This window comes from Bradyrhizobium sp. JYMT SZCCT0428 (assembly GCF_018131075.1).
Lineage (GTDB): Bacteria > Pseudomonadota > Alphaproteobacteria > Rhizobiales > Xanthobacteraceae > Bradyrhizobium.
The window spans coordinates 1-53,521 of sequence record NZ_JAFCLS010000019.1; the positions used below are offsets into that span (position 1 = coordinate 1).

Below are 53,521 nucleotides of genomic sequence, written 5' to 3' on the forward strand. Positions count from 1 at the left end.
TCCCTGCGCAATGGCTTTACGGCTTATGCCGTGATCTCCCCGGAGACGAGTTCTTGGTTGACTCCGTCGCTGCCGTTCCCGCTTGCGCTTCTCCGACAGCTTGACGCCTGCAACGGGCGCCAGGACCACACGGTTTTGCCGTACGCTTATCCACGCCATCGTCGAGGCGTAGACCAGCGTCCACCGCAACCCGTCCAACGTCCGTGACGACGGCCGCCGCCCTCTGAGTGGGACGGGATGGCCAAACAAATATCCCCGATTTAACTTCCGATAAACAGAAATATTTTTTACTTCGGGGCTTGACATGATTTCCGTAAATCGGAAGTGATTTGCCCGTCGGGCCAATAAGCCGCATGTTCTTGACTTGAGAGGGCGCAACTCGGCTCTTTCACGCCGCAGGACGACGCACTACGCTGTCGCCGGCGCAGCAAGCCTTGCCCGACCAATCAAGCAGGCACCTGCGCAACGGAGGGAAAATGATGCCGCAGCTCACGTCCGTCAACCGCCGCAAATTGCTGGCCATGCTCGGCGGCTCGCTCGTCGCGCCGTATCTCGTAAGGCGCGAGGCGTTCGCGCAAGAGACCTGGCCGGCGCGGCAGGTGAAATACGTCAATGGTTTCCCGGCCGGCGGCGCCACCGATACGCTGTCGCGGATCATCTGCCAGAAGATGAGCGACCTGTCCGGACAGACCTTCGTCGTCGAGAACAAGGCCGGCGCGGGCGGCGTGCTGGGGGCCGATGCGGTGGCGAAATCGCCGCCGGACGGATACACGCTCGGCCTTGGCGGCATCGCCAGCAACGTGCTGGCGATCGGCAGCTACGCAAAACTTCCCTACGATCCGCGCGGCGATTTCACTTTCATCGGCGGCATGTGGCAATTGCCCAATATCCTGGTGGCGAGGAAGGATCTGTTCTCCTCGGATATCAGGGAATTGCTGGCCGCGTTCAGGAAGGAGCCGAAGAAATACACCTATGCCTCGGCGGGCTTCGGCACCACGCTGCATCTGTCGGGCGAGATGATGAACAGCATGGGCGGTGTGGAGGTCAGCCACATTCCCTATCGTGGCGCCGGGCCGGCGTTGACCGACCTGCTCGGTGGCCGCGTCGACCTGCTGTTCGACAATCTGCCCGGCTCGTTGCCGAGCGTGCGCGCGGGCCAGGTCAGGCCGGTTGCCGTCACCTCGCTGAAACGCATTCCCGAACTTCCTGATGTGCCCACGATGGCCGAGGTGCTGCCGGGATATGCGATGACGTCGTGGACCGCGCTGATCGGGCCAGCGAACATGAAGACCGATCTTGTCGCGCAGGTAAGTACGCTCACCGTCAAGGCGCTCGCCGATCGCGCCTTGCAGGAGCGCTACGCCGAGCTTGGCGCCACGCCTTGGCCGGCCTCATCAGCCGAGATCAGCAAATTCCGCGACGACGAGGAAAAGCGGCTGCTGCCGATCATGCAGGCGGCGGGGATCAAGCCGGGGTGAGAGGGGCTGGTCGTCGGGGCGGCCACGTTGCCGCGCGGCTTGTCCGCGACCGGCACGCCGCGAAGACTTAGGCGGTTGTTGCCGGCAGCATCCTATGACACCATCCAGGTACTGCGTTTTCATGATTTCTGGATGCCTATGCCGTCTCGGAAGTATACTTGGGAGAATCTGTCGGACGAGCAGTTGCTCAAGCAGCGTCTCAGCAGCCTGAGGGTCAAGGTCAAGGGCACCTGGCTCGAGGATTGCGTCAGCGTTCTGAACGAAGAACTCCAGGCGCGGGGCATCCGGCTGCGGCCGCACACATGGATATCGAGCGAATGGTTCAGTCCGGCAGATGTACCCGGCATTGCCATCCCCTTCTATCTCGCCCATCCCCGCCTGATGAAACTCGAGAAAAAAATGATGCTCGAGGTAGAGGGAAGTACCTGGTCGGAGTGCATGGCCATCCTCCGTCACGAGGCAGGCCATGCCATGCAGCACGCTTACCAGTTGCAACGCCGCCGACGCTGGCAACAGCTGTTCGGCCCGTCCTCGAAACACTATCCGCTCTACTACCGGCCCAATCCCGCCAGCCGGCGGTACGTCCAGCATCTTCGGCGCTGGTACGCGCAGAGCCATCCTGACGAGGATTTCGCCGAAACCTTTGCGGTGTGGCTGCGACCGCGGTCGAAATGGCGGGCGCGCTATGCCGGTTGGCCGGCGCTGAAGAAGCTCGAATATGTCGACGAGCTGATGGGCGAGATTGCAGGCGAGCGGCCGCCGATTACATCACGGGAGCGTGTCGATCCGCTGTCCGGGCTCAGCCAAACGCTTGGCGAGCATTACCAGAAGAAGCAGGCGTTCTACGCTTTCGATCCGCCGAAGACGTATGACCGCGACCTGTCCCGTCTGTTCTCCACCGAACAACGACATCGACGGGCGCAGCCGGCGGCGTCCTTCATCAGACGGCACCGCGCGCAAGTCAGGCAGCTGGTCGCGCGATGGACGGGCGAGAACCAGCTTACGCTCGATGCCGTTCTCGATGACATGATCTCCCGCTGCCGCGAACTCGATCTCCGGGCGCCGGGCTCGGAGCGGAAGCTTGTGATCAACTTCACCATTCTGTTGACCGCCAAGACCATGCACGCGCTGTTCGGCCCGTCACGCCGCAAATGGATCGCGCTATGAGACGCCTGCGCGTTCTAGTCCTGATGCATCCGGACTTCTTGCCGCCGGACTCGACCGACGGATACTCCGCGCAGGAAATCAACCGATGGAAAACCGAGTTCGACGTCGTGAGCACCTTGCGCGCGGCAGGCCACGATGTGCGCCCGCTCGGCGTGCAGGAGGAAATCAAGCCGGTCCGGGACGCGATCGAAAGCTTCAAGCCGCATGTGGTGTACACATTGCTGGAGGAGTTCCACTATACGTCAGGGTATGACCAGCACATCGCGAGCTTTCTCGAACTGATGAAAGTCCCGTATACCGGCTGTAACCCGCGCGGCCTGGTCCTGGCGCGCGGCAAGGACCTGTCCAAAACACTGGTGCACCATCGCCGGATCGCGGTGCCGGCCTTCGCCGTGTTTCCGATGCGCCGCAAAGTCAAACGGCCAACGCGTCTTGCGCTGCCGCTGATCGTGAAGAGCCTGAACGAGGATGGTTCGTTCGGCATCTCGCAAGCATCCATCGTCGAAACGGACGAGAAACTCGCAGAGAGAGTAGCTTTCGTCCACGAACGGATGGGAACTGCCGCCATCGCCGAGCAGTACATCGAGGGACGTGAACTCTATGTCGCCGTGCTCGGCAACAATCGGCTGCGAGTTCTGCCGGTTTGGGAATTGAAATTCGGCAGCATGGGTGGCCAGGGGGCACGGCAAATTGCCACCGAAAAGGTTAAACACGATCCCAGTTACCAGGAACGCGTCGGAATTGTAGACGGGCCGGCCAAGAACCTTGCGCCGGAAGTATCCGCCCGCATTCAGCGAACAGCGAAACGCGTCTACCGTACACTGAAGCTCGATGGATACGCGCGTATCGACTTTCGGCTCGCTGCCGACGGCACTCCGTATTTCATCGAAGCGAATCCCAATCCCGAAATAGCGAAGAGTCAGGAGTTCGCTACAGCCGCCCGGCATGACGGGCTAGAATACCCCGACCTGCTAAATCGCATTCTGGCCCTCGGAATCAGCCGGGCAAAGGCAGGCGCATCCGTAGGCTGAAAGGCAACGCAAAGCGGTAGTGCACTGCGGTGGTACGCGCTCGAAAGTTGAAGTTTCTACGCTCTTCAACCAAAGACGGGAGATATAAAGTCCCTGTGCAGGCAAGTTGGTCTTTGGGCGCCATCGAACAGCACGGTGATGCCAGTGGTACGAGGGCTCACCTCAATGACAATGCCAGCCCGGTCAGCCAGCTCTGGGCACCGAGCGACTCCAAGTTTACTCATCTTGAAACGGGTGCCGACAAAAAATCCGTCGGCTTTCTGGTCAATCATTATGCCTATTCGATAAGTCGAAAAAAATCGTCTTCAATAAAGCAAAACGTCAAAGCGCAGGGATCAGACTAGATCGGATCAATCTTGTGAACAATCTCCGGAGTAATACCGACTCCGCAAACGCAAGTAAGCTGCGTATCGCAGCGCAGCATTGATCGTTACTCGTGAGCACGCGGCCAGCCGCGGGAAGGCTAGTAAAGCCGGCCACCGACGACGCTACTTTCGTCTACCAAGGACACGCGATGCAGAAAGGCAACGCCCCGGCGGAATGTCATTTGACCAAGAAAATCTCCTTAGTATTTCCCGGACCAAGCGTGTATCTCCGAGACCCAGCGGGGACGGAGCGGGCCATGGAATTATTTCGGGCTGAGATGGTGGCCGTTGTGGAGAGTGAGACGGACAAGGATTGCAAGTCTTGTGGTGAGAGGTTGAAGCTGGTTCGAACAATGGTGAGCCCGAGCACCGGCTGCATCGTCCACATGTTCGAATGCAAGTGCGGACAGCGCACTTGGGCCGATTAGACGACTAAGAGCACGGCCTGTATCGATTGGACTACAATGTTGTCGTGCGGCAGGCCTGAAGACGACGATGGTGTGTTGCGCTTTCGCCTTCCACCTTCGCTCTGAGCTACGGCGGACAGGTTGCTAACCCGCCCTGTGAAGCTGCATCATCTGTTGGCCCTGACATTCAGCCGACCAATTCGACCTTGCCGCTGTCCAGCCGATAAACACCACCGACAACCCTGATCTTGCCCTCGGCTGCGGCGGCGCTGAGGATTGGCGTCGCCGATTTGAGCCGGGCGACAACGTCGATGACATTCTGGCGGATGGCGTTCGCGAGCTTGTCGCCGGGTTTGTCCGCGCTGGCCTTGATGGCAGGCGCAAGCGCGTTGACCAGCGACGGCAGGTGGCCGGGCAAAGTGGTGTTGTCCTTGAGCGACTTGATCGTGGCATCGACGGCGCCGCAGCTGTCGTGGCCGAGTACCAGGATCAGCGGCGAGTTGAGCACGGCTACGCCATATTCCAGGCTCGCGACGGTATCGTCATTGGCGAAATTGCCGGCAACGCGGCAGACAAACAGATCGCCCCGGCTGCTGTCGAAGGCATATTCCGGCGCGATGCGGGAATCCGCGCAGCTCAAAATGCTGGCGAAGGGATTTTGGCCGCCGACAAGAGCTTCCCGCTCGCTCTTGAAGTCATGCCGGCGCGAGACGCCTTCGACATAACGCGTATTGCCTTTCATCAACCGATCGAGGGCCGCGGCCGGCGACATCTGGTTCTGCGGCTTCGGCGGCGCTTTTGCATCCTTGGCTTTTGCATCCTTGGCAAAGGCCGCCGGCGCAAAGGTCAGAGTTGCGGCGATCCCGCCTGTGAATTGAAGAAAGCGGCGACGTGACGTTTCACGAACTTCAATGGCGCGGCTGGCATCGCAGATACGGCACATGGCGGTTCTCCTTGGGGAGACGATAGCGATGCCGACGTTTATGTCACTGCGAGTGACGCGATGCAATCGGGCTCGCCGATTGCAACCCCAGCGGGTTCGCGCAAAGTGCGCTCAAATGGCAGTTCGCAAGATACGTTCCTACGCCCGCGACGATGCCTGCCGCGATACGCTGTAGGCGTCCCAGCTGCCCCAGCTCACCTGCGCGAGGCTGCGCAGATCAGTCGCCAGCGGCCGCTTGGTTTGCCTTTCGTGCGCGGCGATGCATCGCTGGGATTCAGCGATCTTGCGCTTGAGCTGGGCCAGGGCTTTTTGTTGCGCATGGCCGGCCGCGCCGGTCATCTCGCCAACACGGAAGCGGGCGATTTCCAGTTCCTTGACGGCCTCGCGGTTCTTCTTGAGCTGAACCCGGTGCCAGGCGATGTTGCTATTGCTTTCAGCGATCATGTTTGCAGCCGTGATCAATACGAGTGGGCAGGAGAGAGAGCGCCTGCGCGCGCCGGCCAGGTGACCCGACCTGGTCAATCCCTTGGATCCTCTCCTGGACTTTCGAGGATGAGACGGCTTGGTTAACGAAGGGTTAACGAGATGGTAACGATCCGCCGGATCAACGCCACCGCAAGCCTTACCGCTGCTCCGCCGTCGCGGGCTGATCGTCATCCGCCAGGCACCGGATCACGAAAGCGGTCCAGTCGCGCGGCAACACCTTGGCGAGATGCGCCTTGCGCCGGCATTCGAGTTGCTCGGCTTTCTTGGCATTCGCCTTCTCCTCGGTGAGGGAGGATTGCCTGATCCGGCGCAGCGTCACCGGCTCGCCGTCGGACTCGAATTGCAGTTCGTATTTCCTGCCATCCCGGGCGGTCGCCGCACAGGAGATGCTGGAGACCTGCCTCGTCGCGATGATCCCCACCTGACGGCAGGTGCCGGTCGATGATTCAACCAATGGCACCGGCAGGCCGTCGACCTTTGGCCGCTCTTTGGAGTTCAGCAGCATCCGGTCGACCTGCAGTTCGTAGATGTTGTCCTGCTCGCGGCGGCTGGTTTCACCTGAAAATGAAACGATGTGGCTGTCATCCCTGGGATCGTCGAGCACGATCGTGAAATGCGCGCGGCCCTGCTGGCCGTGGAAATAGGCGACCGCCTTGCAGCCGAAATCGCGGCCGGCGATTTTCAGCTTCGTGCACTTGCCCGAGATGTGCGCGTACATGTCGATGTCGGGCTCTTCACGTTCCACCGTGCCCGCGGTCAACGATGCCGTTGCCGCACAGAGAACGCCAACAAGGAACAGCCAGCACAAGCGCATCGTCATGTCCGGTTCAGGAGAGTTGGCCGGTCAGGCACAGAGGGAATATCAGTTCGAATCGCATTCTGGTGGAACTCTTTGTCGTTTCGATGGAACTTTTTGCCGCAAAAACACGGCAATCTGCCGCACTGCACCGGGAAATCATGGCCCTTTTAACCCGGCACTAACTGGGATTCCTAACCGGGCTTCCATTCATCGCTGGCCTAATACCCATAGCCTCCAGCGTTGTCGATCCGAGGGTAGAGGACTTGAAGACCGGAGCCAAAACAAGTGCTGACGTCGCACAGGGCTATGCCGTGCGGCTGATGCAGCATTTGGTGGTGCCGACCTTCGTGCTCAATCCAAGACGGCGCGTCGTGATCTGGAACCGGGCCTGTGAGCGCCTGACCGGCGTCGTCGCGGCTGATGTCATCGGCACATCAGACCATTGGCGCGCGTTCTATCAGCAGCAGCGTTATTGCCTGGCCGATCTGGTCGCGCTCGGACGGCCCGACAAATTGAGCCAGCTCTATCCCGAGCACACCATTCCCGACGACGGCGTCGGCTTCTCCGCCGAAAACTGGTGCGTGATGCCGAAGCTCGGCAATCAATTGTATCTCGCCATCGACGCCGGCCCGATCCACGACGAGGACGGCAAGTTGATCGCTGTGGTCGAGACGCTGCGCGACATGACCGATCAGAAGCGCGCGGAGCTGGCGTTGCAGACGCTGGCGGCGAGCGACGGCCTGACCGGCCTTGCCAACCGCCGCTCGTTCGACCAGACGCTGGCAATGGAATGGGCGCGCGCGCAGCGAACCAAAAAACCGCTGTCGCTGCTGTTGTGCGACGTCGACCATTTCAAGCTCTACAATGATCTGCACGGCCATCAGAAAGGCGACGAGTGTCTGCGCGCGGTGGCGGGCGCGATCGGCAAGAACGCGTTTCGCCCGGCCGATCTGTCGGCGCGCTATGGCGGCGAAGAGTTCGCCATCATCATGCCCGAAACCGATTCCGCCGGTGCACGAAAACTCGCCGAGCGGCTGCGCGACGCGCTGGCGCGGGTTCGGCTGCCGCACGGCGCGCCGGGCGTGCCGCCGTTCGTGACGCTGAGCATCGGCATCGCCACGCTGGTGCCGAGCGAGGATACGCGCGCGGATTGGCTGCTGGGCCAGGCCGATCAGGCGCTCTACGCCGCAAAATATTCCGGCCGCAACCGCGTTGTGTCCGCCGATAGAGTGCTCGCCGCATTCGCCGGCGCGCAGGACCTGCGCGAGATCGAGACGCCGCAGCCGGTCCGCAAGCGCAGTGTGCGCAAGTCGGCCTGACGTTCGGGCTTCCCGTCATTTCCTCAAAACGACCGCGGCCCTCGTCAGGGGAGCTGACAAGGGCCGCGTTAGAACACATCGTCGCGCCTAGGTTCGCAACGAGGTGTGGGAGCTCGGGATTACAAATTAGAACGGCAGCAGCACGTCCATTACCTGCTGGCCATAGCGGGGTTGCTGCACGTCGGTGATCTGGCCGCGGCCGCCATAGGCGATGCGGGCCTGCGCGATCTTCGAGGAATCGATGGTGTTGTCGCTCTGGATGTCTTCCGGGCGCACGATGCCGGCGACGATCAGTTCGCGGATTTCGAAGTTGACGCGGATCTCCTGCTTGCCTTCGACCACGAGATTGCCGTTCGGCAGCACCTGCGTCACCACGGCGGCGACGTTGGTCTGCAACGCTTCCTGGCGGTTGACCGAACCCTTGCCGTCGGTCGAGGCGGTCGAGTCCGCGGTCAGGATCTTGCCCGGCAGGATCTTGTTGGCCTGCGTGATCGTCTGCGATCCGAGGAAGTCGGTAACGCCGGAGTCTTCCTTGCTGGAGCGGCTGCGCTGGGTCTGGTTGGCGATGTTGGCCTTGTCGGTGATGTTGACGGTCACCGTCATGATGTCGCCGACGCGCGCGGCGCGCTGGTCGCGGAAGAAGGCGCGTGAGCCGTTCCGCCACAGCGAGTTGGCGTTGTAGGAGGCCTGCTCGGGTTTCGGCATCGGCATCTGCACCGGCTTGTAGCCGGGCTGCGTCGTCGGATTCTCGATCTCGGTCAGCTTCGGCTTTTCGCCGATCTGGGAGAGACGGTCGATCGAGGAACAACCGCTTGCGAACGCTGCCACGGCCAGCACGGCGCCGGTGAGAATGAAGCGGTTGATACGGGAGACTGACATTTACATTACTCGGCTTTTGGAGCGACTGATGAACTGAGTTTGGCGACGGCGACGGGGGCGGCTGGTCCGGTGCTGCCGAGCGAGGAGGTGGTATCGGCGGCGGCAGGCGCAGGGCGGGAAGCGGCGACCGTGATCGAGACCTGGCCGCGGCCGGTCACGGTGCCGGACACCGTGCGCTTGGATTGCAAATTCATGACGTTGACGACGTCGCCTTCGGTGCCGTTCTCGAGCGCCTTGCCGCGCACGGTCAGATAAAGCCCCGGGGTCTCGTAGATCAGCGTGACGTTCTGGTCGCGCTGCACGAGGTCCGGCTTGGCGAGATCGGCAACCCGGACGGCCTGGCCGGCGCGCAGCTGGCGGCGCGCCTGCATGCCGACCGCGCGGTCGCGCGTGGCGGCGTCGCTGCCGACTTCGGCCTTGGGGCGGCGCTCGACCACGACGTCGGAGGATTTCAGCACTTCGTTGCGCTCGATTGCGCGCGCCAGCACCGCGGCCTCGACGGTCTCGATCGCGGTGCCGGTGAAGCGCAGTTTTGTCGGCGCCGTTCCGCTGTCGTTGGATATTTCGAAGGTGATGTCGAAGCGGCCGTTGCGCGGATCGAAGCGCACGATGGCGGCCTGCATGCCGCCGGTATTGGAAGCATCCAGCCTGACATCGCCGGGATCGCGGTCGAAGGTCAGATTGAGATTGGCGGCCTCGCCGAGGCCGTTCTTGCGCTCCAGCGCGCGCGCGATCTGCTGCTCGATGTCCTTGCCCTCGAGCGTGCGGGCCAGCCGCGTCACCGAAATTTCCTTCAGGTCCCGTGTGTCGACGCCGATCACGTGATGCGACCGCAGCGCATTGAGCACCTGCGCAACGGGGAGCGAACCGGTGGTGCCTAAATCCGGCGCGCGGTAGATCGCGATCTGCGCAGCACTGCCGGCGTTGTCGATGACGTCGCCGATCCGCACCAAATCGCCCGTGACAACAACGCTGGCGCGCAGCGCGGGGGCCGCGATGATGTCGCCACGGGTTTGCGCGACCGTGGTCGCCGCGGAGGCGGCGAGCAGTGCGGTGGCAAGGAGGAGCGCGCGGGCGATCATGACAATTCCTCAGCGGAACATGTTGGAGGTGGACTGCAGCATCTGGTCGGCGGCGCTGATCACCTTGGCGTTCATTTCGTAGGCGCGCTGCGCCGCAATCAGGTCGGAGATTTCGGTGACGACCTCGACATTGGCCTGTTCGAGGTTGGACTGCTGCATGTCGCCGAAACCGTCGGTGTTGGCGATGCCGTCCTGCGGCGGCCCCGAGGCCGGCGTGTCCGTGAACAGATTGTCGCCGATCGGGTTGAGGCCGGCCTTGTTGATGAAGCGGGTCAGGCCGATCTGGCCGACGGTCGACGGCGTGGTCGATCCCGGCAGCAAGACCGACACCTGGCCCTGGGCGTTGATGGTGAGGCCGGAAGCGCTCTGCGGGATCGTGATGGTCGGCTGCACCGGGTTGCCCTGCGAGGTCACGACGCGGCCCTGCGCGTCCATCTGGAACGAGCCGTCGCGGGTATAGGTGTAGGTGCCGTCAGGCATCTGGATCTTGAAGAAGCCTTCGCCGCGGACCGCGATGTCGAGCTCGTTGCCGGTCGGCAGCAGCGTGCCCTGGCTCATCAGGCGCGGCGTGCCGACGGTCTTGACGCCACCGCCGATGTCGACGCCGACCGGCAGGATGGTGCCCTGATCGGAGGCCTGCGCGCCGACCCGGCGCACGTGATCGTAGATCAGGTCCTGGAACGCGGCGCGCTGCTTCTTGTAGCCGGTGGTGCGCATGTTCGCGATGTTGTTGGAGATCACCTGAACGTTGAGTTCCTGTGCCGCCATGCCGGTCGAGGCTGTGTAGAGTGCGCGCATCGATCAAAACTTTCAGGTTATGCCGGAACTTCGGCGAGTTTCTCGATTGCGGATTTGTGCAGATCGCTCTGCTGCTGCAGCAGGGCCGAAATCTGCGTGTAGGCGCGCGTGATCTCGATCATGCGGCTCATCTCGGTCACCGAATTGACGTTCGATTTCTCGACGTAACCCTGGTTGACCCGCGAGGTGGTGTCTGGCTGGGGAGCGACGCCCTGGCCGGCGGAGTACAAATTGCCGCCCTCCTTGACGAGCTTCTGCGCGTCCGCGAATGAAACGATGCGCAGCTTGCCGCGAACGGAATCGATGCGGTTGGAGCCTTCGAGGACGGTAACATTGCCGTCGGGGGCGATAGTGATCTGCTTGTCGGTCTGCTGGAACACGATCGGGCCGGAGCCTCCCATCACGGGAAAGCCGCTCTGGGTGACGAGTTGGCCCTGAGTATTGATCTGCAGATTGCCGTCGCGGGTGTAGCGCTCGCCGGCAGGGGTCTGCACGACCAGGAAACCCTTGCCGTCGATCGCGACGTCGAGCGGGTTCTTGGTCATCTCGCTGGCACCGGCCGCGAAATCCTTGAAGGTGCCGCGGTCCTGCACGAACGCGACCTGGCGGTCGGGGCGCTGGAAATTGTCTTCATGCGCCGGCGAGCGCAGAAATTGCTCGAACAACGACCGGTCGGCCTTGAAGCCGTTGGTGTTGACGTTGGCGACGTTGTTGGCGACGACATCCATCTGCCGTTCCAGCACCATCTGCCGCGATAGTCCGACGAGAAGCGTATTCTCCATCGGTGGTTCTCCCCTTCATCGACCCGCGTGCTGCTCTCCCAAGCTGCCCGCCGATCTCTCGAACCGCCCAGGCTCTCCCAAGCCCGTGATCCGCCGACTACTCAGCGAAAGCCGTGCCAGTTTGGAAAGTGACGGTTTTTAAAGGGGTTAGGTGTTTTGCCGGGGCGATTACGGACGGCAGAAAGGTCTTGTTGACCATGTTTGCCCGGCAACTTTTTCCTAGTTGAGGGCCAGTGGAAAGGTTCCGTTAACCATTATTACCCTACCGTTGCATTCAAGAGAGCGCGTGTGCGCTGGCGGCTTTTGTATCGCGTCTGGGGGCCTCGTTGCGGCCCGGCTGGTGGCAACCGTGTTCGTTCCCAATTGGATCGGGCGGGGCAATGGCGGACAACGAGGCAGAGAGCGGCGGCGCAGCCGAAGGCGCGGAAGCCGTCCCGGCAAAAAAGGGCAAGCTCAAGCTGATCATTGCCGCTGTCGGGTTCGTCGCCATCCTTGGCGCCGGCGCGGGCTGGTTCTTCCTGATGCGTGGCCACGGCGAGGAGAAGCACGCCGAGGCGCCGCCGCCGAAGCCGCCGTCCTTTGTCGAAGTGCCGGACATGATGGTCAATCTGGTCGGCGCCCCCGGCGAGCGCGTGCAATATCTCAAGGTCAAGGTCGTGCTCGAGGTCAAGGAAGAGAAGCAGCTCGAGGCGATCAAGCCGACGCTGCCGCGCGTCACCGATCTGTTCCAGACCTATCTGCGCGAACTGCGCCCCAGCGACATCAACGGCTCGGCCGGATTGTTTCGACTCAAGGAGGAGCTGACCAAGCGCGTCAATATCGCGCTGGCGCCGCAACAGGTGAGCGCGGTGCTGTTCAAGGAAATCCTGGTCCAGTGACTCAGCAGGTCTCATAATCATGGCCAACGGTAAAGACCTCGACCAGGACGCAATTGCCGCCCAATGGGAGGCCTCGCTCGATTCCGAGGATCCGGCGGCGGCGGCGCAAGAAGCTGCGGCCAATGAACTCTCGGAGAGTATGGCCCTGCAATGGGCCGCGATGGTCGAGGACGGCAGCCGCGATTTCGGCAACAAGGCCGGCGGCGAGCGGGTCCTGTCGCAGGAAGAGATCGACAATCTGCTCGGCTTCACCGTCGGCGACGTCAATCTCGACGACAATTCCGGCATCCGCGCCATCATCGATTCCGCGATGGTGTCCTACGAGCGTCTGCCGATGCTCGAAATCGTGTTCGACCGCCTGGTGCGGCTGATGACCACGAGCCTGCGCAACTTCACCTCCGACAACGTCGAAGTCTCGCTCGACCGCATCACCTCGGTGCGGTTCGGCGATTACATGAATTCGATTCCGCTCCCCGCAGTGCTCAGCGTGTTCAAGGCCGAGGAGTGGGAAAATTTCGGCCTCGCGACCGTCGATTCAAGCCTGATCTATTCGATCATCGACGTGCTGCTCGGCGGCCGCCGCGGCCAGACTTCATTGCGCATCGAAGGCCGCCCCTACACCACGATCGAAACCAATCTGGTCAAGCGGCTGGTCGAGGTCGTGCTGGCCGACGCCGAGCAGGCGTTCCGGCCGCTGTCGCCGGTGACCTTCTCGATCGACCGGCTGGAAACCAATCCGCGCTTCGCCGCGATCTCGCGGCCTGCCAACGCCGCGATCCTGGTGCGGCTGCGCATCGACATGGAAGACCGCGGCGGCAATATCGAACTGCTGCTGCCCTATGCGACCATCGAGCCGATCCGGCCGGTGCTGTTGCAGATGTTCATGGGCGAAAAGTTCGGCCGCGACCCGATCTGGGAAGGCCATTTCGCAACGGAAGTGGCGCAAGCCGAGATCTCCGTCGACGCCGTGCTGTATGAAGCCAACGTGCCGCTCAAGCAGCTGATGAAGCTGAAGGTCGGCGACACGCTACCGCTGGAAATGAAAAAGGACGCGCTGGTGTCGGTCCGCTGCGGCAACGTCGTGCTGACCGAAGGCCGCATGGGCCGGGTCGGCGACCGCGTCGCCATCCGCGTCACCAAGCAGCTGCGCAAACCGAATACCACCTTCGCGATGTTCGAGAAGGCCGACGAGCAAACCAAGTTGATGGAGGCACAATGAGTCATTCCCTCGGAATTATCATCGAGAGTCTGGTGGCGGTGCTGCTGCTGGTGACGATCGGCTACTGCGTCCTGCTCAACGCGCGCCTGAAGCGGCTGAAGGCGGACGAGCATTCGCTCAAGGCCACGATCGGCGAACTGATCACCGCCACTGAAATCGCCGAGCGCGCGATCGGCGGCCTCAAGCATACCGTTCGCGACGTCAACGAGCACCTCGGCAGCCAGCTGAACGCGGCCTCCCAGATGTCGACGCAGCTGAAGGGTATGCTGGCCGAGGGCGACGGCATCATCCGCCGCCTCTCGAAGATCGCCATTGCAGCGCGGCCGCTGACGTCGGAGCCGGAACAAGCCGCCGCTCCCAAGGTATCGAGCGCAAGAGCAGTCGCTGCTGCCGCGGAAGCATTCTCGGAACGCCGAAGGGCTAGTGGCCTCGCTGCATGAAATCGTTTCGCGACATACGTGTCATTCCGGTGGTGCTGGTCGCCGTCTTCGGCCTTGCGGTGCTGAAGGTGGCCGGGCTCGTCATCGACGGAGGTTACGTATTCGAGTATCAGCCGGAGCCGGCCAAGAAGTCGTGGGCGCAGGATACTTTCAATTTCCCGGGCGGCGGCTCCAAGGTCACCTCCAAAATTGCCTCCAAGCCTGAACCCGACGACATCACGGGCTCGGTGCCCAAGCCCAAGGAGGAGGCGCCGAAGCCGGCGGCCCCCGCCGCCGCCGACCCGCCGCCGCAGCAAAGTGGCACGGTGATCTTTCCTGAACCCAACCAGCAGTCGGTATCGCCATCGGAGCGCGCCATTCTCGAGCGGCTGCAGGCGCGGCGGCAGGAACTGGAGCAGCGCGCGCGAGAAATCGAGATCCGCGAGAGTCTGCTCAAATCGGCCGAGAAGCGCATCGAGGGGCGCGTCGAGGAGGCGAAGGCCACCGAGGCCCGGATCACGACCGCGACCGGGCAAAAGGCCGAGGATGACGCCGCGCGCTTCAAGGGCATCATCACGATGTACGAGGGCATGAAGCCAAAGGACGCCGCCAAGGTATTCGACCGGCTCGAGATGTCCGTGCTGTACGAAATCGCCTCCAAGATCGCGCCGCGCAAGATGTCCGACATTCTCGGCCTGATGCAGCCGGAGGCGGCCGAGCGGCTGACCGTGGAACTGGCGCGTCGCGCCGGACCCGACAAATCCGCGTCGACGGCCGAATTGCCGAAAATTGAAGGCAAGATGCTGTCGCAAAAGCCCAATTGACGGGGATATTTAACAATACCTTAAGCCGGCCAATTCAAGATTCAGCCGCGAAGGCGAGGGCGCCTCGTTGCTGCAATCGTTGAGGCCAAGAGACATCCTGGATGGGGCAAAGGGCTGCCGCTGGAATTGGGTCGCAAGGCCGCGCATTGGCGCGGATGGCCCGGCGCTGCCTTGATGTAACCCTTAACCGATCTCTTGATCTCCGCTCGCCACTTGCCATCCTGCTGTTGCTGGCCGGCCTGACGGTGGCCCCGCCCTGCCGGGCGCAGGACCTCGTCAAGGGCGAAGCGACGTTCACCGCGTCCGGCGGCTACGCGCGGCTGGTGCTGAAGCTTGCCGAGGACGTCGAGTCCGACGTCATCACCGCCGGCTCGATCATCGTGATCCGCTTCAAGCGTCCGGTGGACATTCCCGTCGACAAGCTGAGCGACGCCGTGCCCGACTATGTCGGCTCGGCGCGGCGCGATCCTGATGGCTCGGCGATCCGGCTGTCGCTGGCGCGGCGGGCAACGATCAACACCATGACGGCCGGCGAGCGCATCTTCGTCGACTTCCTGCCCGACAGCTGGACCGGGCCGCCGCCCACGCTGCCGGCCGACGTCATTCGCGAACTGGCCGCGCGGGCCCGCGCCGCCGAACGCGCGCTGCGCGCCCAACTGGCGGTTGCCGCGGCCAAGAAGAAGCCGCCGGTGCGCGTCCGCGCCTCGGTGCAGCCGACCTTTGTCCGCTTCGTCTTTGAAATGCCCAACGGGGTCAACGTTTCTTCGGTGCTGAACGAGCAGAAGCTGACGCTGCAGTTCAACGGCGTGCTGGCGTTCGATCTGGCCGACGCCAAGGTGGCGGCGCCGCCGAATATCGCCTCGATCACGCAGCGGACAGATGGCGATTCTTCCGCGGTCGATATCGTGTTGATCGGCGAAGTCGACGTGCATTCCTTCCGCGAAGAGAAGAACTACGTCATCGACGTTGCCTTCCAGCAGGTCGACAAGCCGGCGGCGGAACAGGCGCAAGCCCCGGCGGCCGCGCAAGCCCCTGCTGTCGCGCATGCGCCGACGGCTAGGTCGGGAGTCGCAGCGCAGATCGCCGCTGCGCAGGCGATCGCCCACAGCAAGCCGCTTAGCGACGCGATCCCGCCGCAGCATCCTCCGCAGCTTCCGCCGGTGACATCGGAGGCCATCGCCGAGCAGGCGAAAATCGAGATCAAGCCCGGCGAGCCGCGACAGGTGCCGCCGGCAATTGAAAATGCGCCGCCAGCCCCCGAGACAGCGCCGCGCGCTTCCGAGAAGATGGTTACGGTCATCGAGCAGCCCGCGCCTGTCGCGGAGAAACCGGCGCCGCAGGCTGCCGTGCCCGCACCGCCGGTGGAAAAGTTGCCTTCCGTGACTCAGAAGCCGGAGCTTGCGGCTGAGAAGATGACGCCGGTGGAGACGCCGAAAGCAGTAGCGCCTTCGGAAGCAAAGCCGGCCGCCGCGATCGAGACGCCAAAACCCGCGGCGCCGAAGAAGGCTGCTGCTGCCGTCGAGGCTCCGAAGAAGGTCGAACCAGCGGCGGCTTCCGTCGAGGCGAGGCGCGACAGCGACGGCCTGCGCGTGATGTTTTCCTTTGCCGCGCCGACGCCGGCGGCCATGTTCCGCCGCGCCGACACGGTGTGGCTGGTGTTCGACCAGACCGGGCCGATCGATGTCGAGCAGATCCGCACCAAGGGCGGCGCGATCATCGGCGATGTCAGCCGGCTGCTGCTGGAAAAAGGCCAGGCCATCCGCATTCGTCTCAACCGGCCGCAGATGCCGTCGCTTGAAAGCGATGGCCGCGCCAATGGCATGGTCTGGACACTGACATTTGCCGATCGTGTGCAGGCGCCACCATTGCCGCTGCAGGTGTTGCGCAACATCACCGATCCGGCGCTGGCCAACGTCACCGTGCCGCTGGCGAATCCGGGCCTCATGCATCGGCTGGTCGATCCCGACGCCGGCGACACGCTGCTGGTGGTCACCGCGCCGCCGCCGACCCGCGGCTTCATCAAGCGGCAGGACTTCGTCGAGCTGTCGCTGCTGGAATCCGTCCAGGGCGTCGTCGTTCATCCCAATTCAGACGACATCACCGCCGAGGTCGGATCCGACAAGGTGATGCTCGGCCGGCCGGGCGGGCTGACGCTGTCGTCGGCCGACGTCTCTGCCGAACGCGCCACCGCGGCGGTGCGCTCGTTGTTTGACGCCAAGGAATGGCGCAAGAACCGCGAAGAGAATTTTCTGGGCCGGCTGGATGCGCTGATCAAGGCGGCGGCTGCAGCCGGCGATGACGGGCTGGCGCAAGCCCGGCTCGACCTTGCCAATTTCTACATGGCGCGGGGGATGTTTCAGGAGGCGAGGGGAGTGACCAATCTCATCCTCTCCGAATCCAAGGCTGGAAGCGAGGACGCTGCCGTCGTCATGGTCAATGCGGTCGCCAGCATCCTGATCGGCCATCCCGAGCGGGGGCTGAAGGGCCTGGCCAGTCCGGTGATCGGCAATGGCTATGATTCCCAATTGTGGAAGGCGCTCGCCTTTGCACGCCAGGGCAAGTGGGCTGACGCCCGCGAGAAGTTCAAGAACGCCGAATTCTCGATCGCGGCCTTGCCGCTGGAAATGCAGCGCATCGTGACCGCGGATGCGATGCGGGCGTCGCTCGAAGTGAAGGACTATGCCGGAGCCTCGCGCCGCCGCAGCGAACTCGAGGTGGTCGGCGTGCCGAAGGAAATGAAGCCGGAGATCGCGGTGTTGCGCGGACGGCTGGCCGAGGCGCTCGGCCACGACAAGGACGCGCTCGATGCCTACCGGTTCGCCGCCAATTCGTCCGATCGGCCTGCTGCTGCCGAAGCCAAGCTGCTGGAGGTCTTGCTCCGCCAGCGGCGCGGCCAAATCGGGCAAGCCGAGGTGCTGCGCGAACTGGAAACGCTGTCGGCGATCTGGCGTGGCGACGCGATCGAGTTGAAGACCCTTGCGGTATTGTCGCAGCTATATGCCGATGCGGGCCGCTACGAGGAATCGCTCGCGGCGGCCAAGACCGCGACCCGGCTGCAGCCGAATTCCGAACTGGCGCGGCAAGGCCAGGACGCAGCGTCCGCGCTGTTTGCGCAGCTCTTTCTCAGCCCCAAGGGCGAGGACATGAAGCCGATCGATGCGCTCGGCATGTTCTACGAATATCGCGAGCTGACGCCGATCGGCCGCCGCGGCGACGAGATGATCCGCCGTCTGGCGGACCGCCTGGTGGCGGTCGACCTGCTCGATCAGGCCGCCGAGCTGCTGCAGTATCAGATCGATAAACGGCTTGAGGGTGCCGCGCGCGCGCAGGTGGCGGCGCGCCTTGCCATGGTCTATCTGACCAACCGCAAGCCGGATCGCGCGGTCGCTGCGCTGCGCACCACGCGCATCGCCGATCTCTCGGGTGAGTTGCGCCAGCAGCGGCTGTTGCTGGAGGCACGCGCGCAAAGCGACGTCGGACGCCATGATCTCGCGCTCGACATCATCTCCAATATCACCGGACGTGAGGCGATCCGCCTGCGTTCCGATATCTACTGGGCGTCACGGCAGTGGCGCGAGGCCTCCGAGCAGATCGAACTGTACTATGCCGATCGCTGGCGCGACTTCAAACCGCTGAACGCGGTGGAGAAGGGCGACGTGATCCGCGCCGTCGTCGGGTATGCACTCGCCGAGGACGCCATCGGACTGTCGCGCTTCCGCGAGAAATATGCGCCGCTGATGTCTGATAATACCGACCGGATGGCGTTTGATCTCGCCAGCAAGCCCGCCGCTGCCTCAAGCACCGAATTTGCCGCGATCGCCAAGATGGCGGCAGGCGTCGACACGCTCGATGGCTTTATCCGGGAAATGAAGGTCCGCTTCCCCGACGCCACCGCGCGCGCGCCGATTTCGCCCGAAATGGCCAGGGGCGAGCCGGTCCATACTGGGTCCTTGCCCGCGATATCAGGACACAAAACCGCCGGAGCGGCAAAATAGTAGTTCCGGCAACCCCGGCGGGTTTGCGCGCCAGCGTTTCGTCGGTTAAGCGAAATCCACACATCAAGCCGTATGGGAAGTTTGTCGTTCGATGCCGCTGACCCGGGGCCGAATTGTAGGACACGACAACGAACGATTGGCGTTCAAGTTCACCATGCAGAATGGGGACGAGCCGATCGAATGCCAGATCAGTGACGCCGCCATGGACGAGCTTGCGGGCGTCAAGGGAACCGAGAGCCTGGCAAGACAGGCGCAGTTTTTGGCGTTGCGAGATGCCGTCGAGCGCATCGCCTCCGACATGTTCGACGCGGCGCCGGCCGTGAAGGGCTATGTCGTCAGAATTTTCACCAAGCACATCCCGAAATAGCGCCCCGGCGCGGCAAGGTATCGCGCCTCGCGCTCGTCCCCTCGACAGAGCGCTTCCGAACCGGCAACCTGCGCGCACAAAATCAAAGACGCCACCGGGGGGAACTATCGCCATGAGCAAGCCAGCCAAGACCGAAGCCGAACTCATTGCGATGGCAGTAGCCGAGTTGAAGGTCCATGCCGATTGCCCCGATGGAATGGTGATCTCGGTGCTTCGCGACGGCGACTCCTGGGAGTTTCGCGTCAGTGCCGAACAGGCGACGATCGACAGGCCGGGCTATCCCGAATGCGTCGCGATGGTGGTGCAGATCGGCGACCATCTCTGCAAGCAGTATGATTTCAAGGAGTGAGTAGGCCGCGAGGCGTTGCGCGCCTTTCCTATTTCGCAGGATTGCGCACAGCGTAGGCGGTACGAAGTCCCGGCACGAAGCCGCAAGCCTCGTAGAACCGGTGCACGCGCGGATCGGCCCGGCCGCTTTGCATCAAGACCTGATAGCAATCCTGCTTCCACGCCTCGGCCAGCGCTGCCGCGATCACCGCGCGGCCGTGGCCGCGTCCCTGGAAGTCGGGATGGGTGGCGACGTTCTCGAGAACGCCGAACTGACGACCGCCCCGCAGCAGGTTGGGCGTGGTGATGAGCGTGCAGGTTGAAACGATTCTACTGCTGTCGTCCGATACAAAGATCATTACTCCTTCGCGAGCGAGGATCTGCGCCCAAATTATTCTAGCTCGTTCTGGTTCCGCACTCCGGCTGACGTCGGACTCGGCAAACAGCGCCAGCAAGGCGCCGAGATCGCCGGCATTTACCAGTCGCGCACTTGTCATCCGTGAGCTCCTTGATTGAAACCGTTTCCATCCCAAATCGTAGCTTCCCAAGAAGCCAAATAGCGCGAGAGACGGACTAATTTTTATGCATCCCAGGAATACACACCGAGCGCTGGTTCCGGTCGCGATCGCTGTCGTGGTCGCGGTCATCGGCACCGCGCTTTTCGCGGTGGAATTGCGGACCAAAGACGTGGTCGCGGACAACGGCATCAGCATGATCACGACGGCTGTCGTCGAGAAGGCCGGCGCGACCGCTTATCCGACCGCCCGTAACAGCGGCGCGGATCAGATCAGCTACGTCCCGTAACTCTGCACCAGGCTTCCCGCCACCAGCGACCAGCCGTCGACCAGCACGAAGAAGATCAGCTTGAACGGAAGTGACACCACGACCGGCGGCAGCATCATCATGCCCATCGACATCAGAACCGACGCCACCACGAGGTCGATGATCAGGAAGGGCAGGAACAACAGGAAGCCGATCTCGAAGGCGCGCTTCAGCTCGGAGATCATGAAGGCCGGCACCAGAATCCGCAGCGACATCTCTTCCGGCGTCGCCGGCGGCGGCTCGCGCGACATATCCAGGAACAGCTTGAGGTCCTTCTCGCGGACGTTCTTCAGCATGAAGCCGCGCAGCGGCACGGACGCCCTTTGCAGCGCGTCCTCGACGCCGATCTGGTTGGCGACCAAAGGCTTGATGCCGTCGTCGTAGGATTTCTGCAGCACCGGCCCCATCACGAACGCGGTCAGGAACATTGCGAGCGCAATGATCACGGAGTTCGGCGGCGCGGTCGCGGTGCCGAGTGCGGTGCGCAGCAACGACAGCACCACCACGATCCGGGTGAACGACGTCATCATGATCAGGATCGACGGCGCGATCGAGAGGATCGTCAGCAGCGCAATCAGCTGGATCGCGCGTTCGGTGACGCCGCCACCGCCCTGGCCGAGATTGATGCTGATGTCCTGCGCCAGCACCGGATCGGCGAGCGATCCGGCGGCTATCAGTGTGACAAAAAATAAAACTCTACGCGGGGCTTTCGCCGATCTCACGAAGGAGACTTCGGGCGGCCCAGCAATGAGGCCATCTCGTCTTCGAGATTCTCAAACCCGCTCTTCTGTGGCGCGGGCGCGGGGGGCGGGGCTGGTGTCTCGCTGCGCGAGGGGCGGGCAGGCGGCGGCTCCGGCGCGACCGGCGGGGAAATCGGGGCATCGGCGGGCCGGCGCAAGGCAGCTTCGAGCCGCTGCGCCATCTCGGCGAGATTCTGGTCGGCGGACTGCGGCGGAGGCGCAGGCGGCGGAGGTGGCGGCGGCGGTGCTGCGGCACGCTCGGGCGCACGGACCGGCGGCGGTGGCTTCGGCAGCTCGCTCTGGCGCTGCGGCCGCGGCATCATGGGTTCGGTGCGGGCCGGGCGCTGCGGGACCGGATCGGGACGCGGTTCCGGCCGGCCGCCCATCGGCTCCGGCGAAAAGCCTGCCAGCGGATCGGTGCGGCGCTCGGCCATCGGCGGCGGCGCCGGGCGGCGGAGTTCGTCGGCGAAAGCGGGACGCGCCGGGCGCGGCGGCGGCTCGGGCATCTGCGGTTCGGCGTGATCGAACGAGTCGCGCGCGCTCTCGTCGTTCCAGCCGGCATCCGGCAGCGGGGCGATACGCGGCGGCTGCTCGCCGGTGACCGCAGGCCGCGGCGCCATCTGGTCACGGCCCGGCATGGCACGGACGATATTGGGTTCCACCACGATGTCGCTGGGGCCGCCGATCATCAGGAGATGTTCGACATTGTCGCGCCGGACCAGCACCAGGCGGCGGCGGCCGTCCACGGCGGCGGCGTCGATCACGGCCAGCCGCGGCATCCGCCCGCGATTGGTGTTGGTACCGAGGCGGTTGGTGGCGAAGCGGCGCACCAGCCATGCGGCGACGCCGATCAGCGCCAGCACGGCGATGAATGCGAAGATGAAATATGCTGTCTGCATTCTCTAGTCCCCGGCCTCAGGCCGTTCTCACATGCTTGCTTCGAGGTGCGCGGATCTGATCTTCCAACTTGAACATGATTCTTCCGGATTCATGTTCCGAAACGATATTCATGTTCCGAAGCGATCCGTCGACCGGCGAATCACGCCCGAGATCAGCCCTAATTCCTTAATTCCCCACGGCAAACGCTGCCGCCCATTAATTAATAGACCAAGAATCGCTTGATCCAAAACGACTTCTGAGCGCTCCCGGCCGCGTCGGCCGTTGCTGGTTAACGCAGGTTTCGTGGCGAAAATGCGCTCTTTTGGGCGCCGGCCCCGTGCAACCGCGTTGTCCACGGCCTGATTCTGCGGATTTTAACCAGCCGTTAACCATACACCGGGCAAATTCTGCCTACCTCGCGGCGTCTGCCAGAGGTTAACGAGGACCCGCTCGCGATGGCCATCAACGATCTTCCGATCCTGTCGGCGCTGCGCACTAAGATGCAGTGGCATCAGGAGCGCCAGCGGGTGCTCGCCGAAAACATTTCCAACGCCAACACTCCGAACTTCAAGCCGCGCGATCTGGTGGAACCGAAATTCGACAAAAAAGGTTCCACCGTCGGCGGAGGGTTCGGTTCGATGGCGATGATGCGCACCAGCGCGAGCCATATCGGCGTTTCCGGTAGCGGGCAGACCTTCGACGGCGATGGCGGCAAGAGCGGTTTCCTGACCCGGCCCGCCGGCAACGCCGTCAATCTGGAAGACCAGATGATGCGGGTCTCCGCCAACCAGATGGACTACGCGGCGGCCACCTCGCTCTACACCCGCAGCCTCGGACTTCTCAAAACCGCGATTGGAAAGCGCTGACGCGCCGCATTTAGGGGAACCGGATCATGGCAGATGATGGTGGAAGCGACTTCGCCCGCTCGATGAGCATCGCGACCTCGGGCCTGCGCGCGCAGGCCGGGCGGATGCGGGTGATCTCGGAAAACATCGCGAACGTGGATTCCACCGCACCGAATTCCGCCGGCGATCCCTACCGCCGCAAGGTGCCGACCTTCTCCTCGGCGCTGGACCGCACGATCGATGCGAAAGTGGTGACGCTCGGCAAGGTGCGCACCGACCAGTCGGCGTTCCGCATCAAGCACGAGCCGAGCAACCCGGCGGCGGACGCCGCCGGCAACGTCAAATACCCCAACGTCAACCCGCTGGTCGAAATGACCGACATGCGCGAAGCCCAGCGGTCCTATGAGGCCAACCTCAACATCATCAGCGCTACGCGCCGGATGATTCAACGCACGCTCGACATTCTCAAGGCCTGAACAGGAATCATAGACCATGGCTTCACCGACAGTTGCAGCAAACGCCTACGCCGCGCTCTCGCGCATAATGGAGACCGGCGGCGCCGAGAAGGGCGGCCAGAAATCGGACGGCGGCCCGTCCTTCGGCGCGCTGCTCAAGGATGCCGTCGGCAGCGTGATGGAGGCCGGCAAGAAGTCCGACGCCCAGACCATCGCGATGACCTCGGGCAAGGCCAACGTCATGGACGTGGTGACGGCGGTGGCCGAGACCGACGTCGCGGTCTCGACGCTGGTGTCGGTGCGCGACCGGGTGATCCAGTCCTACGAAGACATCATGAAGATGCCGATTTGAGCTGTCCTCATCCTGAGGAGCCGGCGCAGCCGGCGTCTCGAAGGATGGCCGCACAACGGCCTCATGGTTCGAGACGCGCTGCGCGCTCCTCACCATGAGGAACAAAGGGAATCCAAAATGACCGGTGCTGAAACCCTCGACGTGGCGCGCGATGCGATCTGGACCATCGTGGTGGTGTCGTCGCCCCTGATGGTAGTCGGCCTCGTGGTCGGCGTCGTGGTGTCGCTGTTCCAGGCGCTGACGCAGATCCAGGAGCAGACGCTGATCTTCGTGCCGAAGATCCTGGCGATCTTCGTGACATTATTGCTGGCGTTGCCGTTCATGGCGGATTCGCTGCAAGGCTACATGATGCGGATATCGTCGCGAATCATAGGCGGATGATGCACTGTGCGTAGACCATGCGCATCGATGTCTCCATGCTGCCGGCCCTTGCCGCCACCTTCATGCTGGTGTTTGCCCGCGTGGGGGCGATGGTGATGCTTTTGCCGGGATTTGGCGAGAGCAACATCCCGGTCCGGATCAAGCTTGCGATCGCGCTGTTGTTGACGCTGATCATCCTGCCGCTGCACCGCGCCGCCTATCAGGTCGATCTGACCTCGATGAGCGCGATGGGCGTTCTGATGGTGCACGAGATCGTCATCGGCGTGGTGCTCGGCGCCACCGCGCGGGTGACGCTGTCGGCGCTGGCGGTCGCAGGATCGGTGATCGCCCAGCAGCTCGGCCTCGGCTTCGTCACCGCGGTCGATCCGACCCAGGGCCAGCAGGGCCTTCTGATCGGCAACTTCCTCTCCATCCTCGGCATCACGCTGTTGTTCGCCACCGACACCCATCACCTGGTCATTGCGGCCCTCAACGAGAGCTACCGGATCTTCTCGCCGGGCGAGACGATGCCGACCGGCGATGTCGCGGCGCTTGCGACCCGGGCTTTCGCCGCCGCCTTCAAGATCGGCCTGCAATTGTCGGCGCCGTTTTTGGTGTTCGGCATCGTCTTCAACATGGGGCTCGGCATTCTGGCGCGGCTGATGCCGGCGATGCAGGTCTATTTCGTCGGTGTGCCGCTCTCGATCCTGATCGGCTTCTTGATCTTCGCCGGCGTCCTCACGGCGATGATGGGCACCTATCTGAACTACTTCACCGGCGTCATGCACGAGCTCACACCGCTTAGATAAAGATAAAAAGCTAAGGCGCCGCGATGGCCGACGATAGCGACGATAAAACAGAAGACCCTACGCAAAAGCGTCTCGACGACGCGCATGCCAAGGGAGACGTTGCCAAGAGCCAGGAGGTCAACACCTGGTTCGTGATCGCGGGCGCGACGCTTGTGTTGTCGACCTTCTCGGGCTCGATCGGCGGCGGCATCCTGATGCCGATGCGCAATTTGATCGCCAATGCCGGCACGCTGCGCGCCGACGGCTCGGCGCTGCTGCAACTCGGCAATACGCTCGGCATTGCCGTGCTGGCGGCGATCGGCGTGCCGCTGCTGATGCTGATGATATCGGCCATCGCCGGCAACATGATCCAGCACCGGCTGGTGTGGTCGTCGGAATCGCTGACGCCCAAATTCAGCAAGGTGTCGCCCGGCGCCGGCTTCAAGCGCATCTTCGGCAAGCAGGCGCTGGCGAACTTCCTCAAGGGCGTGTTCAAGCTGGTCGCGCTCGGCGCCGTCATGATGGCGGTGCTGTGGCCGGAGCGCCACCGGCTGGAGTCGTTCCTGGCCTTCGATCCGACGGCGATCATGGGCGTCACCACCAGTCTGACGCTGCATCTGATGGGCGCGGTGGTGGCGATGCTGGCTGCCGTGGCGATCGCGGATTACTTCTTCCAGTACCGGCAGTGGTTCGAGCGGCAGAAGATGTCGCTGCAGGAGATCAAGGACGAGTTCAAGCAGTCCGAAGGCGACCCCCACATCAAGGCCAAGATCCGGCAGTTGCGCCAGGCCAACATGAAGAAGCGCATGATGACCGATGTGCCCAAGGCCAGCGTCATCATCACCAACCCGACCCACTATTCGGTGGCGCTGTCCTACGACCGCGGCATGTCGGCGCCGGTCTGCGTCGCCAAGGGCGTCGACAATATCGCGTTCAAGATCAGGGAGATCGCCAAGAAACACGACATTCCGATCGTCGAGAACGTGCCGCTGGCGCGGGCGCTCTATGCCACCGTCGATGTCGACGAGGAAATCCCGGTCGAGCACTATCATGCGGTTGCCGAAATCATCGGCTTCGTCATGGGGTTGAAGCGCGACGCCGCCGGCCGGCGCAACTGACGGATGGGGCGGAAATTGCCCTGAAATGCGTGGGATAAGGCCCTGGGCGATAATTTTTTGCGTGTTTTCTTCACTCGAACCGGTGCTCATTTCCCTTGAAACCGCTATTGATGCCAATTAGCCGCCTGATGGACTTGCGCTTGCCGGTCCGATTCAGGCACTCAAGGAAGGCGCGCAGATCAGCGCGCCATCCCATGCCGACGGGCTTGCGTCCCCTGATATGACCGCCGAAACCGACAGCCATCCGTCCCCCGAGCCCTTCGCGGCCCAAGAGCCGGCGCGGCGCAGCGGCAGCATCGTGCTGGTGCTGCTGGTGGCCGCCGGCATCGTCGCGATCGCGGTCGTGCTGATGACCATCGGTCGCGCCCAGGCCCAGCCCTATATCCTCGGCGTGCTGGCGCTGCTGGCCATGGTCGGCCTGTTCAATCTGTTCGCCTTTGCCGCCGGGATCATCCGCTTCACCGACCGCTCTACCGATGATCCGGTGATGGGGCGGATCGCCGACCACGCCCATGACGGGCTCGCGGTCACCGATTCGCGCGGCCATGTCGTCTATTCCAACGCCGCCTATCTGGCGCTGACGGGGGCCGCGACCGCCCAGGAGGTGCGCCCGATCGAGCGCGTCTTCATCGGCAATCCCGACGTGTCGGAGGCGGTGTTCCGCCTGCTCAAGGCGGCGCGCGAGGGCAAGCGGAAGCAGGAAGAAGTCCGGATCGCAGGAACCGACGGCGCCCATGGCCGCTGGCTGCGGATGCGGGTGCGTCCGCTCGGCGCCAGCAAGCGCGAGGCGAAATATTCGGTGTGGTCGATCGCCGACATCACGCGGGATCGCGAACGCCAGGAGGACGTCTTCAAGGAATTGCAGCACGCGATCGAATATCTCGATCACGCGCCTTGCGGCTTCTTCTCGGTCAGTCCTTCAGGCGAGGTCGTCTATGTCAACGCGACGCTGGCGGGCTGGCTCGATCACGACCTTGCCGAGATCGGATCGGGCGGCTTGAAGCTGACCGATATCGTATCGGGCGACGGTGCGTCGCTGCTGACCTCGATCGTGGCGGTGCCGGGCGAAGTCAAAACCGAAGTGCTCGACATCGATCTGCGCATGCGCAGCGGCAAGACCATGCCGGTGCGGCTCTATCACAAGCTGGCGTTCGGCGCCGACGGCGTGCCCGGCGCGTCGCGGACGCTGGTGATCAGCCGCGCGCGCGACGAGCATTCCGACCCGGAGCGCGCCGCCGAAGTGCGCTTCATGCGGTTCTTCGACCATACCCCGATGGCGATCGCGACCGTGGACCGCGCCGGCGCGGTGGTGCGCGCCAATGCCCGCTTCGCCAAGCTGGCGCAAAGCCTGAGTGCGGATGGGGCTGCCAACAAGTCGATCTTCCGCAGCGTGAACGCCCGCGACCGCAGCCTGCTGATCGCGGCGATCAACCAGGCGGCTGAAGGGCAGGGCGACATCGCGCCGGTCGAAGCCATGCTCGACGGTGCCAAGGAGCGCTGGGCGCAGTATTTCGTCACCGCGGTCGAGGAGGACGAGCGCGAAACCGAAGCCGCCATCGTCTACATGCTGGAAACCACCGAGCGGCGCACGCTCGAGAACCAGATCAACCAGTCCCAGAAGATGGACATGGTCGGCCAGCTCGCCGGCGGCATCGCGCACGATTTCAACAACGTGCTCTCGGCCATCATGATGGCCAACGACTTCCTGCTGAACGCGCACAAGCCGACCGACCCGTCGTTCCAGGACATCATGCAGATCAAGCAGAACGCCACCCGCGCCGCGACGCTGGTGCGGCAGCTGCTCGCGTTCTCGCGCCGCCAGACCCTGCGGCCGCAGGTGCTCGACCTCGGCGACGCGCTATCCGATCTCACCATGCTGCTGCGCCGCCTGATCGGCGAGAAGGTCAAGCTCGACCTGGTGCACGGCCGCGATCTCTGGCCGGTGAAGGTCGACGTCTCGCAGTTCGAACAGGTGATCGTCAACCTCGCCGTCAACGCCCGCGACGCGATGGCCGATGGCGGCAAGCTGACGGTCAAGACCAGCAACGTCACAATGGATGAAGCCGCGCTGTTGTCCTACAAGGGCATGCCGGCGGCGGATTACGTCCGCATCGACGTCGCCGATACCGGCACCGGCATCCCCGCCGAGATCGTCGACAAGATTTTCGAGCCGTTCTTCTCCACCAAAGAGGTCGGCAAGGGCACCGGCCTCGGGCTGTCGACCGTCTACGGCATCGTCAAGCAGACCGGCGGCTTCGTTTACGTGGATTCGAAAGCGGGGGAGGGCACCACGTTCCGCATCTTCCTGCCGCGGCACCGTCCCGAACTGGAAGCCGCGCCCGAACCGCAGGTTACCAATGGCGCCGCCAAGGAAGTGGCCGAGCCGCCGAAGCCGCAGGCCGACCTGACCGGGCAGGGCACCATCCTGCTGGTCGAAGACGAGGACGGCCTGCGCTCGCTCAACGCGCGCGGTCTTCGTTCGCGCGGCTACAGCGTGATCGAGGCCGCCAACGGCATCGAGGCGATGGAAGCGCTGGAGGAGAAGAACGGCGCCGTCGATCTCGTCGTCTCCGACGTGGTGATGCCGGAAATGGACGGCCCGACGCTGCTCAAGGAAATGCGGCTGCGCAACCCCAACCTCAAGATCATCTTCGTCTCCGGCTACGCCGAAGAGGCGTTCGACAAGAGCCTGCCGGAGAACGAGCAGTTCGCCTTCCTCGCCAAACCGTTTGCGCTCAGCGCGCTGGTCGCGAAGGTGAAGGAGACGATGACGGCATCGTAAGGCCGCTTTCGGTGTTCGGTCCGGATTTCAGGATTTGCTGCGAGGCAGGAACGGCGCTTGTTCCCGCCGATTGGGCCGGAAAACCCACGCCACCATACATTTGCCGTTCTGAACGGGGTTAAGGTGTCCGCTTACGGCACCGACGCTGCTCACGAAGGCAAGTTGCATGACCGATCCTGCCACGGTTCCTGAGGCGGCTGACGCCGCGGAAACAGCGCATTTTCTGCGCCGTTTCGCCGACATGATGTCCAACGGGCAAAACGCCGAAAATCTGCTGCGCGCGGCCGACCTGATCGACGGCCTGATGGCGCGCGTTTCCGGCGCCTTCGATGAGGAACAGCTGTGGCGCTACAAGTACGAAACCGTGTCCCACCAGAATGACGAACTGGAAACCGAATGCGAAAGCCTGCGGCATGACATCGAGCGCCATGTAAAGCTTTCCAGTTTCATCATCACCGAGCGCGATACGCTCAAGACGACGCTGCAGGGGCGGGAGGCGGAGCTGCTCGAACTCGGCGACACGCTGAAGCTAGCGCAGGAAACCTTGAAGGGTGCACAGGAGGAGGCCGCGACGAAATAGCAGGCGCATGAATCCGCCCTGGCCGAGCTTGGTACAGGCTTCGATCAGGAGCGTGTCGCGCTGAAGGCAAGCCTGCAAGCGAGCATCAAGCAAATCGAGCAGCAGCGCAGCGAGTTTCTGCGCGAGCGCGACGAGCTCTCGGCAAAGCTGTCGCAGAGCGAGGCCGTCATGGCCGAGTTCAGGCTTGCCTTTGATCGTGAGCGTGACGATTGGCAATCCAGACTGCGATCGCGCGAGGACGAACTTGCGACGATCCGCGTCGCGACCGCGAACGAACACGAGGAGCTGCAGCAGAGGATCGAGGCGCTCGAGGCCAAGCGCGAGGAGCTTCGGTCGGCCTTTGACCGGATCAGCCAGCTCGGCGTTGCGGCCACCGACCCGCGCGCGGAAGCCCAGGGCGGCTCGCCTCCGGTTCAACCGCAAGAGCGGGATTCAGCGCCGGGAGAAAACAGCGCGGTCGTGCCGAAAGAGACCCTGCGCCAGGCGCGGGCGCAATTCGAATTTCTGGCCAAGGAATGCGTTCGCCGCGGCGATGTCGCGACCCAGGCCATGTGCGAGCTCGGGGCCCACACCATGGATCAGGCCCTCGTGGCCGAGGAAACATCGCATCCATCGCCGGTCGGTGAGGTGGCGTTAAGGATCCTCGGGCCGGTCCTTGCACCGGTCCCCGGACGCGTCGCCGCCGATCCCCAACCGACTCGCCAGGTCCACGCGGAAAACTCCTAAGTTCCAACGGGTTCAAACCCACAACCGGCCTAATCGTCACATCCCCGCGACTGAGGGCCGCAGCGCTTGTTCCCGTTTACGGCTTCACTTTTAAGCAGCTCTGCCCATCTTAGGGGCTGCTTCCCCATGCCGGGGAATTGAGGAAACAAGATATGAATTTCTCGCAAAGCACGCGCGGAATTGTTCGGGCTTTCGCCATCGTCCTGTCGCTGGCGGTTCCCCTCGCGATGGCGGTCTCGTCGGCTGACGCCCGGGTTGGCGGCGGCAGCAGCTCCGGTTCGCGGGGATCGAAGACCTATTCGGCTCCGCCCAGCACCACCACGGCGCCCAACGCGGCGCAGCCCATGAACCGTACCTTCAGCCAGCCGGGCGCACCGGCGGCCGCTGGAGCCGCCGCAGGGGCAGCCAAGGGTGGCTTCTTCAGCCGGCCCGGTATGGGCATGATGATGGGCGGTCTCGCCGCAGGCTTCCTCGGCGCCGGCTTGTTCGGCATGCTGTCCGGTGGCGGGCTGCTCGGTGGCCTCGGTGGGATTGCGTCGATCATCGGCTTGATCCTGCAGGTCGGCCTGATCCTGATCGTGGTCAAGCTGGCAATGTCGTGGTGGCAGCGCCGCCATACCCCGGCGGCCGCCTATGCCAATTCCGCTGCCGGACCGGCCGCGGGTTCAGCCCCTCCGCAGACCGGCTTCGGCTCCGGAATGGGCTTTGGTCTGGGATCGAGCGCCCCCGCGCCGCTCGAGATCGGACCTTCCGACTACGAGGCGTTCGAACGGCTGCTTGGCGAAGTCCAGGCCGCATGGTCGAACGAGGACGTCGCGAAACTGCATACGCTCGCTACGCCCGAGATGGTGTCGTACTTCACCAAGGACCTCGAGCAGAACAAGGCCAACAACGACGTCAACAAGGTGTCCGACGTCAAGTTGCTGCAGGGCGACCTCGCAGAAGCCTGGCGCGAAGGCCAAACCGATTATGCGAGCGTCGCGATGCGCTTCTCGCTGGTCGACAAGACCCTCGAGCGCGGCACCAACCGTCTGGTCTCGGGCAGCGAGACCCCGATCGAGGCGACCGAGGTGTGGACCTTCGCTCGGCAATCCGGCGGACACTGGGAACTCTCGGCGATCCAGCAGACCAACTGATCTTCTGCTGAACGCTAAAACATACAAGGCGCCGCGGTTGATTCCGCGGCGCCTTTTGCTTTGCCGCTATGCCTCCGGAATAATGATTGCCGCGGCGTGTTGATACGGCGTGCCAACAAGAAAAAATGGGAGGCTTTGATGAACCTTGTTTCCAGGATGATCTCACCGGCCGCTTTCGTCCTCGCGGCGATCTGGGTTTTCGCCGCAGCGCCGGCGCAGGCGCAATCGGCCGACACCAGCTTCTTCGTGACCAGCAACGGCATCGGCAATGGCGGCAATCTCGGCGGTCTCGCCGGGGCGGACAATCAATGCCAGACGCTGGCGCAGGCGGCCGGCGCGGGCGCCAAAACCTGGCGCGCTTATCTCTCGACCCAGGCCGCCGACGGCAAGCCCGCCGTCAATGCGCGCGACCGCATCGGCAACGGACCGTGGAAGAATTCCAAGGGCGCGGTGGTCGCCAAGGATGTCGCCGAGCTGCACGGCAGCAACGGTCTCACCAAGCAGACTGCGCTCAGCGAGAAGGGCGATGTCATCAATGGCCGCGGCGATACGCCGAACCGCCATGACGTGCTGACGGGCTCGCAGCCGGACGGAACGGCCTTTGCAGCCGGCGAGGACCGCACCTGCAAGAACTGGACGAGCAGCACGCAGGGGGCGGCGATGGTCGGGCACATCGACCGTGTCGGCCTGCGCGACGACGACGCCTCGAAGTCCTGGAATTCGTCGCATCCGTCGCGCGGATCGGACGGCGGCTGTTCGCAGAACGATCTGAAGAGCACCGGCGGCGACGGCCTGATGTATTGCTTCGCGGCGAACTGACGAAGTCATTCCGGAATGGTGCGTTAGCACCATATCGCAGATGCGCAATTGCGCATCGGGGAATCTCGAGATTCCGGGTTCGATGCTTCGCATCGCCCCGGAATGACGGGGGAGGGTTCATGAAGATCATCGACGCGCAGGTTCACATCTGGTCGCAAACCGTGACGCCGACGTCGGGGCTGCATCGCAAGGTCGCGAAGTTCACGGCCGAGGAAGTTTTGGCCGAGATGGATGAGGCAGGGGTGGATGCAGCGCTGATCCATCCGCCAGCCGGCTGGGATCCTGATTCCAACGCGCTGGCGATCGAGGCGGCCCGGAAATATCCGGACCGCTTTGCCATCATGGGCAATTTTGCGCTCGAGAATCCCGACAACCGCACGCTGATCCATGGCTGGCGCAAGCAGCCCGGCATGATGGGGCTACGCTGGCCGCTGCTACTGGAAGCGCACCAGAAATGGCTCTACGACGGCTCGCTCGACTGGCTGTGGCCGGCGGCCGAGCAGGAGGGGCTGCCGCTGGCGATGATGGGCGGACTGTTCCTGCCGAAATTTCGCGAGATCGCCGAACGGCATCCCGCCCTGAAGATGATGCTGGATCATTGCGGCCTGAACCGGCACGGGCGAGATGCCGAGGCGTTCATCCATCTCGATGAACTGCTGGCGCTGGCGCAACTGCCGAACGTCGCGGTGAAGGCGACCGGCGCGCCGCATTATTCGACCGAGGCCTATCCGTTCCGCAACATCCATGATGGGCTGCACCGCATCTTCGATGCCTATGGGCCGAAGCGGATGTTCTGGGGCACCGACATCACGCGGATGCCGTGCAGCTACCGGCAATGCGTCACGTTCTTCACCGAGGAGCTGCCGTGGCTGAAGGGCGCCGATCTGGAGGACGTGATGGGCCGCGCGCTCTGCGACTGGATCGGCTGGGACTATGCGAGCGTGCGCGGGTAGCGTCGCAAGCGAAGCGCGCGCCGTTTAGAAGTCGTTAGCGATGTTCGTCAAGGTAAATATTGTTTTCAAGTTGACGCATGGTGTTGCTCGGCTAGATCATTCAAACGGACGAAGTTGCGTGCAACTTCACGAATTTTCTTCAAGCCAGCAGGTATAATCATGTCTCGCGTTATTGCCGCCGCCTTCGCCACCGCGCTCGCCGCAGCCGTCATCCCGACCGCCGCTTCTGCCGGCTGTTATTCCTGCTACCAGCCGCAGCCCTGCTGCGGTCCGCAATATGTGCAGCAGGTGGTCCCGGCGGAGTACCGTACGGTGCAGGAAACCGTGATGGTTTCGCCCGGTCGCGTCACCGCGTATCGCACCCCGGCGCGCTATCGCACCGTGATGGTGCCGAAGACCGTGATGGTCTCGCCCGGCCGCGTCCACTATGAACGGACAGCCCCGCGATACGCCGTCCAGCAGCGCGTTGAAATGGTTGCGCCGGCCCGTGCCTATTATGCGCCGGTCGCGCCGCGTTGCGCCACCTGCGGTTATTGAGCCTCACGCAAGCCGCCATCGCCTGAAGCCGTCGCCCTGTCCGGCGACGTGCCCACGCGATCGCGGTGCAGTTGCTCGAAGAAGCCATGCCCGGCTTTGAGGCCGCCTTTCAGGCGGCCTTTTTCTTTGATGCCTTTTTGGCGGTCTTCTTTTTTGCAGCCTTCTTTTTGGCAGGCGCTTTGACGGTCTTGGCGGCTTTCTTCTTGGTCGTTTTCTTCTTGGCCAGATAGGCGCCGACGTTTTTCGACGAATGCCCGACGGCGGCGACGGCAGCCTTCAGTTTCGCCGGGGTGACCTTGAACTTCTTCGACCAGTAGCGGACTTCGTAGGGCTGGCTGATGGCGATCAGCGCGCGGTCGGCGGCCTTGTGCTTCTGCTCCCCGATATAGGCTTCCACTTTCCTGGCGGAGTGGCCGACCTTCTTGACGGCGGCTTTCAGCTGGGCCGGCGTGATCTTCAATTTCTTCGACCAATAGGCGACTTCGTAAGCTTCGCCCATTGCGATCAGCGCGGCATCGGCGCCGCCGCGCTTCTTCTTGTTATCCGTCATCCCATGCTCCTGTCGTGTTGAGGAATTCGGCACCCAAGAGGAACCTAACACGGCCTCCCGCCTTCGGACAGATTCGCGCCTGTGGAGAATTCAGGCGGTTGCGAAACGCAATGGCGTGGCGATCGGGCGTCAGGGCCGGCCGGCATTGTGACGAACGAAATGCGGACTGATGTGTTATGGCTGCGAGCAGGGCTCTTGCTGCAGGTCTTTGGAGATGCCGTCGATGCGCTATCAACTGTATTACTGGCCACATATTCAGGGCCGCGGCGAATACGTCCGGCTTGCGCTGGAAGAAGCCGGCGCTGCTTATACCGACGTGGCGCGAAGCGGCAACGGCACCAGCGCGATGATGAAGATGATGGAGACTGCAAAGGGCACGCCGCCCTTTGCGCCGCCGTTCCTGAAAGCGGGAAACCTCGTGATCGGCCAGACCGCCAACATCCTGCTCTATCTCGGCGCGCGCCATGGGCTGGCGCCGAAGGCAGAAGCGGCAAGGCTGTGGGTGCACCAGCTGCAGCTCACCATTGCGGATCTTGTGCTGGAAGTTCACGACACCCATCATCCGCTTGGTTCGTCGCTCTATTACGAGGAGCAGAAGGCGCCGGCCAAAAAGCGCACCGCCGAATTCTGGAAATCACGCCTGCCGAAATATCTGGATTATTTCGAGGAGCTGCTGGCCGCCAATGGCGGCGCCTACGTCACCGGCCGGCGCCTGACCTATGTCGACCTGTCGCTGTTCCAGATCGTGGAAGGGCTGCGCTACGCCTTTCCCAAGCGCATGAAAGCGTTTGAAAAGAACATTCCCGCCCTGGTCGAGCTGCATGGCCACGTCGCCGCGCGGCCGAACATCAAGGCCTATCTCGCCAGCGAGCGGCGGATTGCGTTCAACGAGGACGGGATCTTCCGGCACTACAAGGCGCTGGATGTGTGAGAGGCGCGCGTCGCTGCGGACTTAACCTCGCCCCGCTTGCGGGGAGAGGTCGGCGCGTAGCGCCGGGTGAGGGGGTACCGGACTATCAACTCGCACCACCTCGTGGAGAGAGCCCCTCACCCCAACCCTCTCCCCGTGAAGAACGGGGAGAGGGAGCGCTATCACCTGCTCCTGCCATCCACCGGCGTCATCGTCACCTTCGATAGCTCGATGCCGTCGATGCAGCTCACATTGAGCGCCACCACTTCGCTGCCGTCAGGTCTGGCGCCGCGCGCAAAAACCTCGACGCCGCAATCGATGCAGAGCTGGTGGCGGATCGCGTGCTTGTTGAAGAGATATTCGCGCAAATTGTCCTCGCCGGCGCGGAGCTGAAAGCTCTTCGGCTCCAGGAAGGTGATATGCAGGCCCTTCTTGGTGCAGATCGAACAATTGCAGGCGGTGACCATTGCGAGGTCCGTGGTGCATTCGAACCGAACTTGGCCGCAATGGCAGCCGCCCGTGTAGGTCTTGTTTTCAGGCATGTGTCCCTCACCAGATTCCCGGAATCAGACGATAGCGCACGCGCGCGGCGTAGTCAGCATAGCCCGGCAGGCCTGCGATCAGCGCGCGCTCCTCAATACGGGCGCGGACCGCGAACAGGATGGCGAACAGCGGCGCCAGCGCCACGCCCGACCACGATCCCAGCAGCAGCGGCACGCCGATGAAAAACAGCATGATGCCGCTGTACATGGGATGGCGGACGAAGGCGTACGGACCCGTCGAGACCACATGATGGTCGCGCGCGGCCTGTACCTTGATCACGGGGGCCGCGAACGAGTTTTCGCGAAACACCCACATGATGAAGCCGGTCGAGAGCACGCCGGTCCAGCCCCATCGCGACGAACCAGATCAACCCCGTGGCGGCGAAGACCAGCATGAATTTCTTGTCGGCGGCCGGCTGTTCCTCGCGTGCCGTCAGCCGCAGCCGCTCGGCGAGCAGCGCGGGATCGGTTTTCGCAAGCCACAGGCCGCAGGCCGGGCCGAGCATTGCGGAGGTCGCAAGGCACGCCCATGCGCCGGGCCAATGCAGCGTGCCGGCGGAGGCAAACAGCAGCGCACCCATCCCGACGACGAAGAAAGTGTTCTGCAGCAGCCGCACGTTTGCCGAAAAATCGCGCGATCATGACGCCCCGTGCAATGGGGATACCCGCATGATCGCGAAGCTGTTGTTGGCCCCGACCAGGCCAAGGGCGAGCAGCCTCTATGCGAACTGGTCGATCCGCGTTCCCTGTCCGGGCGGCAGGGCGGCAAGCAGCGTCGGCTTCGGCAGGCGCGTGCCGTCGGCGGCGGCGCCGTTTTGTACGTCGGCGGGCTTCACTTCTGGCTTGGGCGCGCTGGCTTCAGGCGGCTTGATCAGCACCGGCGCGGACACAGCAGAGATATCCATCGGCATCATCCTTTTCGTTGCCTCCGACACTGGAGGCATTGAAGCGAACGATGTGTAAATCCCGGCCGGCGATCCCGCCCGATGGTGAACGGGGCGCTCGAAAATTCATTAGAATGCAGCGGATCCCGGAAGGGGCACCGCTACTCGTCCTTGCCGCGGGTGACCGCAATCGAGGCCTCGGTCTTGGTCCGCGTGCATTCCATGTTGAGCCGGCGGAAGCGCATCGAAACCTTGTCGCCGCGCAGGATGCCCATCCGCTTCATGCAGCGCGTCGAGCCGGTCACGACGTCGGGCTTCGGAATGGTGAAGACGAGCGCGCCGGCTCTCGCGACCATGTCGAGAAATTCCGGTTTGAATTTCCGGTCGGTCTTCGCATAGAGCTCGAGCGAGTAGCTCTTGCCGCGGCAGCCGATCGAGAGCTCCTTCGCGGAGGGATGCGTCAGATAGACGATGTTGGCGGCCTTGAAGTTGACCTTGATCCCGTCGACCTGGCTGGCGAGTTGCTTGGCGACGTCGTCGCAGCGGTCGGCGCGGGCCGGCGAGGCCGAGAAGGCGGCCAGCGCCAGCGCGGCCGCGACCAGGACCGATCGGCGAAACTGTCGTCTTGATGTCATTTGTAAATGCCCCTCTGGGCCCCATTGAAGCTTGCGCGGCAGCTTCCTGCAAGAGGCCTGCTCGAATGTCAATCAGAAGCCGCGCATCATCATTGCGATAAAGAACGCCGTCGTGGTGAACAGGTTGAGCAGGGTCGGCGTGCTGACCAGCGCCGTGGCGGCCCCGAGCCGCTGGTCGCGCGCCGCACAGGCGATGGCAAAGGCGGCGATCAGCGGGAACAGGATGATTTGCACTGATGTTTCCAGCGCCGCGTAAGGGCCGTTGAAAGCGAGCCCGTGCCTGATCACCGAGGGCATGTAGCTCAGCCAGGTCATGAGCATGACCGCGCCGAGCGCCATGACCGCGTGGCGCACGTAACCGATGGCCGCGAACAGCAGCGCCGACAGCGCCAGCACCGGATGGACGGCCAGGTGCAGCTTGACGATGGCCGCGCCGATGCCGTGACCCGGGACTTTCGACATGTCGTCCAGCAGCGTCGGCGCGCTCGACATGCCCCAATAGAGCTCCAGCAGCGCGATCACAGACAGCGCGATGCGCAGGCCGATCCGGCGCGGCGCCGACGTGGCAGGCGCGATCCCGGCCGCCGGGGCAGGCGCGCGCAACTCGGCCGTTGTCATCGGTGTCCCCATTGGCTTGCCGGCGTCGTGCATCAGGTCCCGCGCATGGCGCGGCCGATGGCAATCGCGATGATGGCGGCAATGTTGAACAGGGTGGGAAGGCTGACCAGCGCGGTGGCAACGAGCAGCCGCAGGTCGCGCGCGGCAAGGCCGATCGCGCACACAGCCAGGAGCGGAAACGCGATGATCTGCGCAGGGGACCAGATCGCGCCGAAGCCGACCGCGTCTATTCCTGACGACACCACTGTCGGCATGTATTTCAGCCAGGTCACGAAGATGACCGCGCCGAGCATGACAACCGCAGGCCGCACGCGCCCGAAACCGGCGAATACCAGGGCCGCCAGCGCCAGCAACGGGTGCATGACGCTGGCAGCGCCGCTGACGGCAGGCACCTCGATTTCAGGATCACCGAATATCCCCCAAGCCACCGATAGGCCGTCGAGGAGTTCGAGCACCGCGATGATGATCAGGGCGATGCTGAGGCCCGACAGGCTGGTTGCCGCCGGGACCGGGGGAGGGGCGGCCACTGTCTCGGTCGACACTGCGGTGGGAACAGTCGTCATTCTCGATTTCGATTGCTGATGGCCATTCGGGAACCTTCCTTTTGTGTCAAAAGTGCTTAGAACGGTTCAAATGCCGGGGTGTCCCGTGGACGCTTCCGCCCCCAAAACCTTGCGAGCCCAGCCCATGAACGCCCCGACCGCCTTTCCCGACCAAAAGCCCGTTCCGCCCTACAAGCACACGCCGCTGTTTCCGCTGGGCGCGGACACCACGCCCTACAAGAAGATCACGACGGATGGCGTGCGGGTCGAGAAGGTTTTGGGCAAGGACATGCTGGTGGTGTCGCGCGAGGCGCTGCGGGCGCTGTCGGAAGCCGCCTTCGGCGACATCAATCATTATCTGCGGCCCGGCCATCTGAAGCAGCTGGCGAGCATCCTCGAGGACAAGGAAGCCAGCGACAACGACAAGTTCGTGGCGTTCGATTTTCTGAAGAACGCCAACATCGCCGCCGGCGGCGTGCTGCCGATGTGCCAGGACACCGGCACCGCGATCATCATGGGCAAGAAGGGCGCCCGCGTGATCACCGACGGCGACGACGAGGCCGCGCTTTCGGAAGGCGCGCGCGACGCCTACCTGCGCCGTAACCTGCGCTATTCGCAGGTGGCTCCGATCTCGATGTATGAGGAAAAGAACACCGCCAACAACATGCCGGCGCAGTGCGAGATCTACGCCGAGGGCGATGACGCCTACAAGTTCATGTTCATGGCCAAGGGCGGCGGTTCCGCCAACAAGAGTTTTCTGTTCCAGGCGACGCCGTCAGTGCTGACCAAGGACCGCCTGCTGGCGTTCCTGAAGGAGAAGGTGCTCACGCTCGGCACCGCCGCGTGCCCGCCCTATCATCTGGCGATCGTGATCGGCGGCACCTCGGCCGAGCTTTGCATGAAGACGGTGAAGCTGGCTTCCGCGCGCTATCTCGATGCACTGCCCACCCATGGATCGGCCGATGGCAACGCCTTCCGCGACCTGGAGATGGAGCAGGAGATCCTGAAGATGACGCAATCGCTCGGCGTCGGCGCGCAGTTCGGCGGCAAGTATTTCTGCCACGACGTGCGCGTGATCCGGATGCCGCGTCACGGCGCGTCGCTGCCCATTGGTCTCGGCGTGTCCTGTTCGGCCGACCGCCAGGTGCTCGGCAAGATTACGAAGGACGGCGTCTATCTCGAGGAGCTTGAGCACAACCCCGCGCAGTATCTGCCGGCGGTCGAACAGGCGCTCGGCGGCGAGGTGGTCAAAATCGATCTCAACCAGCCGATGAAGGATATTCTGGCGACGCTTTCAAAGCATCCGATCAAGACGCGGGTGTCGATGACCGGCACCATGATCGTCGCGCGCGATTCCGCCCACGCCAAATTGCGCGAGCGGCTGGAGAAGGGCGAGCCGCTGCCGGATTACTTCAAGAACCATCCGGTCTATTACGCCGGCCCCGCCAAGACGCCCGACGGCTACGCCTCCGGCGCGTTCGGTCCGACCACCGCGGGACGCATGGATTCCTTCGTCGACCAGTTCCAGGCGGCGGGCGGCTCCATGGTGATGGTCGCCAAGGGCAACCGCGCGGTCGCGGTGCGCGAGGCCTGCAAGAAGCACGGCGGCTTCTATCTCGGCTCGATCGGCGGCGCCGCGGCAAACCTCGCCGAGCACTGCATCAAGAAGGTTGAGGTGGTGGAATATCCCGAACTCGGCATGGAAGCGATCTGGCGCATCGAGGTGGTGGATTTTCCGGCCTTCATCATCATCGACGACAAGGGCAATGATTTCTTCAAGGAATTGAATTTGGGGTGAGGGCGTATCATTCAAAAGCATCGAGGGCAGGATGGTCGAGTGGTTCGACGACCTGAAGGTCGGCATGCGCTTCAAGACCGACACCGCTGTGGTGTCGAAGGAAGATATTATCCGCTTCGCCCAGGAGTATGACCCTCAGCCGTTCCACCTCGACGAGGAGGCGGCGAAGAAGTCCATCCTCGGCGGCCTTGCCGCGTCCGGGTGGCATACGGCCGCGATTGCGATGCGGCTCGCCGCCAACGCAAAGCCGTTCGGGCCGCATCCGCTGTTTGGCGCCGGCGTCGACGATCTGCGCTGGCTGAAGCCGGTGCGTCCCGGCGACACCATCCACCTTGAAGGTGAGGTGGTGGAGCTGACGCCCTCGCGCTCAAAACCGCACGGCGTCGTTCGCATCAAATGGACGGCCTATAATCAGCGCGGTGAGGCGGTCTACACCTTCAATCCGATTGCGATCTTGCCAAGCCGGCCGAAGTGAGCGGGGGCGGGAGCTGCAGAGCTGTCGGCCTCGATGGATTCGGCAACGGCTGGGTCGCAGTGCGTCTTGAAGGCGGCACACACGAAATTTCCTTCCATCGCGATGTCTCGCAAGCGTTGTCGCTCCCATTCGATCGGGCAGGGATCGATATCCCCATCGGCATGGTCGATGACGGCGAGCGCGTGTGTGATCTGCTCGCCCGCGACAAATTGCGCCCGCACACCTCGCGTGTTTTTACGGGCGCGCGGCGCTGGATTTGGCAAGACTTTGACAATCCCGACGAAGCGAACAGGGAATGCCTGCGCCGCGGCCAGAAGCGAGTGTCGCGCCAGCTCTGGCATCTCGGACCGAAGATCATGGAGGTAGACGCTTTCCTGCGTGCGCATCGCGCGCTTGATGTCCGCGAGGTCCATCCCGAACTGGTGTTTCTGCGGTTGAACGCAAACAAACCCTTGCCGTCGAAGAAATCCGGGGAAGGAGATTCGCTTCGTCGGATGTTGCTCAAGCGGAGCGGGCTTGGCGAGATCGAGCAATGGCTCGGCAAGGCGCGGATCGGCACCGGCGCGAAGCGTGATGATGTTCTGGACGCTTGCGCCGTGGCGCTTGCCGCGCGCGAACCTGCAGGCAGCGTCGGATCGCCGTCACCGGACGCTCACGGCCTGCCGATGCAAATCTGGTTCTAGCGGCGCTCGCCCCGAGCAGCCCCACCCCTTAACTGCAATTCGTGACCTGGCTGGAGCACAGGCTACGCCACCAGCCGCGTACACCGTCCTGGCTTTCGACGAGGCCCCAATAGCCGCTGCAGGCGAGGAGGCGCTTCGGGCCGCCATCGGTGTCGAGCGGGCCGCCGAGCTTGCGCATCGCTTGCGTCCACTTCGCATCGGCGAATGGGGCCTGAAACAGCCCGCCCATGCGCGTGCCGCCATTGGCGTAATTCGCGCCGACCTTGTTGGCCGCGACCCAGCCGCGCCCGGCATAGGGTTTTGGCGCGTTGCGCGGATATTTCTTCTCGTCCTCATAATCCTTGCCGGGCGGCGTCGCGCCCTCGATCAGGAACCAGCCGTCCTTGAAGCCGATGATGCGGAATTCGGTCAACCAGCCGTCTTCGGGTGTGTTCTCGCTGCCACCCATCTTCAGGCGATACGGCGGCGGCAGTGTGCCGAGCACGCGCGATTTCACCGAAGGTTCGGCGCGGACGTTGAGGCCTTTGGGATCGCGATCTTCCGACCAGGCGCCGAGATTGCAGGGCTCGGTACTATCAGGCAGCGTCGCGCGCTTGGCCGCAAGTTCGGCGTGCGATTTTGCGAACTCGCTTTCCTGACCGTCGGGATCGGTCATCGTGGTGTCGCGGTTGCCCCGCGTGGCGTCGCTGCGCGGCTTCAATTCCGCGGACAGCGCACGCCCATCCTTGTCGAGCCTTACGACAAGCACCTGGCGTGCCGCGAACACGCTGGCGGGGAATTTAGGGTCGTTTGAGCCTGCCGGATAGACCGCGAGGTATCCGGTCATATCAGCGGTGCGGTAGGCTTCGCCCGCGACAAAGTCCGCCGGCACCAGCGCCAGCGCGCTGGCGCGCCATGCCGGCTCGGGCTCGGGCGCGGATTGTGCGATCGCCGCCGTCACCAGGGAGGCGACGACGGCGATTGAAAGCAGTGCGGTCTTTTGCATGGATCGAACAGCGAGGGAGCGAATCTGCTCCCTCAGTATCAGGCCCGGGTGCCCGTGAACGGAAAACTGCCCATCGGGCCGATGCCCATTTCGCCGGACATGCTGTCGCCGGAGACCTTTCCAATAAACTCGAGGGTCAACGGCATCGGGTTGGTGATCGAGACCTTCCAGTTGACGGCGTCGCCGCTGATCGCGCCGTCGAAGATTTCGGCGGAATTCCCATCGGCGCCCTGCGTGCCGGTCAGCGTACCGCCAGAGGCCAACAAGGTCAGCGTCGCCTTGCGCTCGCCCATCGGCGTGGTCATGACGATATTCCAGTTTCCGTCAACGGCCATCTTGGTCTCCCCAATACATTTCCCAGCAACCGGAATGGTTCTGAGTTCTCCCGGCGGCGGTATAACCCATCTTGCCGCGCATGCCCAACCCTGTAGCCTTCCTTTTGACGCGTTTTCTTGACGCGAACCGGTATCCACTTCGCTTGAAAACGCTTTGCCTACGGTACTTACGCGCGGGCGGCCGCGCGCAGGCGGCTGCCGACCAGGACGCGGAACGCGACATATTGCACGGCGAACAGAGCAATCTTGGCCCCGATCAGCACGACGGTCACATAGAACGTCCACAGCTTCATGTCTCCGGTCATCGCGACGCCGATGGTGCCGGCGGCGAGCACGAAGCACAACCCGGCCCAGACGTAGCCTGCGGCAGTGACATATTCCGGAATGGTCTGGGTCACGATCGGCGGCATATAGCGCAGCATCCAGCCGCGCTTGAGCATGATGAGGCCGATCGCAAAATGCCCGATCGCGGGTTTCGCCAGCACGAAGCGCGGATCGTGAGTCAGCAGCGTGGCGCCGCCGAGCACGATCACGAGCCCGAGGCTGGCCCAGGTCATGTAGCCGAGTTCCTTGCCTTTGATGCGGGAGTAGATCACCTGGCCGATGGCGCCTGCGATCGCGACGCCGGTCGCCAGCAACACGTTATCCGTCGCGAGATAGATCGCGATGAACACGATGGTGGAGAAAAAGTCGGCGCCTAATCTTGCGAATACGTCCTTCACTGTCGCGATCCTCCTTGGTGAATGACGTCATTGCGAGAAGCGAAGCGACGAAGCAATCCATCTTTCTTGTTATAGCTATGGATTGCTTCGCTGCGCTCGCAATGACGGTTGATAGTTAGACCTCGGGCAAAGCGTTGGCGGGCGGGGTGCCATATTTTGCCTTGCGGTATTCGGGATACCATTTGGTGAAATAGGCCGCGCTGTTGCGTGCGGCAAATGCGACCAGCAATCCCGACCACAGCGGCAGGCCCGGCACATAGATCAGCGCGGCATTGCCGGCCATCATCAACAGCATCGCGCCGGTCCACGCCCAGGTGATGATGTAGTTCGCCTTGATGAAGCCGGGCAGTTTCGTGGTTTCGGCATCGACCACCTCAAGCGCATATTGCAGCGTGAAGGGTTTGCTGCCCACGATCGAGCCCAGCGTGACCAGGAATATTCCGGCATCGACGGCGAACTTGACGCCGGAGACACTCAACTGCGGATCGATCAGGGTGACGTAGCTGCCGACTGCGCCGAACACCACCACGGAGCCCGCGCCGAGAATCTTCAGCGAACGGCCGCGGGCCATGTCGTAGGCGATCACCGCGAGACAGATCACGGCGCCGGCAAACAGGCTGACCGCGGTCGAGGTTACCAGCATCAGCAGGGCGAAGGCACCGTAGGGGGCGAGGATCAGGAAGATCGTCATGGCAGCCTCTCAGGCTTCATCTTTACATCGTAAAGATACCGTAAGGGCAAGGGCGGGAGTCGTCAAGAAAAATCTTTACAGTGTCAAAATAAATGTGTTCTGATCGAAATAATCAAATAATCCAATTGGTTATGTGGTGTTGAACGAATGGACTAAAACGGCCAGAAACGCGCCAGCGCGAGAAGCGCGGCTGCAAGCAGCACAAGCAGGGTAAGCAGAATGCCACCGACCCGGCAGATCTGAAACTGCATGGTGCGAGGGCCGACATACATGCCGAGCGGATGCAGCAGCCGTGCCACCAGCAGCATTCCCATCAAGAGGTGCACCCGCGCGGTCGGCATGCCGGACATTTCCAGCAGCGCGACCAGCAACACGATAACAGGGACGTATTCGGCAAAGTTGCCATGCGCGCGAATGGCGCTGCGCAGCTTGATGTTGTCGCCGTCGCCGAACACGACGCGATGTCCCCGCCGCAGGCGCGAGACCTGCAGGCCGAGCACGAGATACAGCAGCGCGAGAAGGGCGAGATAGAAGCCGGTGATCGTGGGTATGTGCATGTGTGTTTCCCCCGGAATGACTCATAGCGTCATTCCGCGATGCGCAATAGCGCATCTGAGGGCGCGTTAGCGCGAACCCGGAATTTCGATTGTACAACCTCTCGTCATTCCGGGGCTCGCGAAGCGAGAGCCCGGAATCCATCGGGCGGCAAGTGACGTCGATGAATGGATTCCGGGCCTGCGCCCAAGTGGGCGCATCCCGGAATGACGAGCATGGTAGTTCGCCGCCGTCTACTCCGCACTCACCCAATTGCCATGGAAACCATCGGGCACGCGATGCCCGAGATGCACCAGCGCCACCGGTCCGGCTTCGACGTCTTTGGCGTTGAACACCGCCAAGTCGCTGCGGTTTTCGCGCGCGCGCCAGACCGCGGCGAGCAGCCAGCCGTCGCCCTCGGCGGCGTCTTCGCCGCGCTCGACGAACACGGCTTCGGAAATGGTGTCGCCGGCGGGCAGGTGATACTTGCCGAGCCGCTTGCCCTTGCCGTCGACATGCACGATGCCGGACAGCGCGCCGAACATCGGCAGATCAGGATTGGCGCAGGCGTACCAGCCGTGGTTGCTGGCAAGGCCCGCGCGCCGATCGTCGATGCGCGGAAATTCGCCGGTGAGATCGTCGAGATACACTTGCGTGAAGCGGTCGGTATTGCCGGAGAGATCGAAGGTCCAGCGGCAATAGCGTGCGCGCGATTTTTCAGGATCCGTCGGCGAACCGTCGGGGTGGGTGAACAGCGGCGCTTCCTCGAACTGCATCACGTCGGCGATGATGCGGCCGCCTTCCTCCCACGCGTTCATGACGTGGAACACGTAGCAGCTCTCGGCGCGGAACCAGACGATGTCTTTCGCCGAACCGGTGCGCTTCATGACGCCGACATAGGCGCCTTTCTCCGGCTCCCAGGCGTAAGGCGGCTTGCCGCGCATCGCCCGCTCCATGCTGCCGGTGATGGGCAGGATCGGAAACAGCATGTGATTTTCGGTGACGATGAAGTCGTGCACCATGCTGGCGTAGGGCGACTCAAAACGATCGAACCGCGTCACCACGCCTGACGCGTTGACCGATCCGAACGAGAGGGCAGGGGTCAGGGGTCCCGCGGCGTTATAGCCGAAGAACACCATTTCGCCGGTGACCGGATCGATCTTGGGATGCGCCGTAAAGGGGCCTGCGATCGCGCCCTTGTAGTCGCAGTAGCCCATACGCTCCAGGGTACCCGGTTCGATCTCGGTCGGCATATGGCCTTCTTCGAGCGCCAGCAGGCGGCCGCCGTGGAAGATGATGTTGGTGTTGGCGACGCCGCCGTCATTGGTGACATCGGCGGGCGCGCCCGGCAGCTTGCGGCCGAAGCCGCCGAACAATGCGCGGCCGGCGTCATGCTCGGCCTGCCATTTGGGGGTACGGACCCAGCGGTTGCGATAGCTGGCGCGGCCGTTCTCGAGATGGAAGGCGTGCAGCATGCCGTCGCCGACGAACCAGTGCGCGCCGGGCGCCTCGAATTGCGGGTTGGGGCCGTTGCGATAGAGCGTGCCGTTGAGCTCGCGCGGCAATTCGCCGGTCACCTTCAGGAACGGCGCGTCGCATTCCATCGGTATCGGCGCCAGATTGGTCCGCGCCGCGTTGGTCGCCACTTGATCGAGCATCGTCGCTTCCTCCCGGCTTGATCTTTACAACGTAAAGATATGGCTACAGGGCATGCCAGCCATCGTCAAGCAAAATCTTTACAGTGTAAAAATTGCGGCTATAAGGATCCGCAAGGGGTTCAGATGGCCAAAACATCGAGAGAAAACAAAGTGGTCCGCACCGTCGCGCGGACCCGTAAGCCGGCGAGGGCGGCTGCCGAACGGCCCGCCGTGCGGCGGCGCAAATCGTCAGGCGATACCCCCTATCATCATGGCGACCTTCGCGAGGCCCTGCTGCAGGCGGCCGAGCGGGTGCTGGAGCGCGACGGGCTGGCAGGGCTGACGCTGCGCGCGGTGGCGCGCGAGGCCGGCGTCTCGCATGCCGCGCCGACCCATCATTTCGGCGATCTCACCGGCCTCGTCAGCGAACTCGCGGCGATCGGCTTTCGGATGTTCAACGAGGCCATGAACGCCGCCGGCAACAGCGAGACGCTGCCGATCATGAAGGGGCTGGCAAGCGCCAAAGCCTACGTCGCCTATGCGCAGGCGCATCCCGGCATGTACGGCGTGATGTTCCGCAGCGCACGGCTGGATTATTCGCGCCCCTCGCTGCATGAGGCCTCCGATGCCGCGTTCGCAGGGCTGACCCGCGGTGTCGGCGCCAGCCGGCACGAGCAGATTCCACAGGATGGGCTCGCGCTGGATCAGGCCGCCGCCATCGCGCGTGCGTGGTCGCTGGTGCATGGTTTTACCACGCTGCTGCTTGACGGCCGGCTCACCGGCATTCTGGAGCGGTTGCCCGAGGGGACGTCGGCCGACAAGCTGCTGGACGCGATGCTGCGCGGGGCCGTGCCCCGCCCGCCGGGGGCCTAGGTGGCAGCATACCAGCTATCGGGCATGTGACTTCCGCGTGACTTCCCGCAGGTCGGCGCTCTATAAGGTGCGCCTTAAATCGTTTCTAATATCGACCGAACGCCCCCCTGCCGGGAAGGAACTAGCCGTGACAGACTCCAAAGCCGTCCTCATCGATCGCCATCCCGGCCGCACGGCCCAGACCATCGGGATCGCGCGCGTGCTTGGCGCCGACGAGGACCTGATCCACGAGCCGTCGGTCGGCGTGGTCGGCACCAAGGGCGACAGCCAGTGCTACATAGGGGTGATGGCGAAGGTCGATGCGATCCATGCCAGCCTCAAGAGCCATGTCGGCAAGGGCGCCGGCCAGATGAAGCTGCGGCTGGTGCAACCGGAATACACCATCGCCACCTCGGACGGCATCCGCAACGGCACGCGCGAAATGCGCTACTCGCTGATCGGGCGCGAAGTGACGCACGATGCGCTCTGCGAGCATCTGGAGGCCACCGGGCTGCTCGGCACCATCGCTGTCGTCGCCTGCGACAAGCCGCCGGTCGGCACGCTGGCCGCGCTGCTCGAGCACAATCAGCCCGCGATCATCATGTCCGACGGCGCGATCCATCCCGGCACCGATCCGAACACCGGCGAGAAGCTCGACATCGTCAGCGCCTACCAGGTCGCCGGCAACCCCGATGCGGAATACCGCCACCACATCGCCTGCCACGCCTGTCCCGGCTACGGCAGCTGCGGCGGCATGTTCACCTACAACACCATGCAGACCTTCATCGGCGTCGTCGGCATGCAGCCGCTGCACATGGTAGCGCCGCCGTCCGACGATCCGCGCCGCCTCATGGAGTTTCCGGATCAACTGGTCGGCTACCTCGCGCAGATGATCGCGAAGGGCCTCAAGCCGCGCGACATCGTGGTCCGCGACGCGATCCGCAACGCCGTGATCGTCGCGATGGCGATCGGCGGCTCCACCAACGTCACGCTGCACGCGCCGGAGATCGCGCGCGCCGCAGGCTTCGCCGACTTCTGGAAAGAGGTCATGACGCCGGCCGAGTTCAATCATCTGTCGCAATACGTCGTGCCTGTCCTCACCGACGCCCGGCCGTACGGCAAATATTCGATGGTCGATATCGACCGCGTCGGCGGCGTGCAGGTGATCGTCCGTGAATTGCTGGAGGCCGGACTGCTCAACGGCGACGTGATGACCTGCACCGGCGAAACGCTGGCCGAACAGGTCAAGCGCCTCGAAACCAAGCCCGCCGACGGCACTGTCATCTACACCGTTGCTAAGCCCTACAAGCCGACCGGGGGCCTGCGCGTTCTCGGCGGCAATCTGTCGCCGGAATTCTCGGCGATCCTTAAATTGGCCGGTGTCGAAGGCGGGCTGGAAAACAATCTGTTCCGCGGCCGAGCGCGCGTGTTCGAAGGCGAGCGGGGACTGCTCGAGGCGCTCGACAAGACGCCCGACCTTTTCCAGAACAACGACATGATCATCGTGCGCTACGAGGGTCCGAGCGGCGCGCCCGGCATGCCGGAAATGCTCGATCCCACCTCGCGCATCACCACGCTGTGCCGCGAGCGCGGCATCGTGGTGGCGCTGATGACCGATGCGCGGTTCTCCGGCGGATCGGTCGGCCTCGTCATCGGCCATGTCGGCCCCGAAGCCGGCCTCGGCGGCCCCATCGCCTTCGTCGAGGACGGCGACGAGATCATCGCCGATCTCAACAAGAACGAACTCAACTGCACGGCGCTGGCGGATCCGGCCGTTTTGAAGGCGCGCAAGGCAGCCTGGGACAAGGTGGTGGCAGCCAATGGCGGCCTGCACCCGAACTGCGGCGTCGCCGACACCCGCCTGTTGCACCGCGCGCGGCTCTCTGCCGTGCCGGCGACCCGCGGCGGCGGCCTGCACCCCAACCGCGAGGTCTGGGTCCGCGAGCAGCGCGAGGCGACGCGGTCGGGCTTCGTGCCGAAGAACAAGCACCGGCCGGACGCCGCAAAGGCGTTTTAGCAAGCGGCCGGCTGGATCTGGCATCGACGGAGCAGTTGCAGCAAGTACTGCATCGCTTCGCGGCGACAACGAGCGCGTCAGTTCGGACAGGGTTGTCCCGCGGCTCCCCACAGAGCCATGTCTTTGACATGGTCCTCGAAGGTACCTGGTGGCGTGGAACGGCCTGCCCCGGGGTGCCACCCCCGAGGGATGAAGCCGCTCAACGATGCATCGTGCCGCAAGTGTTCAAGGAGACCAACGGCGTCCCGACCGCCATTGCGTTTGGGATCCTTCAGCTGCGCACAAATCTCGGCGCCACTCTTGCCGAACCAGATGAACGCGACCGGGGCAAGTTGCCAGTCAATGCCGGCGCGCAACGGCGCCGGTGCGGGATCGTTCGGCAGGGTGGAGGTCATGTGACATGTCGAGCAAGGGATTGTCTCGGCCCCGATGCGGCTCGCTCCGCCTTGAATATTCATGCCGTGCACCCGGGTCCTGTTTTCGCCTGCCGGCGTCCACATCGGTATGGCCTTGGCGTCGACATGGCAGTTGGCACAACGTGGATGTGTGACAACTGCTTCAATCCTCTTCCAGGCTTCCAGCCCCTCGGCACGGCTGACGCTGCCCGCCGGCAGTACGTCCTTGGCGGCCTCGTCTTTGGCCACGACAATTCCCGTGAGGGCCAGGACTGAAGAAGCAGCGAACGCGACCGCGATCAGAGATGTTTTCATGGCTCGCCCTCAAACAAAATCGATGAACTTGTTGAAGGGCATTTCGCGGATACGCTTTCCCGTTGCCGCGAATATCGCGTTGGCTAGCGCGGGAGCGGCGGGAGGAACAGGCGGCTCCCCGACACCTCTCACTTTGGGATCGTTCTCAAGCCCACGAACTTCGATAACCGGGCACTGGTAGATCCGCATGGCTTCATGGTGGTGGTAGTTGGTCTGCTGTACCGCGCCCTTTGCGTAAGTGAGTTCGCAATTGATCGCGTGACCGAGCCCCCAGACGACCCCTCCCTGCACCTGGTTCTCGAAGTTGACGGGATCGACGACCTTGCCGACATCGACCGCGACCCAGACCTTGTCGATCCTGATGCCTCTGTCCGTAGCTGTCACTTCGACGACTTCGGCCGTCGGTGTCCCAAAAGATTCGACGAACGCGACGCCCCGTCCTCTGCCGTTACCAAGCGGTCCCTTCCAATCCGACATCTGCGCGACCGTTTCCAGCACCTTGCGGTAGGTCGGAACGGTGCACATCTCGATGCGCGCCTTCATTGGATCAAGGCCTGCCGCATGGATCAGTTCGTCGATGAAGCTTTCGGTGAAGAAACCGGCGGTCGAGGCGCCGACGGAGCGCCACGTGGTGCATGGCGACAGCCCCTGCGCTTCATAGCTGGTGGCCCGGAAATTCGGGATGTCGTAATAGACGTTCCACAGCCCGGCGGCCAATTGCGCATCGGGATCCTTTGAGGGGGTGCCCGTACGTTCGAGCAGCCCCTTTAGCGGCGCAGTCGATACCGATTGCAGGTCGGCCGCCACGATCTTGCCGTTCTTGACGCTGCCTTTGTGCCGGGCGATTGAAATCTGTCGCGGAATATCCTGGAGAAAGTCTTCCTCGCGCGAAAACACCAGCTTGATCGGCGTGCCGCGCATCTGGTTTGCGATCTCGGCCAGCACACGGATGTTCTCGTATTCGAGACGGTGGCCAAAACTTCCACCGGCCCATTGATTGTGAAAGGTCACCTGTTCCGGTTTGAGGCCGATCGCCGTCGCCGCGATCGACTGCACGGCCTGCGGGCTCTGGTGGCCGACCCAGATTTCCATCCCCTTGTCGGTGACGATGGCGATCCCGTTGAGCGGCTCGAGCGGCTGATGTGCGACATAGGGTGCGCGATACTCCGCCTGGACCGGCGTGCCGTCCTTCAACCCGGCGTCGATATCGCCGATCTTCCGCCACTCCTTGCCGAGGAATTCCGGCTTGAACGACGCTTCCAGAACCTTCCAATGGTCGGCCTGCTCGGCGGGATAGGCCGAGGGCGCCCACTGGCAGTCGATCGCGTCGACCGCCTGCATCGCGTACCAGCTGTTGGTCGCGATGACAGCAACGCCGTTCTTGATTTCGAGGATCTTTTTGACCCCCGTCATCGATTGCGCCTTGCTTGCATTGTACGACTTCATAGGCTGACCCTTGTTGGGGTTCAGCTTGACGGAGGCGAACATCATGCCGTCCATTTTCAGATCGATGCCGAACTTCAGCTCGCCCATGACCTTCGGACGAACATCGAGCCGCATCATCGGCTTGCCCACCATTCGCCATGTCGACGGGTCGCGCGGCTTGACGTCCAGCACCGGCGCAATCTTCGCGGCTTCCGCCGCGAGGTCGACATAGGCAATCTTGCTGCCGTTAGGCAGGATCACGTGGCCGGATTGGGTGCGGATGTCGGCGATAGGAATGCCCGAACGCTTGGCGGCCGCGGCCTTCAGCGTCTCACGCGCGACCGCGCCAGCGACGCGCAACTTTTCGTAAGTGTCAGGAATCGTGCTCGACCCGCCCGTCATCTGCAAGCCGGTCTTCCTGAGATATTCCAGCGTGGCAGCGCGGGCTGCTTCGGCGGCCGGGCTTTGGTCAGCCGCCACGAACGGCGCAAACTCATCCGCGAAGCCGGAGTTGAAGTAGGCGGGACTGGGGCCTGCGAACCGGATCTCGAACTGACCGGGATCGAGGTCCATCTCTTCGGCGATCAGGATCGGCTGCACGGAGCCGACGCCCTGACCGATGTCGGCGTGCTGTGCGATGAGCGTGATTTTCTGCGGGCTGATCTCGACCCAGGGATTGAAGGTCACGGCGTTGGGCCCGAGGCCGGCGGCCAATGGATTGCTATTGGCGGTCGTGGCGGCCTGTTCGGCATGACTGGAGGAACCGAAAGCGATGCCGCCGGCTACAGCGGCGGAGCCCACGATGAAAGCGCGACGAGAGAGGTTCTGCATGACGCCCATGTTACTTCGCCCCCATCTTTGCGGCAGCGGCATGGATCGCGGCGCGAATGCGCGGATAGGTGCCGCACCGGCATAGATTGCCGGACATCACCACATTGATTTCCTCGTCCGTTGGCTTGGGGATCAGTTCAAGAAGCGAAATGGCCTGCATGATCTGGCCGGTCTGGCAATAGCCGCACTGCGGGACCTGATGTTCGATCCAGGCCTGCAGAACCGGGTGCTGGTCTCTATCTCGCAACCCTTCGATCGTGGTGACCGACTTGCCGGCGACGTCGCCGATACGCGACTGACAGGAACGGACCGCCGCGCCGTCTATCTGGACGGTACAGGCGCCACATTGCGCTACGCCGCATCCGTATTTGGGACTTGTGACACCGAGTTCGTCGCGCAACACCCAAAGCAACGGCATCTCAGGAACGACGTCAACCTGGTGCTTGGTCCCGTTGACCGTGAGCTCGATCATGTCGATATGTCCCTTTGTGGATCTTGTTGTCCTCACTTCCGGGCAGCTTCACGCCGGGTAACGTAACTTAGGTTTCCTTGGCTGCCAAGTGTTGCACGGACGTGACGATAGAGCGCACGCGCTGGCTTGCGTCGCGATGCCTTTTTGCTAGGCAGTTCGGACATCGTCGTAGCAATCCAGCGGGTCAGCCTATTCGATTGAGGGTGCCCCTGATGCTGGTGAACATCTCGCCGATGTTCTTGCGCATTGAATCCAGCTTCTGAAAATCTTCAAAGATCCTGGAAATTCTCGCGTCGAGCTCGGTCTTGTTGGTGGCGATCGCATCCACGCGCGAGGCGAGGCCTTCATCGCCCTTTAGCTCGATCTCGCCAAGCGTCTTGCTCAGGATCGCGTGACCGATATTCACTTCAGCGATCAACGCCTCGATGCCGTAGACCGGCCCTTGCAGGGGCGCCAGTCCGGCCTGCGACGTCGCCAGTTCCTCCTTGAACTGGCCCAGCGTCGCCGAAAAATCCTGCAGGTTCCGGAGACGCAATCGGCAGTCGACGATGAATTCGTTCAGCGCGTTCTGGCGGTCGAGCAGGCTGGCGCCGCTGGAATCCGTCTCAATCGCCGCAAGCGAGCGCTCCAGATGCGTCCGACGTTCCCTGAGCTCTTCCAGGTCGAGGCGAATAGCGTCCAGAATATGGAAGCAATCATCAACCTGCGCGACCCGCTGCTCGATCTCGCGCTTGTTCTTCGTGAGGTTCTCAACCCGCAGGCTGAGCTTTTCATCCCCGCTGGATTCGAGTTCATCCAGCATCCTGGTCAGCTGGTCGCCGGATGAGCGCAGCTCGGTAATGAGGGCGTTGATCCCGGTTTCCGGCGTGCGGACGGGCACCAGCTCGGCGTGGGTCTTGGCCAGCTCTTCCTTGAAGCGGTTGAGCGTCGCCAGCGACTGCTGCAGCACGCCGTGACGGTTGTGAATCGCGGATACGCTTTGGTCCAGTTCGTTGACGCGATCGCCGAGATTTTTCTTGTTGTCGTCGGTCTCGAGCTCGGTGAGCCACCGCTCGAGCTGACGCAGCCGGTCCTTCAATTCGCTGAATACGGGCTCGGCAACGCGCCGCTTCTCCGACACGACGCCGACCGTCTCGCGAAGGGCCTGCTGGCGGCGCCGGATCTCTTTCAAGCCGCTCATGAAGATCGACGGAATCGTACCGGCTCTGCTGTTCGG

Annotated in this window: 59 protein-coding genes and 1 pseudogene (1 of these 60 cut by a window edge); 33 read left to right on the forward strand and 27 right to left on the reverse strand. The window is 63.3% G+C overall.

The window, feature by feature from the left end:
• Positions 1–479 precede the first annotated feature (479 nt).
• The 4 genes from JQ575_RS20365 to JQ575_RS20380 all read left to right on the forward strand — a co-directional run bounded on the left by JQ575_RS20365 (position 480) and on the right by JQ575_RS20380 (position 4,020).
• On the forward strand, positions 480–1,478 hold the full coding sequence (locus JQ575_RS20365) for a tripartite tricarboxylate transporter substrate binding protein (RefSeq protein WP_212034990.1): 999 nt from the start codon (positions 480–482) through the stop codon (positions 1,476–1,478).
• 132 nt (positions 1,479–1,610) lie between these two features.
• Positions 1,611–2,645: a putative zinc-binding metallopeptidase gene (locus JQ575_RS20370; RefSeq protein ID WP_249166777.1), complete on the forward strand. Its 1,035-nt coding sequence runs from the start codon at positions 1,611–1,613 to the stop codon at positions 2,643–2,645.
• Positions 2,642–3,676: an ATP-grasp domain-containing protein gene (locus JQ575_RS20375; protein WP_212034991.1), complete on the forward strand. Its 1,035-nt coding sequence runs from the start codon at positions 2,642–2,644 to the stop codon at positions 3,674–3,676. Before JQ575_RS20370 ends, JQ575_RS20375 begins: the two co-directional genes overlap by 4 nt.
• Before the next feature lie 113 nt (positions 3,677–3,789).
• Positions 3,790–4,020: a hypothetical protein gene (locus tag JQ575_RS20380; RefSeq protein WP_212034992.1), complete on the forward strand. Its 231-nt coding sequence runs from the start codon at positions 3,790–3,792 to the stop codon at positions 4,018–4,020.
• Positions 4,021–4,635: 615 nt separating this feature from the next.
• Here JQ575_RS20380 and JQ575_RS20385 read toward each other — a convergent pair.
• The 3 genes from JQ575_RS20385 to JQ575_RS46120 all read right to left on the reverse strand — a co-directional run bounded on the left by JQ575_RS20385 (position 4,636) and on the right by JQ575_RS46120 (position 6,697).
• Positions 4,636–5,391 (reverse strand): carbonic anhydrase, encoded by a 756-nt coding sequence (locus JQ575_RS20385; protein ID WP_212034993.1) that lies wholly within the window; start codon positions 5,389–5,391, stop codon positions 4,636–4,638.
• Positions 5,392–5,529: 138 nt separating this feature from the next.
• Entirely contained in the window at positions 5,530–5,835 is a 306-nt protein-coding gene (locus JQ575_RS20390; protein WP_212034994.1) for a hypothetical protein, read from the reverse strand.
• Positions 5,836–6,013: 178 nt separating this feature from the next.
• Positions 6,014–6,697 (reverse strand): hypothetical protein, encoded by a 684-nt coding sequence (locus JQ575_RS46120; RefSeq protein WP_312015977.1) that lies wholly within the window; start codon positions 6,695–6,697, stop codon positions 6,014–6,016.
• Between the two features lie 242 nt (positions 6,698–6,939).
• On the opposite strand from JQ575_RS46120, the gene JQ575_RS20400 reads away from it, so the two are divergent.
• On the forward strand, positions 6,940–7,995 hold the full coding sequence (locus JQ575_RS20400; RefSeq protein WP_249166779.1) for a diguanylate cyclase domain-containing protein: 1,056 nt from the start codon (positions 6,940–6,942) through the stop codon (positions 7,993–7,995).
• 126 nt (positions 7,996–8,121) lie between these two features.
• On the opposite strand, the gene flgH is transcribed toward JQ575_RS20400, so the two are convergent.
• Genes flgH through flgF form a run of 4 tightly spaced genes read right to left on the reverse strand, consistent with a single transcriptional unit; the run spans position 8,122 to position 11,536 of the window.
• Complete coding sequence (gene flgH, locus JQ575_RS20405; RefSeq protein ID WP_212034995.1) at positions 8,122–8,874, reverse strand: flagellar basal body L-ring protein FlgH; 753 nt, start codon at positions 8,872–8,874, stop codon at positions 8,122–8,124.
• A gap of 5 nt (positions 8,875–8,879) precedes the next feature.
• Positions 8,880–9,956, reverse strand: a complete 1,077-nt coding sequence (flgA, locus tag JQ575_RS20410; protein WP_212034996.1) for a flagellar basal body P-ring formation chaperone FlgA — start codon at positions 9,954–9,956, stop codon at positions 8,880–8,882.
• A gap of 9 nt (positions 9,957–9,965) precedes the next feature.
• Positions 9,966–10,754, reverse strand: a complete 789-nt coding sequence (gene flgG, locus JQ575_RS20415; RefSeq protein ID WP_192740248.1) for a flagellar basal-body rod protein FlgG — start codon at positions 10,752–10,754, stop codon at positions 9,966–9,968.
• Between the two features lie 17 nt (positions 10,755–10,771).
• Positions 10,772–11,536 (reverse strand): flagellar basal-body rod protein FlgF, encoded by a 765-nt coding sequence (gene flgF / locus JQ575_RS20420; protein WP_212034997.1) that lies wholly within the window; start codon positions 11,534–11,536, stop codon positions 10,772–10,774.
• Positions 11,537–11,916: 380 nt separating this feature from the next.
• Here flgF and fliL point away from each other — a divergent pair, with 380 nt between their 5' ends.
• The 7 genes from fliL (at position 11,917) to JQ575_RS20455 (ending at position 19,587) form a co-directional block, all read left to right on the forward strand.
• Complete coding sequence (fliL, locus tag JQ575_RS20425) at positions 11,917–12,414, forward strand: flagellar basal body-associated protein FliL (RefSeq protein WP_212034998.1); 498 nt, start codon at positions 11,917–11,919, stop codon at positions 12,412–12,414.
• 19 nt (positions 12,415–12,433) lie between these two features.
• Positions 12,434–13,633: a flagellar motor switch protein FliM gene (gene fliM / locus JQ575_RS20430; protein ID WP_212034999.1), complete on the forward strand. Its 1,200-nt coding sequence runs from the start codon at positions 12,434–12,436 to the stop codon at positions 13,631–13,633.
• Positions 13,630–14,073 (forward strand): DUF6468 domain-containing protein, encoded by a 444-nt coding sequence (locus JQ575_RS20435; RefSeq protein ID WP_212035000.1) that lies wholly within the window; start codon positions 13,630–13,632, stop codon positions 14,071–14,073. The genes fliM and JQ575_RS20435 overlap by 4 nt, the downstream gene beginning before the upstream one ends.
• On the forward strand, positions 14,070–14,876 hold the full coding sequence (locus JQ575_RS20440; RefSeq protein ID WP_212035001.1) for a MotE family protein: 807 nt from the start codon (positions 14,070–14,072) through the stop codon (positions 14,874–14,876). The genes JQ575_RS20435 and JQ575_RS20440 overlap by 4 nt, the downstream gene beginning before the upstream one ends.
• A 101-nt stretch (positions 14,877–14,977) precedes the next feature.
• Positions 14,978–18,871 (forward strand): tetratricopeptide repeat protein, encoded by a 3,894-nt coding sequence (locus tag JQ575_RS20445; protein WP_212035002.1) that lies wholly within the window; start codon positions 14,978–14,980, stop codon positions 18,869–18,871.
• Between the two features lie 91 nt (positions 18,872–18,962).
• The gene (locus JQ575_RS20450) at positions 18,963–19,238 is read left to right on the forward strand and encodes a DUF1488 family protein (RefSeq protein WP_192740255.1); all 276 of its coding nucleotides are present in this window, start codon (positions 18,963–18,965) and stop codon (positions 19,236–19,238) included.
• Between the two features lie 112 nt (positions 19,239–19,350).
• On the forward strand, positions 19,351–19,587 hold the full coding sequence (locus JQ575_RS20455; protein WP_212035003.1) for a hypothetical protein: 237 nt from the start codon (positions 19,351–19,353) through the stop codon (positions 19,585–19,587).
• A gap of 28 nt (positions 19,588–19,615) precedes the next feature.
• Here JQ575_RS20455 and JQ575_RS20460 read toward each other — a convergent pair whose 3' ends face one another.
• Positions 19,616–20,062: a GNAT family N-acetyltransferase gene (locus JQ575_RS20460; RefSeq protein WP_212035004.1), complete on the reverse strand. Its 447-nt coding sequence runs from the start codon at positions 20,060–20,062 to the stop codon at positions 19,616–19,618.
• An 85-nt stretch (positions 20,063–20,147) separates the two neighbouring features.
• On the opposite strand from JQ575_RS20460, the gene JQ575_RS20465 reads away from it, so the two are divergent.
• Positions 20,148–20,369, forward strand: coding sequence for a hypothetical protein (locus JQ575_RS20465; RefSeq protein WP_212035005.1), 222 nt, complete (start codon positions 20,148–20,150; stop codon positions 20,367–20,369).
• Here the strand turns inward: JQ575_RS20465 and fliP are convergent.
• Complete coding sequence (gene fliP / locus JQ575_RS20470; protein WP_212035006.1) at positions 20,357–21,109, reverse strand: flagellar type III secretion system pore protein FliP; 753 nt, start codon at positions 21,107–21,109, stop codon at positions 20,357–20,359. The two genes, JQ575_RS20465 and fliP, sit on opposite strands and share 13 nt — an antisense overlap.
• The gene (locus tag JQ575_RS20475; RefSeq protein WP_212035007.1) at positions 21,106–22,026 is read right to left on the reverse strand and encodes a flagellar biosynthetic protein FliO; all 921 of its coding nucleotides are present in this window, start codon (positions 22,024–22,026) and stop codon (positions 21,106–21,108) included. Before JQ575_RS20475 ends, fliP begins: the two co-directional genes overlap by 4 nt.
• Before the next feature lie 435 nt (positions 22,027–22,461).
• On the opposite strand from JQ575_RS20475, the gene flgB reads away from it, so the two are divergent.
• The 13 genes from flgB to JQ575_RS20540 all read left to right on the forward strand — a co-directional run bounded on the left by flgB (position 22,462) and on the right by JQ575_RS20540 (position 33,457).
• Positions 22,462–22,872 (forward strand): flagellar basal body rod protein FlgB, encoded by a 411-nt coding sequence (flgB, locus tag JQ575_RS20480; protein ID WP_212035008.1) that lies wholly within the window; start codon positions 22,462–22,464, stop codon positions 22,870–22,872.
• A 26-nt stretch (positions 22,873–22,898) separates the two neighbouring features.
• Positions 22,899–23,327 (forward strand): flagellar basal body rod protein FlgC, encoded by a 429-nt coding sequence (gene flgC, locus JQ575_RS20485; RefSeq protein ID WP_212035009.1) that lies wholly within the window; start codon positions 22,899–22,901, stop codon positions 23,325–23,327.
• A gap of 16 nt (positions 23,328–23,343) precedes the next feature.
• Entirely contained in the window at positions 23,344–23,658 is a 315-nt protein-coding gene (gene fliE / locus JQ575_RS20490; protein WP_212035010.1) for a flagellar hook-basal body complex protein FliE, read from the forward strand.
• Between the two features lie 117 nt (positions 23,659–23,775).
• Complete coding sequence (gene fliQ / locus JQ575_RS20495) at positions 23,776–24,039, forward strand: flagellar biosynthesis protein FliQ (protein ID WP_192740264.1); 264 nt, start codon at positions 23,776–23,778, stop codon at positions 24,037–24,039.
• Positions 24,040–24,056: 17 nt separating this feature from the next.
• The gene (gene fliR, locus JQ575_RS20500) at positions 24,057–24,827 is read left to right on the forward strand and encodes a flagellar biosynthetic protein FliR (protein WP_212035011.1); all 771 of its coding nucleotides are present in this window, start codon (positions 24,057–24,059) and stop codon (positions 24,825–24,827) included.
• Between the two features lie 23 nt (positions 24,828–24,850).
• Positions 24,851–25,924 (forward strand): flagellar biosynthesis protein FlhB, encoded by a 1,074-nt coding sequence (flhB, locus tag JQ575_RS20505; protein WP_212035012.1) that lies wholly within the window; start codon positions 24,851–24,853, stop codon positions 25,922–25,924.
• A gap of 220 nt (positions 25,925–26,144) precedes the next feature.
• Positions 26,145–28,706, forward strand: a complete 2,562-nt coding sequence (gene cckA, locus JQ575_RS20510) for a cell cycle histidine kinase CckA (protein WP_212035013.1) — start codon at positions 26,145–26,147, stop codon at positions 28,704–28,706.
• Between the two features lie 166 nt (positions 28,707–28,872).
• Positions 28,873–29,286, forward strand: a complete 414-nt coding sequence (locus JQ575_RS20515) for a hypothetical protein (protein ID WP_212035014.1) — start codon at positions 28,873–28,875, stop codon at positions 29,284–29,286.
• 168 nt (positions 29,287–29,454) lie between these two features.
• The gene (locus tag JQ575_RS20520; protein WP_212035015.1) at positions 29,455–30,012 is read left to right on the forward strand and encodes a hypothetical protein; all 558 of its coding nucleotides are present in this window, start codon (positions 29,455–29,457) and stop codon (positions 30,010–30,012) included.
• Positions 30,013–30,164: 152 nt separating this feature from the next.
• A complete protein-coding gene (locus JQ575_RS20525; RefSeq protein ID WP_212035016.1) occupies positions 30,165–31,148 on the forward strand; it encodes a Tim44-like domain-containing protein in 984 nt (327 codons plus the stop codon).
• Positions 31,149–31,304: 156 nt separating this feature from the next.
• A complete protein-coding gene (locus tag JQ575_RS20530) occupies positions 31,305–31,967 on the forward strand; it encodes a lectin (RefSeq protein ID WP_212035116.1) in 663 nt (220 codons plus the stop codon).
• Between the two features lie 119 nt (positions 31,968–32,086).
• Complete coding sequence (locus tag JQ575_RS20535; RefSeq protein ID WP_212035017.1) at positions 32,087–32,920, forward strand: amidohydrolase; 834 nt, start codon at positions 32,087–32,089, stop codon at positions 32,918–32,920.
• Positions 32,921–33,079: 159 nt separating this feature from the next.
• Positions 33,080–33,457 (forward strand): hypothetical protein, encoded by a 378-nt coding sequence (locus JQ575_RS20540; RefSeq protein ID WP_212035018.1) that lies wholly within the window; start codon positions 33,080–33,082, stop codon positions 33,455–33,457.
• 109 nt (positions 33,458–33,566) lie between these two features.
• Here JQ575_RS20540 and JQ575_RS20545 read toward each other — a convergent pair whose 3' ends face one another.
• Positions 33,567–34,007 (reverse strand): DUF3606 domain-containing protein, encoded by a 441-nt coding sequence (locus JQ575_RS20545; RefSeq protein ID WP_212035019.1) that lies wholly within the window; start codon positions 34,005–34,007, stop codon positions 33,567–33,569.
• Between the two features lie 223 nt (positions 34,008–34,230).
• On the opposite strand from JQ575_RS20545, the gene JQ575_RS20550 reads away from it, so the two are divergent.
• Positions 34,231–34,938, forward strand: coding sequence for a glutathione S-transferase (locus JQ575_RS20550; protein ID WP_212035020.1), 708 nt, complete (start codon positions 34,231–34,233; stop codon positions 34,936–34,938).
• Positions 34,939–35,099: 161 nt separating this feature from the next.
• Here JQ575_RS20550 and JQ575_RS20555 read toward each other — a convergent pair whose 3' ends face one another.
• The 6 genes and pseudogenes from JQ575_RS20555 to JQ575_RS20580 form a co-directional block, all read right to left on the reverse strand.
• Positions 35,100–35,459 (reverse strand): GFA family protein, encoded by a 360-nt coding sequence (locus JQ575_RS20555; RefSeq protein WP_212035021.1) that lies wholly within the window; start codon positions 35,457–35,459, stop codon positions 35,100–35,102.
• Between the two features lie 7 nt (positions 35,460–35,466).
• Positions 35,467–36,040 (reverse strand): annotated as a pseudogene (locus JQ575_RS20560) (methyltransferase family protein).
• A gap of 138 nt (positions 36,041–36,178) precedes the next feature.
• Positions 36,179–36,364, reverse strand: coding sequence for a hypothetical protein (locus JQ575_RS20565; RefSeq protein WP_212035022.1), 186 nt, complete (start codon positions 36,362–36,364; stop codon positions 36,179–36,181).
• A 140-nt stretch (positions 36,365–36,504) separates the two neighbouring features.
• A complete protein-coding gene (locus JQ575_RS20570) occupies positions 36,505–36,978 on the reverse strand; it encodes a hypothetical protein (RefSeq protein WP_212035023.1) in 474 nt (157 codons plus the stop codon).
• A 72-nt stretch (positions 36,979–37,050) separates the two neighbouring features.
• Positions 37,051–37,629 carry a hypothetical protein gene (locus tag JQ575_RS20575; RefSeq protein WP_249166780.1) on the reverse strand — a complete coding sequence of 193 codons (579 nt, stop codon included), beginning with the start codon at positions 37,627–37,629 and terminating at the stop codon, positions 37,051–37,053.
• Positions 37,629–38,159: a hypothetical protein gene (locus JQ575_RS20580; protein WP_212035024.1), complete on the reverse strand. Its 531-nt coding sequence runs from the start codon at positions 38,157–38,159 to the stop codon at positions 37,629–37,631. The genes JQ575_RS20575 and JQ575_RS20580 overlap by 1 nt, the downstream gene beginning before the upstream one ends.
• 124 nt (positions 38,160–38,283) lie before the next feature.
• On the opposite strand from JQ575_RS20580, the gene JQ575_RS20585 reads away from it, so the two are divergent.
• Genes JQ575_RS20585 through JQ575_RS20595 form a run of 3 tightly spaced genes read left to right on the forward strand, consistent with a single transcriptional unit; the run spans position 38,284 to position 41,094 of the window.
• The gene (locus JQ575_RS20585) at positions 38,284–39,936 is read left to right on the forward strand and encodes a fumarate hydratase (protein ID WP_212035025.1); all 1,653 of its coding nucleotides are present in this window, start codon (positions 38,284–38,286) and stop codon (positions 39,934–39,936) included.
• Between the two features lie 31 nt (positions 39,937–39,967).
• Positions 39,968–40,411: a MaoC family dehydratase gene (locus JQ575_RS20590; RefSeq protein WP_212035026.1), complete on the forward strand. Its 444-nt coding sequence runs from the start codon at positions 39,968–39,970 to the stop codon at positions 40,409–40,411.
• A complete protein-coding gene (locus JQ575_RS20595) occupies positions 40,408–41,094 on the forward strand; it encodes a DUF429 domain-containing protein (RefSeq protein ID WP_212035027.1) in 687 nt (228 codons plus the stop codon). The genes JQ575_RS20590 and JQ575_RS20595 overlap by 4 nt, the downstream gene beginning before the upstream one ends.
• Before the next feature lie 28 nt (positions 41,095–41,122).
• Here JQ575_RS20595 and JQ575_RS20600 read toward each other — a convergent pair whose 3' ends face one another.
• The 6 genes from JQ575_RS20600 to JQ575_RS20625 form a co-directional block, all read right to left on the reverse strand.
• On the reverse strand, positions 41,123–42,079 hold the full coding sequence (locus JQ575_RS20600) for an SH3 domain-containing protein (protein ID WP_212035028.1): 957 nt from the start codon (positions 42,077–42,079) through the stop codon (positions 41,123–41,125).
• Positions 42,080–42,117: 38 nt separating this feature from the next.
• Complete coding sequence (locus JQ575_RS20605; protein ID WP_212035029.1) at positions 42,118–42,414, reverse strand: hypothetical protein; 297 nt, start codon at positions 42,412–42,414, stop codon at positions 42,118–42,120.
• A gap of 167 nt (positions 42,415–42,581) precedes the next feature.
• Positions 42,582–43,136, reverse strand: coding sequence for an inner membrane-spanning protein YciB (locus tag JQ575_RS20610; RefSeq protein ID WP_212035030.1), 555 nt, complete (start codon positions 43,134–43,136; stop codon positions 42,582–42,584).
• 115 nt (positions 43,137–43,251) lie between these two features.
• Entirely contained in the window at positions 43,252–43,827 is a 576-nt protein-coding gene (locus JQ575_RS20615; protein ID WP_212035031.1) for a hypothetical protein, read from the reverse strand.
• Positions 43,828–43,979: 152 nt separating this feature from the next.
• Positions 43,980–44,384: an MAPEG family protein gene (locus JQ575_RS20620; protein ID WP_192740288.1), complete on the reverse strand. Its 405-nt coding sequence runs from the start codon at positions 44,382–44,384 to the stop codon at positions 43,980–43,982.
• Positions 44,385–44,615: 231 nt separating this feature from the next.
• The gene (locus JQ575_RS20625; RefSeq protein WP_212035032.1) at positions 44,616–46,019 is read right to left on the reverse strand and encodes a carotenoid oxygenase family protein; all 1,404 of its coding nucleotides are present in this window, start codon (positions 46,017–46,019) and stop codon (positions 44,616–44,618) included.
• Between the two features lie 123 nt (positions 46,020–46,142).
• On the opposite strand from JQ575_RS20625, the gene JQ575_RS20630 reads away from it, so the two are divergent.
• Positions 46,143–46,871: a TetR/AcrR family transcriptional regulator gene (locus tag JQ575_RS20630; protein WP_212035033.1), complete on the forward strand. Its 729-nt coding sequence runs from the start codon at positions 46,143–46,145 to the stop codon at positions 46,869–46,871.
• Between the two features lie 127 nt (positions 46,872–46,998).
• Positions 46,999–48,867, forward strand: coding sequence for a dihydroxy-acid dehydratase (locus tag JQ575_RS20635; protein WP_212035034.1), 1,869 nt, complete (start codon positions 46,999–47,001; stop codon positions 48,865–48,867).
• Between the two features lie 77 nt (positions 48,868–48,944).
• Here the strand turns inward: JQ575_RS20635 and JQ575_RS20640 are convergent, their stop codons facing one another.
• The 4 genes from JQ575_RS20640 to JQ575_RS20655 all read right to left on the reverse strand — a co-directional run bounded on the left by JQ575_RS20640 (position 48,945) and on the right by JQ575_RS20655 (position 53,485).
• Positions 48,945–49,577, reverse strand: coding sequence for a hypothetical protein (locus tag JQ575_RS20640; RefSeq protein ID WP_212035035.1), 633 nt, complete (start codon positions 49,575–49,577; stop codon positions 48,945–48,947).
• Positions 49,578–49,586: 9 nt separating this feature from the next.
• Positions 49,587–51,842 carry a xanthine dehydrogenase family protein molybdopterin-binding subunit gene (locus JQ575_RS20645; protein WP_212035036.1) on the reverse strand — a complete coding sequence of 752 codons (2,256 nt, stop codon included), beginning with the start codon at positions 51,840–51,842 and terminating at the stop codon, positions 49,587–49,589.
• Between the two features lies 1 nt (position 51,843).
• Positions 51,844–52,305 carry a (2Fe-2S)-binding protein gene (locus JQ575_RS20650; protein WP_192740294.1) on the reverse strand — a complete coding sequence of 154 codons (462 nt, stop codon included), beginning with the start codon at positions 52,303–52,305 and terminating at the stop codon, positions 51,844–51,846.
• A gap of 184 nt (positions 52,306–52,489) precedes the next feature.
• Positions 52,490–53,485, reverse strand: a complete 996-nt coding sequence (locus tag JQ575_RS20655) for a hypothetical protein (protein WP_249166781.1) — start codon at positions 53,483–53,485, stop codon at positions 52,490–52,492.
• Between JQ575_RS20655 and JQ575_RS44735 the strand changes: the two genes are divergently transcribed.
• Positions 53,484–53,521 carry the 5' portion of a hypothetical protein gene (locus JQ575_RS44735; protein WP_249166782.1) on the forward strand. It continues 160 nt past the right edge of the window, so only the first 38 of its 198 coding nucleotides appear in the window; its start codon is at positions 53,484–53,486; its stop codon lies beyond the right edge, outside the window. The two genes, JQ575_RS20655 and JQ575_RS44735, sit on opposite strands and share 2 nt — an antisense overlap.

Excerpts from the sequence above, each read along its gene's own strand:
- JQ575_RS20365 (WP_212034990.1), top strand. The coding sequence starts at position 480 with ATGCCGCAGCTCACGTCCGTCAACCGCCGCAAATTGCTGGCCATGCTC.
- JQ575_RS20370 (WP_249166777.1), top strand. The coding sequence starts at position 1,611 with ATGCCTATGCCGTCTCGGAAGTATACTTGGGAGAATCTGTCGGACGAG.
- JQ575_RS20375 (WP_212034991.1), top strand. The coding sequence starts at position 2,642 with ATGAGACGCCTGCGCGTTCTAGTCCTGATGCATCCGGACTTCTTGCCG.
- JQ575_RS20385 (WP_212034993.1), bottom strand. The coding sequence starts at position 5,391 with ATGTGCCGTATCTGCGATGCCAGCCGCGCCATTGAAGTTCGTGAAACG.
- JQ575_RS20390 (WP_212034994.1), bottom strand. The coding sequence starts at position 5,835 with ATGATCGCTGAAAGCAATAGCAACATCGCCTGGCACCGGGTTCAGCTC.
- JQ575_RS46120 (WP_312015977.1), bottom strand. The coding sequence starts at position 6,697 with ATGACGATGCGCTTGTGCTGGCTGTTCCTTGTTGGCGTTCTCTGTGCG.
- flgH (WP_212034995.1), bottom strand. The coding sequence starts at position 8,874 with ATGTCAGTCTCCCGTATCAACCGCTTCATTCTCACCGGCGCCGTGCTG.
- flgA (WP_212034996.1), bottom strand. The coding sequence starts at position 9,956 with ATGATCGCCCGCGCGCTCCTCCTTGCCACCGCACTGCTCGCCGCCTCC.
- flgG (WP_192740248.1), bottom strand. The coding sequence starts at position 10,754 with ATGCGCGCACTCTACACAGCCTCGACCGGCATGGCGGCACAGGAACTC.
- flgF (WP_212034997.1), bottom strand. The coding sequence starts at position 11,536 with ATGGAGAATACGCTTCTCGTCGGACTATCGCGGCAGATGGTGCTGGAA.
- fliL (WP_212034998.1), top strand. The coding sequence starts at position 11,917 with ATGGCGGACAACGAGGCAGAGAGCGGCGGCGCAGCCGAAGGCGCGGAA.
- fliM (WP_212034999.1), top strand. The coding sequence starts at position 12,434 with ATGGCCAACGGTAAAGACCTCGACCAGGACGCAATTGCCGCCCAATGG.
- JQ575_RS20435 (WP_212035000.1), top strand. The coding sequence starts at position 13,630 with ATGAGTCATTCCCTCGGAATTATCATCGAGAGTCTGGTGGCGGTGCTG.
- JQ575_RS20440 (WP_212035001.1), top strand. The coding sequence starts at position 14,070 with ATGAAATCGTTTCGCGACATACGTGTCATTCCGGTGGTGCTGGTCGCC.
- JQ575_RS20445 (WP_212035002.1), top strand. The coding sequence starts at position 14,978 with ATGGGGCAAAGGGCTGCCGCTGGAATTGGGTCGCAAGGCCGCGCATTG.
- JQ575_RS20450 (WP_192740255.1), top strand. The coding sequence starts at position 18,963 with ATGCCGCTGACCCGGGGCCGAATTGTAGGACACGACAACGAACGATTG.
- JQ575_RS20455 (WP_212035003.1), top strand. The coding sequence starts at position 19,351 with ATGAGCAAGCCAGCCAAGACCGAAGCCGAACTCATTGCGATGGCAGTA.
- JQ575_RS20460 (WP_212035004.1), bottom strand. The coding sequence starts at position 20,062 with ATGACAAGTGCGCGACTGGTAAATGCCGGCGATCTCGGCGCCTTGCTG.
- JQ575_RS20465 (WP_212035005.1), top strand. The coding sequence starts at position 20,148 with ATGCATCCCAGGAATACACACCGAGCGCTGGTTCCGGTCGCGATCGCT.
- JQ575_RS20475 (WP_212035007.1), bottom strand. The coding sequence starts at position 22,026 with ATGCAGACAGCATATTTCATCTTCGCATTCATCGCCGTGCTGGCGCTG.
- flgB (WP_212035008.1), top strand. The coding sequence starts at position 22,462 with ATGGCCATCAACGATCTTCCGATCCTGTCGGCGCTGCGCACTAAGATG.
- flgC (WP_212035009.1), top strand. The coding sequence starts at position 22,899 with ATGGCAGATGATGGTGGAAGCGACTTCGCCCGCTCGATGAGCATCGCG.
- fliE (WP_212035010.1), top strand. The coding sequence starts at position 23,344 with ATGGCTTCACCGACAGTTGCAGCAAACGCCTACGCCGCGCTCTCGCGC.
- fliQ (WP_192740264.1), top strand. The coding sequence starts at position 23,776 with ATGACCGGTGCTGAAACCCTCGACGTGGCGCGCGATGCGATCTGGACC.
- fliR (WP_212035011.1), top strand. The coding sequence starts at position 24,057 with ATGCGCATCGATGTCTCCATGCTGCCGGCCCTTGCCGCCACCTTCATG.
- flhB (WP_212035012.1), top strand. The coding sequence starts at position 24,851 with ATGGCCGACGATAGCGACGATAAAACAGAAGACCCTACGCAAAAGCGT.
- cckA (WP_212035013.1), top strand. The coding sequence starts at position 26,145 with ATGACCGCCGAAACCGACAGCCATCCGTCCCCCGAGCCCTTCGCGGCC.
- JQ575_RS20515 (WP_212035014.1), top strand. The coding sequence starts at position 28,873 with ATGACCGATCCTGCCACGGTTCCTGAGGCGGCTGACGCCGCGGAAACA.
- JQ575_RS20520 (WP_212035015.1), top strand. The coding sequence starts at position 29,455 with ATGGCCGAGTTCAGGCTTGCCTTTGATCGTGAGCGTGACGATTGGCAA.
- JQ575_RS20525 (WP_212035016.1), top strand. The coding sequence starts at position 30,165 with ATGAATTTCTCGCAAAGCACGCGCGGAATTGTTCGGGCTTTCGCCATC.
- JQ575_RS20530 (WP_212035116.1), top strand. The coding sequence starts at position 31,305 with ATGATCTCACCGGCCGCTTTCGTCCTCGCGGCGATCTGGGTTTTCGCC.
- JQ575_RS20535 (WP_212035017.1), top strand. The coding sequence starts at position 32,087 with ATGAAGATCATCGACGCGCAGGTTCACATCTGGTCGCAAACCGTGACG.
- JQ575_RS20540 (WP_212035018.1), top strand. The coding sequence starts at position 33,080 with ATGTCTCGCGTTATTGCCGCCGCCTTCGCCACCGCGCTCGCCGCAGCC.
- JQ575_RS20545 (WP_212035019.1), bottom strand. The coding sequence starts at position 34,007 with ATGACGGATAACAAGAAGAAGCGCGGCGGCGCCGATGCCGCGCTGATC.
- JQ575_RS20550 (WP_212035020.1), top strand. The coding sequence starts at position 34,231 with ATGCGCTATCAACTGTATTACTGGCCACATATTCAGGGCCGCGGCGAA.
- JQ575_RS20555 (WP_212035021.1), bottom strand. The coding sequence starts at position 35,459 with ATGCCTGAAAACAAGACCTACACGGGCGGCTGCCATTGCGGCCAAGTT.
- JQ575_RS20565 (WP_212035022.1), bottom strand. The coding sequence starts at position 36,364 with ATGGATATCTCTGCTGTGTCCGCGCCGGTGCTGATCAAGCCGCCTGAA.
- JQ575_RS20570 (WP_212035023.1), bottom strand. The coding sequence starts at position 36,978 with ATGACATCAAGACGACAGTTTCGCCGATCGGTCCTGGTCGCGGCCGCG.
- JQ575_RS20575 (WP_249166780.1), bottom strand. The coding sequence starts at position 37,629 with ATGCACGACGCCGGCAAGCCAATGGGGACACCGATGACAACGGCCGAG.
- JQ575_RS20580 (WP_212035024.1), bottom strand. The coding sequence starts at position 38,159 with ATGACGACTGTTCCCACCGCAGTGTCGACCGAGACAGTGGCCGCCCCT.
- JQ575_RS20585 (WP_212035025.1), top strand. The coding sequence starts at position 38,284 with ATGAACGCCCCGACCGCCTTTCCCGACCAAAAGCCCGTTCCGCCCTAC.
- JQ575_RS20590 (WP_212035026.1), top strand. The coding sequence starts at position 39,968 with ATGGTCGAGTGGTTCGACGACCTGAAGGTCGGCATGCGCTTCAAGACC.
- JQ575_RS20600 (WP_212035028.1), bottom strand. The coding sequence starts at position 42,079 with ATGCAAAAGACCGCACTGCTTTCAATCGCCGTCGTCGCCTCCCTGGTG.
- JQ575_RS20605 (WP_212035029.1), bottom strand. The coding sequence starts at position 42,414 with ATGGCCGTTGACGGAAACTGGAATATCGTCATGACCACGCCGATGGGC.
- JQ575_RS20615 (WP_212035031.1), bottom strand. The coding sequence starts at position 43,827 with ATGACGATCTTCCTGATCCTCGCCCCCTACGGTGCCTTCGCCCTGCTG.
- JQ575_RS20620 (WP_192740288.1), bottom strand. The coding sequence starts at position 44,384 with ATGCACATACCCACGATCACCGGCTTCTATCTCGCCCTTCTCGCGCTG.
- JQ575_RS20625 (WP_212035032.1), bottom strand. The coding sequence starts at position 46,019 with ATGCTCGATCAAGTGGCGACCAACGCGGCGCGGACCAATCTGGCGCCG.
- JQ575_RS20630 (WP_212035033.1), top strand. The coding sequence starts at position 46,143 with ATGGCCAAAACATCGAGAGAAAACAAAGTGGTCCGCACCGTCGCGCGG.
- JQ575_RS20640 (WP_212035035.1), bottom strand. The coding sequence starts at position 49,577 with ATGAAAACATCTCTGATCGCGGTCGCGTTCGCTGCTTCTTCAGTCCTG.
- JQ575_RS20645 (WP_212035036.1), bottom strand. The coding sequence starts at position 51,842 with ATGGGCGTCATGCAGAACCTCTCTCGTCGCGCTTTCATCGTGGGCTCC.
- JQ575_RS20650 (WP_192740294.1), bottom strand. The coding sequence starts at position 52,305 with ATGATCGAGCTCACGGTCAACGGGACCAAGCACCAGGTTGACGTCGTT.
- JQ575_RS20655 (WP_249166781.1), bottom strand. The coding sequence starts at position 53,485 with ATGAGCGGCTTGAAAGAGATCCGGCGCCGCCAGCAGGCCCTTCGCGAG.